The sequence below is a fragment of the Rufibacter glacialis genome, assembly GCF_008271745.1.
In the GTDB taxonomy this organism is placed as follows: domain Bacteria; phylum Bacteroidota; class Bacteroidia; order Cytophagales; family Hymenobacteraceae; genus Nibribacter; species Nibribacter glacialis.
Map to the genome: position 1 here is coordinate 115343 of NZ_VKKZ01000024.1, position 57671 is coordinate 173013.

Annotated in this window: 51 protein-coding genes (2 of these 51 running past the window's edge); 35 read left to right on the forward strand and 16 right to left on the reverse strand. The window is 51.9% G+C overall.

Annotation, left to right across the window (positions count from 1 at the left end; genetic code table 11):
- On the forward strand, window positions 1-119 hold the 3' end of the coding sequence (locus FOE74_RS18235; RefSeq protein ID WP_149100071.1) for a sensor histidine kinase. The gene continues 1213 nt to the left of window position 1, outside the view; the window shows 119 of its 1332 coding nt (coding positions 1214-1332); its start codon lies beyond the left edge, outside the window; the stop codon is at window positions 117-119.
- A 340-nt stretch (window positions 120-459) separates the two neighbouring features.
- Here FOE74_RS18235 and FOE74_RS18240 read toward each other — a convergent pair whose 3' ends face one another.
- A complete protein-coding gene (locus FOE74_RS18240) occupies window positions 460-1368 on the reverse strand; it encodes a DUF72 domain-containing protein (RefSeq protein WP_149100072.1) in 909 nt (302 codons plus the stop codon).
- A gap of 420 nt (window positions 1369-1788) precedes the next feature.
- On the opposite strand from FOE74_RS18240, the gene FOE74_RS21330 reads away from it, so the two are divergent.
- Together FOE74_RS21330 and FOE74_RS18250 are read left to right on the forward strand one after the other, a co-directional pair.
- The gene (locus tag FOE74_RS21330) at window positions 1789-2682 is read left to right on the forward strand and encodes a septal ring lytic transglycosylase RlpA family protein (protein ID WP_188686967.1); all 894 of its coding nucleotides are present in this window, start codon (window positions 1789-1791) and stop codon (window positions 2680-2682) included.
- A gap of 242 nt (window positions 2683-2924) precedes the next feature.
- Entirely contained in the window at window positions 2925-3824 is a 900-nt protein-coding gene (locus tag FOE74_RS18250) for a toxin-antitoxin system YwqK family antitoxin (protein WP_149100073.1), read from the forward strand.
- 252 nt (window positions 3825-4076) lie between these two features.
- On the opposite strand, the gene FOE74_RS18255 is transcribed toward FOE74_RS18250, so the two are convergent.
- Window positions 4077-4430 carry a YraN family protein gene (locus FOE74_RS18255; RefSeq protein WP_149100074.1) on the reverse strand — a complete coding sequence of 118 codons (354 nt, stop codon included), beginning with the start codon at window positions 4428-4430 and terminating at the stop codon, window positions 4077-4079.
- A gap of 153 nt (window positions 4431-4583) precedes the next feature.
- Here FOE74_RS18255 and lipB point away from each other — a divergent pair, with 153 nt between their 5' ends.
- From lipB to porN, 10 genes are all read left to right on the forward strand, one after another.
- Window positions 4584-5306, forward strand: coding sequence for a lipoyl(octanoyl) transferase LipB (gene lipB, locus FOE74_RS18260; protein ID WP_149100075.1), 723 nt, complete (start codon window positions 4584-4586; stop codon window positions 5304-5306).
- On the forward strand, window positions 5303-5707 hold the full coding sequence (locus FOE74_RS18265; RefSeq protein ID WP_149100076.1) for a hypothetical protein: 405 nt from the start codon (window positions 5303-5305) through the stop codon (window positions 5705-5707). The genes lipB and FOE74_RS18265 overlap by 4 nt, the downstream gene beginning before the upstream one ends.
- Before the next feature lie 66 nt (window positions 5708-5773).
- Window positions 5774-6808 carry an MraY family glycosyltransferase gene (locus FOE74_RS18270; RefSeq protein ID WP_149100077.1) on the forward strand — a complete coding sequence of 345 codons (1035 nt, stop codon included), beginning with the start codon at window positions 5774-5776 and terminating at the stop codon, window positions 6806-6808.
- A gap of 4 nt (window positions 6809-6812) precedes the next feature.
- Complete coding sequence (locus FOE74_RS18275; protein ID WP_149100078.1) at window positions 6813-7940, forward strand: DUF4271 domain-containing protein; 1128 nt, start codon at window positions 6813-6815, stop codon at window positions 7938-7940.
- Between the two features lie 63 nt (window positions 7941-8003).
- The gene (locus tag FOE74_RS18280) at window positions 8004-8795 is read left to right on the forward strand and encodes a uroporphyrinogen-III synthase (RefSeq protein WP_149100079.1); all 792 of its coding nucleotides are present in this window, start codon (window positions 8004-8006) and stop codon (window positions 8793-8795) included.
- Window positions 8796-8935: 140 nt separating this feature from the next.
- On the forward strand, window positions 8936-9904 hold the full coding sequence (locus tag FOE74_RS18285; RefSeq protein ID WP_225840880.1) for a PorP/SprF family type IX secretion system membrane protein: 969 nt from the start codon (window positions 8936-8938) through the stop codon (window positions 9902-9904).
- A gap of 197 nt (window positions 9905-10101) precedes the next feature.
- On the forward strand, window positions 10102-11124 hold the full coding sequence (porK, locus tag FOE74_RS18290) for a T9SS ring complex lipoprotein PorK/GldK (RefSeq protein WP_149100080.1): 1023 nt from the start codon (window positions 10102-10104) through the stop codon (window positions 11122-11124).
- Window positions 11125-11203: 79 nt separating this feature from the next.
- Window positions 11204-12001, forward strand: a complete 798-nt coding sequence (gene porL, locus FOE74_RS18295; protein WP_149100081.1) for a type IX secretion system motor protein PorL/GldL — start codon at window positions 11204-11206, stop codon at window positions 11999-12001.
- A 59-nt stretch (window positions 12002-12060) separates the two neighbouring features.
- The gene (gene porM / locus FOE74_RS18300; protein ID WP_149100082.1) at window positions 12061-13650 is read left to right on the forward strand and encodes a type IX secretion system motor protein PorM/GldM; all 1590 of its coding nucleotides are present in this window, start codon (window positions 12061-12063) and stop codon (window positions 13648-13650) included.
- 79 nt (window positions 13651-13729) lie between these two features.
- Window positions 13730-14710 (forward strand): type IX secretion system ring subunit PorN/GldN, encoded by a 981-nt coding sequence (gene porN / locus FOE74_RS18305; RefSeq protein ID WP_225840881.1) that lies wholly within the window; start codon window positions 13730-13732, stop codon window positions 14708-14710.
- A gap of 345 nt (window positions 14711-15055) precedes the next feature.
- Here porN and uvrC read toward each other — a convergent pair whose 3' ends face one another.
- From uvrC to porW, 3 genes are read right to left on the reverse strand one after another with little or no spacing between them, the layout of a single operon-like run.
- Window positions 15056-16861 (reverse strand): excinuclease ABC subunit UvrC, encoded by a 1806-nt coding sequence (gene uvrC / locus FOE74_RS18310; RefSeq protein WP_149100083.1) that lies wholly within the window; start codon window positions 16859-16861, stop codon window positions 15056-15058.
- A gap of 15 nt (window positions 16862-16876) precedes the next feature.
- On the reverse strand, window positions 16877-19165 hold the full coding sequence (locus tag FOE74_RS18315; RefSeq protein ID WP_225840882.1) for a penicillin-binding protein 1A: 2289 nt from the start codon (window positions 19163-19165) through the stop codon (window positions 16877-16879).
- 10 nt (window positions 19166-19175) lie between these two features.
- Window positions 19176-21755: a type IX secretion system periplasmic lipoprotein PorW/SprE gene (gene porW, locus FOE74_RS18320; RefSeq protein WP_149100084.1), complete on the reverse strand. Its 2580-nt coding sequence runs from the start codon at window positions 21753-21755 to the stop codon at window positions 19176-19178.
- A gap of 346 nt (window positions 21756-22101) precedes the next feature.
- Here porW and FOE74_RS18325 point away from each other — a divergent pair, with 346 nt between their 5' ends.
- The 11 genes from FOE74_RS18325 (at window position 22102) to FOE74_RS18375 (ending at window position 31448) form a co-directional block, all read left to right on the forward strand.
- Complete coding sequence (locus FOE74_RS18325) at window positions 22102-22338, forward strand: AtpZ/AtpI family protein (protein ID WP_149100085.1); 237 nt, start codon at window positions 22102-22104, stop codon at window positions 22336-22338.
- Between the two features lie 6 nt (window positions 22339-22344).
- Complete coding sequence (locus tag FOE74_RS18330) at window positions 22345-22728, forward strand: hypothetical protein (protein WP_149100086.1); 384 nt, start codon at window positions 22345-22347, stop codon at window positions 22726-22728.
- Between the two features lie 44 nt (window positions 22729-22772).
- Window positions 22773-23858 (forward strand): F0F1 ATP synthase subunit A, encoded by a 1086-nt coding sequence (gene atpB, locus FOE74_RS18335; protein WP_149100087.1) that lies wholly within the window; start codon window positions 22773-22775, stop codon window positions 23856-23858.
- 37 nt (window positions 23859-23895) lie between these two features.
- On the forward strand, window positions 23896-24150 hold the full coding sequence (gene atpE, locus FOE74_RS18340; RefSeq protein ID WP_149100088.1) for an ATP synthase F0 subunit C: 255 nt from the start codon (window positions 23896-23898) through the stop codon (window positions 24148-24150).
- Between the two features lie 113 nt (window positions 24151-24263).
- Entirely contained in the window at window positions 24264-24761 is a 498-nt protein-coding gene (locus FOE74_RS18345; protein ID WP_149100089.1) for a F0F1 ATP synthase subunit B, read from the forward strand.
- 69 nt (window positions 24762-24830) lie between these two features.
- Complete coding sequence (gene atpH, locus FOE74_RS18350; protein ID WP_149100090.1) at window positions 24831-25388, forward strand: ATP synthase F1 subunit delta; 558 nt, start codon at window positions 24831-24833, stop codon at window positions 25386-25388.
- A 2-nt stretch (window positions 25389-25390) separates the two neighbouring features.
- Window positions 25391-26971, forward strand: coding sequence for a F0F1 ATP synthase subunit alpha (atpA, locus tag FOE74_RS18355; RefSeq protein WP_149100091.1), 1581 nt, complete (start codon window positions 25391-25393; stop codon window positions 26969-26971).
- Window positions 26972-27045: 74 nt separating this feature from the next.
- Window positions 27046-27939: an ATP synthase F1 subunit gamma gene (gene atpG / locus FOE74_RS18360; protein ID WP_149100092.1), complete on the forward strand. Its 894-nt coding sequence runs from the start codon at window positions 27046-27048 to the stop codon at window positions 27937-27939.
- A gap of 200 nt (window positions 27940-28139) precedes the next feature.
- Window positions 28140-29807: an alkaline phosphatase PafA gene (pafA, locus tag FOE74_RS18365; RefSeq protein ID WP_225840883.1), complete on the forward strand. Its 1668-nt coding sequence runs from the start codon at window positions 28140-28142 to the stop codon at window positions 29805-29807.
- Between the two features lie 48 nt (window positions 29808-29855).
- The gene (locus FOE74_RS18370) at window positions 29856-30416 is read left to right on the forward strand and encodes an inorganic diphosphatase (protein ID WP_149100093.1); all 561 of its coding nucleotides are present in this window, start codon (window positions 29856-29858) and stop codon (window positions 30414-30416) included.
- A gap of 177 nt (window positions 30417-30593) precedes the next feature.
- Window positions 30594-31448 (forward strand): UbiA prenyltransferase family protein, encoded by an 855-nt coding sequence (locus FOE74_RS18375; protein ID WP_149100094.1) that lies wholly within the window; start codon window positions 30594-30596, stop codon window positions 31446-31448.
- 310 nt (window positions 31449-31758) lie between these two features.
- Here the strand turns inward: FOE74_RS18375 and FOE74_RS18380 are convergent, their stop codons facing one another.
- Both FOE74_RS18380 and FOE74_RS18385 read right to left on the reverse strand, forming a co-directional pair.
- A complete protein-coding gene (locus FOE74_RS18380; protein WP_149100095.1) occupies window positions 31759-33273 on the reverse strand; it encodes an NAD(P)H-hydrate dehydratase in 1515 nt (504 codons plus the stop codon).
- A 165-nt stretch (window positions 33274-33438) separates the two neighbouring features.
- Window positions 33439-34188, reverse strand: a complete 750-nt coding sequence (locus tag FOE74_RS18385; RefSeq protein WP_149100096.1) for a phosphatase PAP2 family protein — start codon at window positions 34186-34188, stop codon at window positions 33439-33441.
- A 368-nt stretch (window positions 34189-34556) separates the two neighbouring features.
- Between FOE74_RS18385 and FOE74_RS18390 the strand changes: the two genes are divergently transcribed.
- Together FOE74_RS18390 and sdaAA are read left to right on the forward strand one after the other, a co-directional pair.
- Window positions 34557-36005 (forward strand): thioredoxin-like domain-containing protein, encoded by a 1449-nt coding sequence (locus FOE74_RS18390; protein ID WP_149100097.1) that lies wholly within the window; start codon window positions 34557-34559, stop codon window positions 36003-36005.
- A gap of 358 nt (window positions 36006-36363) precedes the next feature.
- On the forward strand, window positions 36364-37269 hold the full coding sequence (gene sdaAA, locus FOE74_RS18395; protein WP_149100098.1) for an L-serine ammonia-lyase, iron-sulfur-dependent, subunit alpha: 906 nt from the start codon (window positions 36364-36366) through the stop codon (window positions 37267-37269).
- 153 nt (window positions 37270-37422) lie between these two features.
- Here sdaAA and FOE74_RS18400 read toward each other — a convergent pair whose 3' ends face one another.
- Together FOE74_RS18400 and FOE74_RS18405 are read right to left on the reverse strand one after the other, a co-directional pair.
- Window positions 37423-37968, reverse strand: a complete 546-nt coding sequence (locus FOE74_RS18400) for a hypothetical protein (protein WP_149100099.1) — start codon at window positions 37966-37968, stop codon at window positions 37423-37425.
- Window positions 37969-38070: 102 nt separating this feature from the next.
- The gene (locus tag FOE74_RS18405; protein ID WP_149100100.1) at window positions 38071-39267 is read right to left on the reverse strand and encodes a cation:proton antiporter domain-containing protein; all 1197 of its coding nucleotides are present in this window, start codon (window positions 39265-39267) and stop codon (window positions 38071-38073) included.
- Between the two features lie 363 nt (window positions 39268-39630).
- Here FOE74_RS18405 and FOE74_RS18410 point away from each other — a divergent pair, with 363 nt between their 5' ends.
- Window positions 39631-40365, forward strand: coding sequence for a hypothetical protein (locus tag FOE74_RS18410; RefSeq protein ID WP_149100101.1), 735 nt, complete (start codon window positions 39631-39633; stop codon window positions 40363-40365).
- A gap of 101 nt (window positions 40366-40466) precedes the next feature.
- On the opposite strand, the gene FOE74_RS18415 is transcribed toward FOE74_RS18410, so the two are convergent.
- Entirely contained in the window at window positions 40467-41348 is an 882-nt protein-coding gene (locus FOE74_RS18415; protein WP_149100102.1) for a glycerophosphodiester phosphodiesterase, read from the reverse strand.
- 91 nt (window positions 41349-41439) lie between these two features.
- On the reverse strand, window positions 41440-41904 hold the full coding sequence (locus FOE74_RS18420; RefSeq protein ID WP_149100103.1) for an Lrp/AsnC ligand binding domain-containing protein: 465 nt from the start codon (window positions 41902-41904) through the stop codon (window positions 41440-41442).
- Window positions 41905-42796: 892 nt separating this feature from the next.
- On the opposite strand from FOE74_RS18420, the gene serA reads away from it, so the two are divergent.
- From serA to FOE74_RS18435, 3 genes are all read left to right on the forward strand, one after another.
- Window positions 42797-44689, forward strand: coding sequence for a phosphoglycerate dehydrogenase (gene serA / locus FOE74_RS18425; protein WP_149100104.1), 1893 nt, complete (start codon window positions 42797-42799; stop codon window positions 44687-44689).
- A 129-nt stretch (window positions 44690-44818) separates the two neighbouring features.
- Window positions 44819-45895 (forward strand): aminotransferase class V-fold PLP-dependent enzyme, encoded by a 1077-nt coding sequence (locus FOE74_RS18430; RefSeq protein ID WP_149100105.1) that lies wholly within the window; start codon window positions 44819-44821, stop codon window positions 45893-45895.
- Between the two features lie 115 nt (window positions 45896-46010).
- Window positions 46011-46244 (forward strand): hypothetical protein, encoded by a 234-nt coding sequence (locus FOE74_RS18435; RefSeq protein WP_149100106.1) that lies wholly within the window; start codon window positions 46011-46013, stop codon window positions 46242-46244.
- 97 nt (window positions 46245-46341) lie between these two features.
- On the opposite strand, the gene FOE74_RS18440 is transcribed toward FOE74_RS18435, so the two are convergent.
- From FOE74_RS18440 to FOE74_RS18460, 5 genes are all read right to left on the reverse strand, one after another.
- Window positions 46342-47724, reverse strand: a complete 1383-nt coding sequence (locus FOE74_RS18440) for a LutB/LldF family L-lactate oxidation iron-sulfur protein (RefSeq protein ID WP_149100107.1) — start codon at window positions 47722-47724, stop codon at window positions 46342-46344.
- A 296-nt stretch (window positions 47725-48020) separates the two neighbouring features.
- Complete coding sequence (locus FOE74_RS18445) at window positions 48021-49238, reverse strand: thioredoxin family protein (RefSeq protein ID WP_188686970.1); 1218 nt, start codon at window positions 49236-49238, stop codon at window positions 48021-48023.
- 273 nt (window positions 49239-49511) lie between these two features.
- A complete protein-coding gene (locus FOE74_RS18450; protein ID WP_149100109.1) occupies window positions 49512-51140 on the reverse strand; it encodes a M28 family peptidase in 1629 nt (542 codons plus the stop codon).
- Window positions 51141-51259: 119 nt separating this feature from the next.
- Window positions 51260-51751 carry a 2-C-methyl-D-erythritol 2,4-cyclodiphosphate synthase gene (ispF, locus tag FOE74_RS18455; protein ID WP_149100110.1) on the reverse strand — a complete coding sequence of 164 codons (492 nt, stop codon included), beginning with the start codon at window positions 51749-51751 and terminating at the stop codon, window positions 51260-51262.
- Window positions 51752-52203: 452 nt separating this feature from the next.
- Entirely contained in the window at window positions 52204-53487 is a 1284-nt protein-coding gene (locus FOE74_RS18460) for a M16 family metallopeptidase (RefSeq protein WP_149100111.1), read from the reverse strand.
- Between the two features lie 212 nt (window positions 53488-53699).
- Between FOE74_RS18460 and FOE74_RS18465 the strand changes: the two genes are divergently transcribed.
- The 5 genes from FOE74_RS18465 to FOE74_RS18485 all read left to right on the forward strand — a co-directional run.
- Window positions 53700-55679 carry an alpha-ketoacid dehydrogenase subunit alpha/beta gene (locus tag FOE74_RS18465; protein ID WP_149100112.1) on the forward strand — a complete coding sequence of 660 codons (1980 nt, stop codon included), beginning with the start codon at window positions 53700-53702 and terminating at the stop codon, window positions 55677-55679.
- A 105-nt stretch (window positions 55680-55784) separates the two neighbouring features.
- Window positions 55785-56069 carry a hypothetical protein gene (locus tag FOE74_RS18470; RefSeq protein WP_149100113.1) on the forward strand — a complete coding sequence of 95 codons (285 nt, stop codon included), beginning with the start codon at window positions 55785-55787 and terminating at the stop codon, window positions 56067-56069.
- The gene (locus tag FOE74_RS18475; protein WP_149100114.1) at window positions 56066-56401 is read left to right on the forward strand and encodes a hypothetical protein; all 336 of its coding nucleotides are present in this window, start codon (window positions 56066-56068) and stop codon (window positions 56399-56401) included. The genes FOE74_RS18470 and FOE74_RS18475 overlap by 4 nt, the downstream gene beginning before the upstream one ends.
- Before the next feature lie 36 nt (window positions 56402-56437).
- Window positions 56438-56776: a bacillithiol system redox-active protein YtxJ gene (ytxJ, locus tag FOE74_RS18480; protein ID WP_149100115.1), complete on the forward strand. Its 339-nt coding sequence runs from the start codon at window positions 56438-56440 to the stop codon at window positions 56774-56776.
- Between the two features lie 399 nt (window positions 56777-57175).
- On the forward strand, window positions 57176-57671 hold the 5' portion of the coding sequence (locus tag FOE74_RS18485) for a hypothetical protein (protein ID WP_225840884.1). 260 nt of this gene lie beyond the right edge of the window; the window shows 496 of its 756 coding nt (coding positions 1-496); its start codon is at window positions 57176-57178; its stop codon lies beyond the right edge, outside the window.

Sequence of the window (57671 nt, forward strand, 5' to 3'; positions counted from 1 at the left end):
TGCGTGAGATCCTGCTGCACCACCATTTCCCGTTCTCCCTGGAAACTGGCCCGGATGGCCTTACCAGGTTCCATATCGCTTTTACCGAAGCCACTCCCCTGGCCTCTGCCCAGAGCTAAAGCTACTTGGCTGTTTTAAGCTGGTTTTGCAGAAAATAAGCCAAAAGCGCCGGCTCAAAAGACCTCGTAGCGTCTGAAAGTCCTGCGAGTGTCTGTGCCAATTACCGCTGCTCATGAGTCCTGTAAATCGGATTTATTCTGAACATCCTGCTTCTGGCAAAAGGGCCCCCTTAGACATAGCTTGCTTACCGCACAGTAAACAAAAAGACCTCACAGGTTTTCAAAACCTGTGAGGTCTCTCCGTACTTCTGTTTTTGCACTGTTTTTTAGAAAACAGGCGTAGAACCAGGCCGGTTCTGCTCTTAGGCTGATTAATCCAGAACAGAGGCACAAGGCTGGCCTAAAACAGACTACCCTGCACAAACTGCTGTACTTTCTGTGGCCGGGGCAGCTGGAACCCGGTTCGTTTTTCCAGTTCTTCCATGAGGTATACCAAGGCCGGAGGAGCATCCAGGATGTCTTTCTGGTGCATGAAGAAATAAACCGTTTGAAGCCCCTGGTCCAGCCATTGGTGCAGGCGGTCTGCCCAGGCCTGCAGGCGGGTGTAATCTGAGCGTACCAGGCCGTGGCCGTTGAACCGGATCATGGCCGTAGGGGTGGTGAGGCGCATGTGCAGCACATCTCTGCGGCCCGCCACGTCCGTGAGCACGGTGGTGATCTGCCTTTCTTCCAGGGTCTCAAAAGCCTTGCGGGTCTGGTCAGATTCCTTGAACCAGTTCTCATGCCTGAACTCTACCGCCAACGGCACCTCAGTGGGGAAGTGCCGCAGGAACTGCTCCAGCAAAGGCCACTCATCTGGCTCGAAGAACGGGGGCAGCTGTAGAAAGGCCATGCCCAGGCTAGGCCCTAAGCCCAGAATGGCCTCGCAGAAAAGCCTGGTGGGCTCGCCTACGTTCTGGAGCAACTGGTCATGGCTGATGATCTGCGGCAGCTTGGGGCAGAACATAAACCCGGGCGGCACCGCCTGGCGCCACCGGCTTATGGAGGTGGCGTCTGGAATGCGGTAATGGGTGGTGTTCATCTCCAGGGTGTTGAACTGGCGGGCGTACCAATAGAGCAGCTGCGCGTCCTGGGCCCCGGCAGGGTAGTAGGTGCCAATCCAGGGTTTGTTTGTCCAGGTGGGGCAGCCCAGGTAGAAAGACGGGCGGGTCGGCCGTTGGCTTCGGGCCAATACCTGCTGCGTGGCCGGGTGGTCTACGGGCAGGCTGAAGTCAACCTGGGAGATGTCTGGGAGGCGTCCGAAATCCATGGGTTTAATATATGTTTTTACCTATATAACTGCTAAAATCGGAAGCAATTGTCATGAAAATAGGGGGTTGCGCTAAGTTTTTAAGAAAAAAAACGTTTTTATTTTCGTCTTTCTATTTTTCTAAGGATTTCATGCTTTCGGGCTGATGTAATTTTAATCCTATTCTATGGTTGAAATCGCGGTGTAACGGCTGTATACGCAGAAAATAAGTTTTCAAAAGTAAGCAGCTTTGGCATACCATGATTTATGAAATTAGTGATACCAGGTAATTTTTAATTTGCATATTTCAATAAAAACGTATTACTTTAAGAAGTTGTTGAGGCTTGCGTAAAGCTGGCTCTACGGTGGGAGGCTTGTTGGGAAGAATATTGTTCCTAATTTTGTCCCCTTGAAATTGATGTTCCACAGAAGAAACCTAAAATGGGGATACAGAAAATTTACTATGCGCTTACCGTTCTTTTCATTTCTTTCCTTCCTTTTGCACCTTCTGCCTCTGGGCAGGACGTGGGTGATAAGCAAAAAGGCTTAGCATCTTGGTACGGCGCCAAATACCACGGCAGACCTACCACCAGCGGAGAGATCTATAACCGCCATAAACTCACGGCGGCCCACAATGAACTTCCTTTAGGCAGTAAAGTAAAAGTAACCAATAAGGCTACCGGCGAGAGCGTGGTAGTGAGAATAAACGACCGCGGCCCTTTCAGTGGTGCCCGCATTATTGACTTATCTGAGGCCGCGGCCAAGAAAATCCACTACCGCAAACAAGGCATCGCCAATGTGACGGTGGAGGTAGTGAGCCTGCCAGAATCTTTCCTGGCCAGCCGGGCCAAGGTGGAAGAGCTGAAACCGAAGGAAAAACCAGTGGTCACAGAGGCTTTGGCCCTCACTGTGCCCGCCAAGATACCTGAGACCAAAGCAGCAGCCACAGAAGCCCTTGCAATTACCTCTCCTGCCGTAGCACCTGTTGGTCCCGTTGTCTCCACTCCTGCCGCCGTACCTGCCACGCCCATCGTTGCGCCTTTGGTACCTGTCTTGGGCAACACGAAAGTGTTCGTGATCCAAGCCGGTGCTTACGGTAACCTGGAGAACGCAGAAGCCCAGGTAGAGAAACTCCGGAAGCTATACCAGAAAATGCCGATTGCCTTGGTGGAAGAAACCGTGAACGGGCAGAAAGTACACCGTATTCTGGCCGGGCGCTTCGTGACCAAGGCTACCGCTGATCAGGCGCGCCAGGATCTGAATAAGAAAGGGTTCCAGGGATTGGTCAAACAGGCCCCAGAGCCAGTTTCCTTTGCCAGCTCCAAGGCCCTCTAAGGTTCCATTGTTTCGCTTACGCTTATGCTTACCGCCAGGCCTGTGGTAACAGGCCTGGCTTTTGGGTTCCTGTCGCCTTTTCCATAAATCACGCCCAAAACAGGTAAATCTGAATTTTATTTGCGCTAATTTGTTCTTCTGTCATGCTGAGGCATCACCAAGGGGGTAAGTTCCGTAAAGGGCTGCTATATCAATTGGCGATTTAAGAACGTTATCACAGAAACCGGTAAGTTGATTCTGCTATGCGCAAGAGGAGCATTTGGGCAAAGGCCTTGTTATTAATGGGCGTCATCTGGGGGCTGCACCAGGAAACCCAGGCCCAGATCATAGGCAAGGAAAAGAAAAAGCTGTTCTTCTGGCAGAAGCCGAAAGACCTGCTGGTGGTAACTCCGGTAGATACCGCCCTCCTGAACGATTCCCTGGCCCGGCCTTCTCTGGCCACAGCCGCCGCTGACAGCGTGGTTGATAAGAAGAAGGAGAAGAAAGAATCCAAGAAGAAAAAGACCTACTTCGGTTACCGCGTCAAGAAAGGCTTCGCCCGGCAGGGCAAAGGCAAGAACGAGATCGTGGAGACCTTCTATTACCTGCGTGAGTACCAGGCACCCAACCCCTACGTACGCGACAAGCACTACTTTGACGTAAAGAAGCGGAAGATCTTCCGGTCGCCTACTTTAGATCCTTCCAAAACCCCCATGCTGATCCTGCACGGGCCCTATACCAAAATGCGGGGCGACGTGCTCATTGAGCAAGGCTATTTCTTTGTGGGGGCCAAGCACCTGCGCTGGGAAACCTTCCGGACGGACAGTACCCTTACCCAGCGGCAGCACTACGAGAAAGGTTTCCTGCGTGATGCCGTGATCTCTTACTATGACGCAGCCAAGACCAAGATCAAAGAGGTGATTCCCTACCAATATGGTCAGGTGCAGGGCGAATACTACAAGTTCTATGAGAATGGCCAGTTAGAGTGGCAAGGCACCTATGATAAAGGCCGCAAAGTGGGCACCTGGATCAATTTCTATGATTTCAGGGGCCGCCGCCAGTTTGAGTTCCAGTACGCCGAGTCAGCGTTTGACAAACCCATAGAACCCGTGCTGGTGAAACAGTATGACCGACATGGTACGCTGGTATTTGAGAAGAAATAAGAATATCATCTTGCTTTCCATCTCAGGAAGCTTCAAACAAAGAACCCGTTTAGTGCCCGTTTTTTCTGAAACAGGCTTTAAACGGGTTCTTTGTTTGAAGCTTCTTGGTCTGTGGCTAATTTTCAGCCGCAGTGCGTGACAAGGGCAGTAAGTTCTCTTAAGGTTCACTTAGGTTTACTAAGGCTTTTTATTAAAACTACCCCAAAACGGGGCATCCACCGGCAGAGGCAGTTCTGGGGTTCCAGGGCTGCGTTAGTGGAAAGCGTCTTCTATGTGCAGGATATCGGGTTTCCCTTGGGTCCAGAGCACAGAGACAATGTCAAAACGCACCTCGTGGGGCCATTGGTGCTGCTCTATATAATGTTCGGCCGCCAGCTGCAGCATCTCCTCTTTCTTGGCGGAGACCGCCTCTTCCGGAAACCCGTATTGGTGGGTGCTCCTGGTTTTGACCTCTACCAGCGCCAGCACCTTTCCTTTCACAGCAATCAGATCTACCTCAGCGCGTTTGTACCGGTAATTTTTTTCCAGCACCCTGTAGCCCAGCCCCGTTAAATAGGCCTCTGCCGCCTGTTCGCCCCGCTTGCCCAAAGTAGTATTATGCGCCATTTTTGGTAGGTGCTGGTTTAATGAGTAATTTGCACAGTTTTCTGTTTACAAAGCCTTCTATACGTGAAGAGTAGGTTTCTGTATAGGACAGTAGAAAGGCGATGCCACCTGGCGGAGTAATCATTATACATAGAGGAAGAAGGCCGCAGAACCATGACGCAGAACAAAGACATTTCTTTTGAGAAGTTGGGCTTGGTAGATTACCAACAGGCTTGGGAGTACCAGGAGCGGCTGCTGAAGGAGATTGTAGACCTGAAAACCCAGAACCGGGCTTTGCCTGAATCTGAAAAGCACCTAACCCCTAATTACCTGTTGCTTTGCCAGCATCCGCATGTGTACACGCTGGGCAAAAGCGGCCATGAGTCTAACCTGCTCTTAGATGAGCAGGGGCTGGCAGAAAAGGAGGCAACCTTTTATAAGATCAACCGTGGAGGAGATATCACGTACCATGGTCCGGGCCAACTAGTGGCCTACCCCATCCTGGACTTGGAGAATTTCTTTACCGATATCCATCAGTACCTTCGGCTTCTGGAAGAGGCTGTGATTCAGACCTTGGCTGCGTATGGCTTGCAGGCCGGTCGCATTGCCGGTTTGACCGGGGTGTGGCTTGACTTTGAGGAGCAACGCAATCCCAGAAAGATCTGTGCCCTGGGCGTGAAGTGCAGCCGCTGGGTGACCATGCATGGCCTGGCCCTCAATGTGAATACGGATTTGGCGTATTTCGGGAATATTGTGCCGTGCGGTATCACAGATAAAGCGGTGACCTCCCTGGAGAAGGAAATTGGAAGGGCCGTGCCTTTGGAAGAAGTAGAGGAAAAACTACTGCAGCAGCTGGAGCGGCTATTTGAAGCAAAGATGTTAGAACACCACGTATGAAGAAAGATATTGATTTCCATCAGGTAGAAGGCGTGTCCATTGCCATTGCGCGCGAGGTGAATGACCTGGGGCAGGAAGAGTGGAATGTCTACTTTATTAACAGCAATGAATTTTACCTGGAGAACGTGCTGATCTCCACCAAAGGGTATGGGCACCTGAACGGCGACGAGGTGAAGACCTCTGTGCTGCGGCACATGTTTGACCAGATGGCCCCTAAAAGCGCTTTGCAGGTAGAGCCCATTGACCCGGCCCTGTTCCAGATCACCAATGAGTTCTGGGTGAGCTACTACATAGGCAGCACCATCTATGACAAGCGGTTCGTGTTCGTGCCTGGCAGTGTCATAGAAGAGAACCTCAGCGCTATTTCCATTCTGGAAAAAGAGGGGGTACTGCATTCTTAGCTTTTTTGGGGCTTCCAGACACTGTGGTCGCTATCCCCTTGCTTTAAATTTAACATTAGACATGGCATGAAATTTCTTACCTACCTGCTTTCCTTTAGTTGGTCTTTCTTCATTGCTTTATTTGCTATCCCCTCCATTGTATATGTGGCGCATTTAAAGAACATTCTGGACCAGCCTAATAAGCGTACGGTGCACGTGTCGCTTACTCCGCGGTTAGGAGGTTTAGGGGTTTTTGCCGGTTTCATGTCAGCGTTGACCATTTTTGGCGACCTGTCAAATGGCGTGCAGCAAGTGTTGGCCGGGTGTATCATCCTTTTCTTTGGGGGGCTCAAAGACGACCTGGTGTCCATTTCGGCTTTCAAGAAGTTCCTGATGCAGGTGCTGGCCACCGGGGTGGTCATGTTCATCGCAGATATCCGAATCACCAGTTTCCAGGGGATCTTCAACATCCATGACCTGCCCGACGGATTAAGCTACGGCTTCACGTTCTTTACCATTGTAGGTATCACCAACGCCATTAACCTGATAGATGGCCTTGATGGCTTGGCAGGTAGTATTGTGACCATCATAGTGGCTACGTTCGGTTTCTTTTTCTGGTACGCCCACATAGATACCTACTCTAATTATGCAGGGGTGGCGGTTTGTTTGATGGGGGGCTTGTTGGGCTTTTTGCGCTATAACTTCTACAAAGCCCGCATCTTCATGGGAGACACCGGTTCTTTGCTCTGCGGGTTTGTAGTGTCTATCATGGCTATCCAGTTCATTGAGATGCGGGCCGTGCCGTCTTCGCCGGTAGTAGCACTAGGGGTGCTTTTTGTGCCGCTGTTTGATACCATCAGGGTTTCTTTGATCAGGGTGTTGAAAGGCGTTTCTCCTTTTGCCCCAGACAAAAACCATATCCATCACCGTATCCTGGCCATGGGGTTCAGTCAGGTGGCCACCGTGGTGATCCTGGTTTTGCTCAATGTGCTGGTGATCCTCTTTGTCTTCAATTTTTCCCATTGGGGAAATCTGAACCTGCTGCTCTGTCTCCTGGGCTTTTCCGTGGTGCTAAGCTTTGTATTAGGTTCGTATTCTGCTAAATCTACCACAAGTACCTAAGCGTATGCGGTTTTGGGGAGTGGTCTTGGGCCTGTGTCTTTGGGGCGGAGTTGCCTTGGGGCAGTCTATGCCCCTCAAGCCCTTGCTGTCTTCAGACTGGTTGATCTACCGGCCTGCCCAGGACAAACTGGTGCCGTACCTGCCCGAGTTCCATGATGAGCGGCAGGCCTTGTACCAGTGGGTGGTTCTGGATAAGTTCACCAACCCTAAGATAGAGTTTGCGGCCCGGCAGCAGCTGTGCCTTTTCCTAGATAACAGGCTGGTCTTTGTGGCTGATTCCACGGCCCGCTATACCCTGGATCTGACCCCCTACCTCACGCCGGGCAAAAAATACCTGCTCACGTTGTGGCATCCTGACCAGCAGCCCAATTATCCTTCTTTTAAAGTGCCTCAGGCGCCCATCACGGTGCTGAACACCAGGGCAGATGCCACCTATCGTCCGTTGGCCAAACAGCCAAATTCGCACCGCAGCGCCCTGGTTTTTTTTATGGTGGTGGTGGGGTTGATTTACGGCTCGCTCAGGATGACCTTCTATACAGACTTCGTGAGCATTTTCAGGTGGAGCAGCTTCACCAAACTGTCTACTCTGGAAGAGGGGTTGCTGGCTAAACCGGTGGGCAACTGGTCCAGCATCCTGTTCGTGTTAGCCTTCGCTCTTTCCTTTTCGCTGCTGATTGTAGCCGTGCATACTGATCTGGAAGACCTGACCCTTTTGAATCAATTATTCACGGCCACGCAGGCAGACCTCATTGCTAAGATCTTGCTGTACACATTAATAATATTCCTGTTTATCCTGTTCAAGTACCTTTTTCTCCAGTTAATGGGATTTATCTTTGGAGTAGGTGAGATGGTGCTGTCTCAATACCGTGAGTTTTTGCGGACATTGTTGGGGATGGGGCTGTTTTTGCCCTTTGTTCTGCTCCTGTACCTGGGCTTGTGGTCTTCTACCCCGCAAATAGTGTATTGGATTGCCAATGTGAGCATTACAGCCCTTTTAGTCTTTACTATGTTCAGGACTTTCTATACGGTTAGTAAAAAATATTCCCTTAAAAATCTACATTTATTTTCCTACCTTTGCGCCACAGAAGTGATTCCTCTGATGATTTTACTTAAGCTCATTGTTTTTGTATAGATTTCAGGAAAATAGGAATTATTGGGAATTTTAGATTAAAAGTTGTTAAACTACCTTCTAAAGATGGCTGACGGTAAAGAAGTGTTGGGTGCTGATAGACATTCAAAGAAAATTTCTAGTATTCTAGTCACGCAGCCAAAGCCGGCAAACGATAATTCTCCGTATCTGAGCATTGCTGAGAAATACGGGATCAAAGTAGATTTTAGAGCCTTCATTGAAATTGAGCCAGTTCCCTATAAGGAGTTCAGGAAAGACAAAGTCTCTATTCTAGACCACACTGCGGTCATCTTCACCAGCCGGAACGCCGTTGACCATTTCTTCAGGATCTGTTCTGAGGGGAAGATAGAAGTGCCCGCTGAGATGAAATACTTCTGTATCTCAGACCAGACCGCATACTATCTCCAGAAATACATCGTTCTGAGAAAACGGAAACTGTTCATTGGAGGCAAAACTGCTTCTGATCTCTTTGATGTGTTGAAGAAGCACAAGACGGAGAAGTTTCTGTACCCTTGCTCCAACATCAGAAAGGAAGATATTCCTGAGTTCATGCGGGCCAACGGCTTTGACTTCACAGAGGCAACCATGTACAAGACGGTGGCCTCTGATTTGTCAGACCTGGCCGAGGTGAAGTATGATTGTATTGCTTTCTTCAGCCCTTCAGGGGTGCATTCTCTGTTTGTGAACTTCCCAGACTTCAAACAGAACAGTACCCGGATCGCGGCTTTTGGTCCTACCACCGCCCAGGCTGTGCGTGATGCCGGGTTAGAGCTTGACATTGAAGCCCCTATGCCCAATGCTCCTTCTATGACCGGGGCCATTGAGGTTTATATCCAACAACATTCTAAGAAAAAGTAAACCTCAGCGTTACTTTTCCTTTATTTGTGCGTAGCAGGGCTAGGGTTGGTGAATTAACGTTAACTATTGGTAGTTAATAGATAATTTGTTAGCTTTTGCCAAAAGGCTCTTGAAGATCAAGGGACGGTTTAATGCTGTACATGATGCGCAAATTTGGTTTCCTGATATTCTTATTAGGGCTTTCTCTTCCCTTTGTGGGGCTGGCACAGCAGCTGCCGCAGTTTAGTCATTATGGTTTCAATGGGCAGTTCATAAGCCCGGCCTACGCAGGAATAAAGGGCCAGACCGAACTGAACGTGTTGTACAGGTACCAGTGGTTGGGCTATAACGCTACCTTTGATACCGGAGGCTCCCCTCGTACGGCATTGTTCACGGTTTCAGCGCCCGTGAGTTTCCTCAAAGGCGGGTTAGGGCTGGTGGTGATGAAAGATGAGATTGGGCCGGTAGATGTCTTCCATGCGCAATTAGCCTACTCCTATCACCTGGCTCTGGCGGGTGGTATCTTGGGTATCGGCCTGCAGGGAAATCTGACCAACATGAGCAAAGGAAGTTACCGGCCTAATGAGCCGGGTGACCCGAAGGTGCCCTTCAACAGCTCTGACCGTAAGTTTGACATGGGGGCAGGTTTGTGGTATCAGCATGAGAATTGGTACGCGGGTGCAGGTGTCACCAACCTGTTAGGGGCGGCTTACCAATTTGAGAGCGAAACCAAAGATCTTGGCTACGGCACCGTCACTGCCGAGAAGCACCTGATGGTGACGGGGGGGTACAACCTGGAACTTTCTGATGCCATAGACGTTACACCAACGGTATTACTAAAACAGGATTTAAATGCGGGGGTTACCTCTTTGGAAACAGGGGCACGGGCAACGTTCAATGATAAATTTTGGGGTGGGGCCGGCTATCGTTTCGGCGAGGCCGTTACCGGGCTGTTGGGCGTTTACCTGTTAAAAGACAATGCCTTGAGTTTTGGGTACGCCTTTGACTATACCGCCGTAGGCACGCAGGCTAAAAGTGCCACCTCCCATGAGGTTATGCTAGGATACAAGTTGCCAAAACCTAGAAATAATACAAAGCCACCTATCAGAACCCCCCGCTACTTTTTCTAAATCCCTACTTTTGAGTAATATGCATATGGCTAGCTTTGAGGGAATTGTTATCAAAATAAAATATTATTTTCTTTGGCTCGTTAGCTTATTGATCTTCAAGAAAAAACACTAGTTTTGTTTTTTGAATAAGGACTTAACGTTACTATCTTCAAAATTATACATGCTAAGCGGGAACGCTACTTTTTTCAATCAAGAATATGATTAAGTTTTTACAGTTTTCTGCCATTGCTCTAAGCGTAGTCTTGATGGCAGGTTGTGGTATGGGTAGAGATTCACAGGGTGATGTGATCGGGGCAGAAGACCGCCCAGAATTCAATCCTCAGGAAATTCCTTATGGAATGGTGGCCTGCCCAGGTGGTACTTTTCATATGGGGCAGACGGATCAAGATATCGCCGCCAGCATGTCTAACATGAACAAGCAGGTAACCATTGGTGGGTTCTACATGGATGAGACGGAGATCACCAACAATGAATACCGTCAGTTCGTGGATGCGATCCGTCAGGACTCACTGGATATTCTGGGCGAGGAGTTTGTCATGACCCAACTGTATCCAGATACCACCGTTTGGGTGAAGGACTTCACCTACCACATGGGTGATCCTCTGATGGAGTATTACTTCTCCCATCCGGCGTTTGATGACTTCCCCGTAGTAGGGGTTGACTGGTTTGCCGCCAAGTACTTCAACAACTGGAGAACCAAGCATAAGAATAACTACAATGTAGAAAGCGGCATGGCGCCAATGCCTAGCTTCCGGTTGCCTTCTGAGGCTGAGTGGGAGTATGCAGCCCGTGGCGGCCGTGACCTGGCAACCTATCCTTGGGGTGGCCCTTACCTGCGTAACGCCAAAGGTTGTATGCTGGCTAACTTCAAGCCAGGCCGTGGTGACTACTACAGCGACGGTTTCACATATACTGCCCCAGTAGGACAATATTATCCTAATGATTTTGGTTTATATGATATGGCCGGAAACGTGGCTGAGTGGTGTGAAGACGCTTATTCAGAGGCTACTGTGCCATTGGTGTGGGACTTGAACCCTACCTACTATAATGACAATGAGCCCCGCAAGATTGTTCGTGGTGGATCTTGGAAAGACATCGCCCACTTCCTGGAGACGGGGGTGCGTAACTTTGAATACCAAGATTCTGCCCGCTCCTTCATCGGTTTCCGTAGCGCCATGATTTACATTGGACGTTCTTCTGACTTTGACTTAGGAAGATAGTCTTTTGATAATATTTAATTAGTGCTATATTGAATTTATTTCTGAACCCAAATACTTACAAACTAAATCCTTCCAAAAAATGAGTAAATCTAGAGGCAACTTCTTCTACGATAAGGTGATGCCAAAAATCTATGGTATTGGTGCTGCAGTAGTGATTGTAGGAGCTTTGTTTAAAATACTCCACTTGAACGGTGCCAACGAGATGCTGATTGTGGGTCTCGGAACAGAAGCCATTATCTTTTTCCTGAGTGCGTTCCAGCCTAACCCTCCGCATGAGCCAGAGTGGGAGCGGGTATATCCTCAATTGCGTGATGACTACAACGGTCCGCTTCCTACCGTGCCTGCCGCTGCCGCTGGTCCTTCTATCACCGGTGACTTAGATAAAATGCTGCGTGACGCCAACGTGACGCCAGCCACTATCAGTTCTTTGGGCCAAGGCTTGAACAGATTGAGCGAGACCACTGCCCAGATCTCTGATTTGACAGACGCAACCGTTGCCACCAAAGAGTATGCAGCGCGTGTAAGAACCGCTACCGGTTCCCTTGACAAGATCAACGAAGCCTATGGAACTACCTTGCAGGTGGTGTCACAGATGGCAAACGCCACGGCAGATACCCAGGCCTACAATGCCCAGGTACAGCAGGTAACCAAGAACTTAGGCGCTTTGAACGCTGTCTATGAAATGGAGCTTCAGGATGCCAACAACCACCTGAAATCTATCAACAAGTTCTACGGCAGCATCACCAACGCTATGGAGAACCTGACCCAGGCCAGCCGTGAAACTGAACAATTCAAAGAAGAGGTAACCAACCTAACTAAGAATCTCCATTCATTAAACAACGTGTATGGCAACATGTTAAATGCCATGAGAGGATAATCTCTGCCAATCCTCTATTTAATTAAGGTTAACTAATAAAGTAAACACTATAGGATATTATGGCTGGAGGAAAAGAGACGCCACGGCAAAAGATGATCGGGATGATGTATCTCGTTCTGACGGCGCTGTTGGCATTGAACGTAAGCTCTGCAATACTTTTAAAATTTCAGTTTATTGACGCCAGCTTAATGGAGGTGAACAATAAAACTGTTTCAGATAACAAAGGAGCGGTAAAAGGTATTCAAGCAGCGGTAGCGGAAGGTGCCAGCACTGCCAAAGACAAGCAGGTAGTGGAGCAAGCACAGCAAGTAAGTGCTAAAACCGCTGAAATGGTCGCGTTCATCCGTGGATTGCGCACTGAATTGGAACAAGCTACTGGTGGAAAAGACGAAGAAGGAAACTATAAGAAACCAGAAGCCAACGAGATTGTAAACGAAGTAATGATTGGCGGCCTGAAAAAAGGCAAAGGGTATGAATTAGAAGCAAAACTGAACCAGTACGCTGAATTTTTACGCCCGTTCAACCCTAAAATGCCTCAGAAGCTGGCCATGAGCGGCTCTGAAGACCCACGAGTAGCCAACAACAAAGACCAACGCAGAAAGAACTTCGCGCAGTTGAACTTTGAAGAAACCCCTATGGTAGCCGCTTTGGCTACCTTGGCTCAGAAAGAGTCTGAAGTGCTGAAGTATGAAGCAGAGACCTTATCATTACTGGCTCAGAAAGTAGGGGCAGATATCATCAAGTTTGAGAACATCTTCGCTATGGCCAGTGCTGAGTCTAAGACGGTAGCGGCTGGTACTAAATACAGAGCAGAAATGTTCCTGGCTGCCTCTTCAGATGCGGTGACTCCTACTATGTCTGTTGACGGAAGATCTATTCCGGTAAAAGGCGGAAAAGGTACCATTGAGTTCACGGCTACTGCTGGTAACTATGACTCTGAAGGAAACGCGAAGAAGACTTGGAGAGGCCAGGTGCGTTTCCGTCAGGCAAGCGGCCGTGATACCACCTTTACCGTGACCCAAGATTACGTAGTGGCAAAGCCGGTAATGCAGATCCAGTCTGCCTCTATCAACTCTTTGTACTTCAACTGCGGAAACGAACTGAGTGTTCAGGTGCCGGCCTTAGGTGCGGTGTATGATCCTTCTTTCTCTGCCTCAGGGGCAACCGTGGTAAAAGGAGCTAAGAAAGGATTCTTAACCCTTATTCCTACGTCAAGACAAGTAAGACTGAACGTAAGCAGCGGTGGAAACGCCATTGGTTCACAGGAGTTCACCGTGAAACTGGTCCCAAGACCAAGGGTGGTTGCCTATGCCAATGGCCGTCCGGTTGATGTGGTGAAAGGAATGGCAGCACCAGGACCACGTGTGTTGGAAGTGAGAGCCGTTGCAGACGAAAGTTTTAAAAACCAATTGCCTAAGGATGCCCGTTACAGAGTAACCCAATATACGGTTTACCTGGTGCGTGGTAGCCGCCCCGTAGGCTCAGTAGCAGGCAACGGCCCAACTGTAAGCTTGGGTAACCTAGCTGCTCAGGCCCGTCCGGGAGACCGGATTGCCGTAGACGTTAAAGAAATACGTAGAATGAACTATCGTGATCAGCAGGAAGTTGTACCTTCTGATAACTCTAGTATCAACATTCAGCTTAACTAGTAAGAATATTTTTCTTAGTATCATGAAGAAATTAATTGTGTTGGGTTTAGCGGGTTTGCTTAGCATGCCGGTTGTTAGTATGGCGCAAAAGCGTACTACTAAGAAGTCAACTACTTCTGCGCAGAAAGCACAGCAAAGTGCGGCCGCTCAGGCTGCGGCTGAGAAAAAACGCCAGGAAGAGTTAGCTATGCAACAAGAAATGCAGAAGCAAGCTGAGATGGTACAGGCAAGAATGGACAGCTCTCTGGCTGCCCCTGCGTCGGCTAGACCTATCCCGGCCTCTGATGTGATGTTCAAGAAAACGGTTTGGAGAGCGGTGGATTTGCGCGAGAAGCAAAACCGCCCTATGTTCTCTAACGGGAAACAAATCACTAAACTGATCACAGAAGCGGTAAAAAGAGGTGAGTTACAAGCCTACCGGTCAGACACCCTGAACACGCCAATTCCTGCCCAGGAGTTCTTTGCGAACATGACCCCCGCTGAAACCAGCGGCGGGTTAACGGAGGCAGAGAAAGCAGCCGGTTTTGATACCCCTGCGGCAGTAGAGGATGATGGTTGGGGAACACCTGCTCCGGCAAAGAAACCCGCCGCTACTACCAAGAAAACAGGTACTGCTGCTCCAGCTGTAGCCGTGACTTCTGGTAATGAGCTTCTTCCTAATGAGCTTTATAAATTAGAGATCAAAGAAGACGTGATATTTGATAAGAAACGTTCAAGACTTTATCATGATATCCAGGCTATTACCTTGGTGATGCCAGCAAAATACAACAGCCTTGGGTTTGAGAAACCAATTGCTTCTTTCAAATACAGCGATTTAGCCAGGGTTTTCAGAGCCCATCCAGAGGAGGCAATTTGGTTCAACGCGCAGAATGATGCGCAGCACAAGAACCTGGCAGACGCCTTTGACCTGTGGTTGTTCAGCTCTTACATCACCAAAGTATCTAATGTCAATGATGCTCGTTTAGAGGAGCAATATGGTGCTGGCAAAAAAGGCTTATTAGCTGCCCAGCAAGCCATGGAAGAACTCATTGAGTTTGAGTACAGCTTGTGGAGCTACTAGTAGTTTTAAGCATACAATAAAAAAAGGAGGTCCTAAACGGCCTCCTTTTTTTGTGCCCCTTGGTTTGGTGAAAGGCGATTATTGAAATTCAGGCAGAACAGATTCTTATAGGGGTAATCCCTTGTGGTTGCCCCTTCTGCGCACCATCAAGAGCAATCAGAAGGGATTGCCCCCACACCTGAAAAACCTCTAGAAAAGTCAAAAGGAATTCCCCATTTAAAGCCTGTTTTTGGAAAAGCAACCTTTAAATAGAAGGTAATGCTCGTGAGTAGAAGCAGAAAAGTGAAGGGACGATTTATTGTTTAGGGGGCGTTTTCAGAAAAACAGAACCAAATTAGCTGGTTTCTATTTAGCGGTCTGGCCGAAGTACTCCATCAACAGGCGGGTCTTGCTTTTGCCTATCTCCTGTTCCAGTTCCTGCTGCGAAAGCTCCGCGATCTTTTTGACTGATTTGAACTTGCTAAGCAGTTTCTCTGCGGTGGCTGGTCCTAAGCCTTTGACTTTGGTGAGCTCGGTCTGCAGGGTGCCCGCGTCCCGCAGGGAACGGTGGAACGTAATCCCGAACCGGTGGGCCTCGTTGCGGAGGCGCTGGATGAGCTTGAGGGTCTCAGACTTTTTATCAATGTAGAGCGGAAGCGTATCACCAGGGTAGAAGATCTCCTCCAGGCGTTTGGCAATACTGACAATGGCTACCTGACCGTAGATGCCCAGGTCTTTCAGGGCTTTCACGGCCATGCCTAGCTGCCCCTTGCCCCCGTCAATGATAATGAGTTGGGGCAGTGAGGCCCCTTCTTCTATAAGCCGACGGTACCGGCGGGTCACTACCTCATACATAGAGGCAAAATCATCTGGGCCCACTACCGTCTTGATATGGAAGTGGCGGTAATCTTTCTTAGAAGGCTTGGCGTTGCGGAAACATACCATAGAGGCCACCGGGTTGTCTCCCTGAAAGTTGGAGTTGTCAAAGCACTCAATGTGTTTGGGTAGCTCCGTGAGGCGCAGATCGCGTTTCATGGTTTCCATGATCCTGACCTCATTGCTGTCTTTGGATTTGTCCTGCATGCTTTCTTTCTCTTTCCGCAGGTAGAGGGCGTTCTTGAGGGAAAGGTTCAGCAGTTTCCGTTTGTCGCCAATCTGGGGCACGGCAATGGTGATGTTTTCCAGGGGAAGGGTGAGGCCTTCAATGTTCACCAAAATCTCCTTGGAGTTGCTTTCAAAATCCTGGCGCAGTTGCATGATCATAGACGCCAGAATCTCCTGGTCCGTCTCTTCCAGTTTCTTCTGCAGTTCCAGCGACTGGGTGCCAATCACTGAGCCGTTCATCACCTTCAGGTAATTGATAAAGGCGCACTTCTCATTGGAGGTGATGGTGAACACATCAATGTTGGTCAAGGTGTGGCTCACCACCGTAGACTTGGCCTGGAAGTCATCCAGCAGGTCCAGCTTCTGTTTGAACTGGTGGGCTAACTCATACTGGTAATCAGCGGCGGCGGCAGACATGGCCTCCTTGAAGTAGTTCTTAGCTACCGCCAGGTTTCCTGAAAGGATGTTCCTTATCTGCTGAATGTGTTCATTGTATTGGCTCTCGTCATACAAGCCTTCACAAGGGCCTTTGCAGTTGCCAATGTGGTACTCCAGGCACACCTTGAATTTACCGGCCTCTATATTCGTTTGGCTCAGGTTATAGCTGCAGGTACGCAGAGGGTATAAAGTCCTGATCAGCTCCAGTACCACGTACATGCTGGTGCCACTGGGGTAAGGTCCAAAGTAGCGGGAACCATCATTAAGCTTATTGCGGGTACTGAGCACCCTAGGGAACCGCTCATTGGTGATGCACAGGTACGGGTACGTTTTACCATCCTTTAAAAGGATGTTGTATTTAGGCTGATGCTGCTTGATGAGGTTGTTCTCCAGCAAGAAAGCATCAGCCTCACTGTCTACAATGGTAAACTCAATGCGCTTGATCTGCGAGATGAGCTTAAGCGTCTTCTTGTTGTGCTGCTTAGAGGAATTGAAATAAGAGCTTACCCGTTTCCGGATGTCAATGGCCTTGCCCACATAGATGATGCCCTTGTCATCATAGTACTTATAGATGCCCGGGCGATGGGGCAAGTGCTTTAGTTGCTCTCTGATTGTTTCCTCCACAGCCATAACAATTCTTCTTCCTTAGAACGTCTCTTCCTCTACGGTTTGGGGTAGGGTTAGTGTTTGCTCTTGTTTTACGGAATCAGACACGGTAGGTACGGGAGCGGAATACCCACAATTGATGGAAGTAGATAGCGGTTCTGCCGGTTTAGGGAAAGGCGCCTTTGATACGTTCAACGATTTATCGGCGTACACCTTCTTCATGAACAAGGCGTAGATCGGCATGGCCAGTTTATTCCCTTGTCCGTAGGCAGCGCTCCGGAAGTGGATGCTTCGGTCTTCGCCCCCAACCCAAACACCTGCCGCCAGATCTGGGGTAATCCCCATAAACCAGGCATCAGAATAGTTAGAGGTAGTTCCGGTTTTGGCCCCTATCTCGTTCTTGAGTCCGTAGCGGTGGCGTAAGCCATAGTAGGCGGTACCACCGCGTACATCCGCGGAGCCTTGCAGCATGTGCACCATCAGGTAGGCTACTTCCTCACTAAGGGCTTCAATGGTCTTGGGCACGAACTCATGTAACACCGTCCCGTTCTTGTCTTCAATGCGCAGCAGGTACTGCGGCTGGTTCCAGACTCCCTTGTTCACGAACGTGCCATAGGCGCCTACCATGTCATACAGGGTCACGTCACTGGAACCAAGGCCCAACGCCGGAACAGGATCCAGAGGCGTAGTGATGCCTAACCGTTTAGCGGTAGAAACCACCACTTCCGGACCAAGCTTCTTCATGAGGTACGTGGTAATGGTGTTCACCGAGAAAGCCAGGGCCTCCCGTAGGGTGTACCTCCGTCCAGAGTACTTGCCGTCGCTGTTTTTAGGGGTATAGGGTTTGCCGTCGCCGGTGATGATGGTGACAGGGGCATCTACTACCTCATAGCAGGGAGAATAGCCTTGCTCAATCGCCGCGGCGTACACAAAGGGTTTGAAGACCGAACCCGGCTGGCGAGCCCCTTGTTTCACGTGGTCATACTTGAAGTACTTGTAGTTGGTACCGCCCACCCAAGCCTTCACCCTGCCGGTAAGCGGGTCCATGGCCATAAAGCCAGCTTGCAGGTAATGCTTGTAATAGCGCAGAGAATCCATAGGGCTCATGATGGTGTCTCTTTCCCCTTTCCAGGAGAAGATGCGCATAGGAATCTTATGGTTGAGGTGGTATTTGATGGAGTCTTCGTTGCTGCCATACTGCTCCACCAGGCTTCTGTAGCGGGCAGTGGTCTTCATCCTTTCCATCAGGAAGCCTTTGATTTCTTTCCCGTTGTCATTAACCCAGGGGTTACGGCCTTTCCATTGCTGGAAGAACTCTTTCTGCATCACCTTCATGTGTTGCTCCAGAGCCGCCTCCGCGTGTTGCTGCATGCGGGAGTCAATGGTGGTGTAGATTTTGAGGCCGTCTGAATACAGGTCATAGCCATTGTCGCGGCACCACTGGGCCAGCGACTTGCCAATCTCCGTCCGGAAATAAGGGGCCAGGCCTTTGTTCTGGTTCTCCACGTTAAAATCCAGCTTGATGGGCTTCACGCTGGCCGTCTGGAAGGTAGGCTCATCAATGAAGTCATACTTGAGCATCTGGCCCAGCACCGTGTTGCGCCGGTCTTTAGACCGCTCTGCGCGGGTGACCGGGCTGTAGAAAGAAGGCCCTTTCAAGACACCTACCAGGGTAGCGCCTTCTTCCAGGGTCAATTGCTCAGGGGCTTTGTTGAAGAAGGTTTTGGCGGCTACCTTAATCCCGTAGGCATTGCTCCCGAAGTCAACGGTGTTCAGGTACATGAGCAGGATCTCCTTCTTGGTGTAAGACCGCTCCAGTTTCACAGACATGATCCACTCCTTTGTCTTGATGATGAGCATGCGCAGGCCAGGCACATCACTGAGCAGGCCGTTGTTCAAATCATCACGGGTGCGAAACAGGTTACGGGCCAGCTGTTGGGTCAGCGTACTGGAGCCCCGGTCTTGTTTACCGGTAAGCTTATAGTAAGGAACGGCCAGGGTGCCCTTGAAGTCAATGCCAGAGTGCTCCTCAAACCGGATGTCTTCTGTGGCGATGAGTGCGTCTACCAGAGATTTAGGCAGTTGCTCATACGTAACGGGGCTGCGGTTCTCACGGAAGTACTTTCCTAAGAGCTGGCCATCTTCTGAATACACCTCAGAGGCAAGTTCGCTTTTGGGGTTCTCCAGGGTTTTGAGGTCTGGTAAGTCTCCGAAAAGGTTAAGGAAGTTGATGCTGACGGCAAAGACGTACAGCAGGAAGAACACAAACCCTCCGGCAAAGAGCAGCCAGAGTGCCGAAATGATTTTCCGGAACCTGGTATCAGGCATAGACGACATGCTATTGGTAATTTTTTTCAAAGAAATCTACGTACTGCGCGATATCTCCTAACTTTCTAAGTAAAGTCAAGTTAGCTTCAGTTATCACAAAGGTAGCAAATTTCGGGCCTTTTAAATTGGCTAAAGGAGAAGTGCGGGAAGCTTGTAGTTTGGCGTACTGTTGGGCAGACTGGAAATCGGGCAGCGCCCGCACCAGCAGCAGACTGGTACTGTCTTTAAAGGCCACCCGGTCCAGGGTAAGGTTCTTTTTAGGGTGGAAACGTTGGTTATACGTACCGTAAGCGGTCATGAGCTGGCGCAGAGGCAGGCTGTCACCAGTATGTACCACCACAAACAGGTGGGGTTTGTTGCGTTCAGTCTTGTAAGTGGGGGCTTCTTCGGGGCGCACCACGGGGGCAGCCGGTGCAGGCGCTTTGGCCAGTTCCCCGGATTCATAGCGCAGGTACAGGTTCATGAACTCACGAGCCTGGGGTTGCAAGGGGCTCTCTGGGTACTGGATCAGGAATTTCTCCATAGCCGCCCTAAACACCGCCGGCGACTGGGTGCGCCCGGTCACCAAAGCCCTAAGGAAAGCGCTTTGGTCCTGGATGTCGTTTTGGGGGTATTTTTGGGAAAGGGAGGCCAAAACGGCTAGCGTCTCTGGGTACTTCTCTTTTTCATACAGGGCATACGCAGAATCATACAGCGCATGGGCCGCCTTGTTTTCTACCGAGTAGGTCCGCAGAAAATCAGGCTGGTCAATAAGGCGGCTGTATTTAGAAGTAGGGAACCGCTGTTTCAGCGTCTGGGCATAAGTGCCCGCCTTGTCTGATTGCTGTTGGGCCTGGGCCATCACGTACAGGCTGTAGTACACTTCGGAGGCATGGGCAGAGGCAGGGAACCGCTCCAGGAGCTGTTGGAATGTTTCAGCGGCTTTCTGCGGCTCCCGCAGCCGCTGCTGGTAAATGTTGCCTAAGGTGAACAGCGCTTCCTCAATGCGTTTGTCTGAGGCCTGCTTTTGGGCCGGGGTCACCGGAATAGCGGCTAAATATTCTGCCTGCTTTTGGGCGGTGGCCGCGGCCTGGGCGCTGCTGTCTACGGTAGTGCCGGTTACCAAACCAGCCGTAAGCGGGGTAGCGCCAGAAGTGGTGGTGATTCGGCGCCAGTTGTCTTGCAGGGGACGTTCGCCCCAGGTGCGCAAGAAGTCATTGCGGGCGGTGGAGAGGGCGGCCGGGTTGTCAAAGTACCAGGTACTGCCTTGGGTGGCGCTGCCCCCTATGGGAAGCGTGGCGGTCTGGGTGCGGGGGCCAGCGGTAGCGTTGGCGGCAGCCAGCACAGCGGCGGCGGCTTGTTCCTTCTCCCGGTTAATCTGCTCGGCTACCCGTTGGGCACGCTCGGCAGCCCCTAATTTGGCGAGGGCCTGTAAACTGTCTTCAGACCGGATGATCTCTATTTGTTGGGTGAAGGCGGTCAGTACGGTGCGCCGGTCTGCCAGTTCTTCATACCCCAGGGTAGTAGGCGGCAGGAATTGGAGGGTGCTGTCATAATAGGCCTGGGCCAGTTTGTACTGCTGCAGGTTCTCATAATAGATCTGACCGGCCAACAGATAAGAATAGGCTTTCTGGGCCCGGTTAGTGCTGGAAGCCGCCGCAGATTTCTGAAGTAGGGCCAGCGCCTCTGGGTACTCCTTCTGCCGAAGCTCCAGTTTAGCCAGGTCATAGTAGATCTTGTCCAGGTACTCCCGGTTTTTATCGTCGCGGGTGAGTTTGAGCAGGAACTCCTCTACCTTCTGCTGATCCTCTACGTCTTTCAGTTCAGTGACCTGGGCCTGGTTCAGGTGGGCGTAGAAGCCCAATTCATAGGGAGGGCGCTTCTTGAGCACTTTGGCAAACTGGGTATAAGCCTTGGCGTCTTGGTTCGTGGCCTGGTACAATTGCCCCAGGATGAACCGCAACCTGGCTTCCCGGTCTCTTTCATCTGTGAAGGGAATGGCCTTTTCCAGGTTCTCTATCACCAGGGGCAGGTTGTTCTGGATTTGGGCCAGTTGGGCGCGGGTCAGCAGCAGTTCACGGCCATTGGTCTCGTTCATGCGCTCCTTCCGGAACTGTTCTGAGATGGAGAAGGCCTGGTCATAGTCTTTCTGCCGCATGGCCAGGCGCATCATCCAGATCATGGCCTCATGGCGGGCGTGGCGGTCTGGGCTGGTGGACTGCACAAACCGGAAGGTCTTGGCGGCCTCGGCGTCTTCTCCCTGGTAGTAACGGGCCTTGCCGATGAGTACGTAACAATCATCTATCCACCGTGATTTTGGGTGGCGCGCGATAGGGAAAGAGGCCCGCTTGATCACTTCATCCAGATCAGGCGCCAGGCTTCTCAACAGCGTGGTGTCCAGCGGCGGCAGAATGTCCAGAATGCGGTTGTAGTCATACACGTGGGCGGCTTCCAGGCGGGCCTCTACGGCCTCCATTTTCGCACGCGCCAGAAAATACCCGTTGAAGCGGGCGTTTACGTTGCGGTACGCCCGGCCCAAAGGCTTGTCAGGAGCGCAACCGGCTATGGTGCCCAGAAAGAGGAGGAACAGAAGAAATCGTGTCAGCTTCAACGTTGAGTCAGAAAGTTGGAATATGAGTAGAACTGCGCGCCGCCCATTTTATTTCATGCCGCTTTTTCTTAAAACGAACCATAAACGGGAAAGCGCGTACCAAGTGCTTTGGCCTTTGGCTGGGTAAAAACAAATTTACACCATTTTACGGTTTGTTACGCAGTACGCAAGGGCCAGGCTTATGGTAGTCACCAGCGCCTCGTTTTTTTGGTGACTACTTTGCGATTTGGACCCGTTTTGGTGAAAATACGCGAAAAACGGCGGAAACTATTCTATATAAAGCAAATCTTTCTGCCCAAGGTGCGCTGCCGTTTAGTACCTTTGCAGAAACAGGGGATAAACGCGCATGGAACCAACCCAACCGCCAACCGGGCCAAAGAAGAATTCCCAGGTGAAGCCGTACCTGAAGTACTCAGGGCTGGCCTTTCAGATGATTGCCGTTATTACCTTGGCGGCCGTTGGCGGACGCAAGTTAGATGCCCATTTTCAGAATGAGACGCCTTGGTGGACACTTGGGTTGCTTATAGTGGCGGTGTTTGCCTCTGTGTATTCAGTCATAGTGTCCCTTACCCGAAAGAATTAAAAGCTGGTGAAGTTTTTCAGAGGCATGCTGTTGCTCACTGGGTTGCTGGTGCTGCTAGTGACGGTACTGGTGGCCACTACCGGAGAGCAATTGGTTCATTCCTATGTCTGGTACATGCTGGGCTTCTTTGTGTTTGTGACCAGTTTCACGCATTATATTGGCCATCTGGGCCTAAAACATGATGCCGGGAACCTGCACGCCTACTTCTATGCCTCCATGGGGGTGCGCATGGTGTTCGCTATAATAGTAATTTTTGTATATAGATATTTTCATGACGAAAAGATAGTCCAATTCGTGATCAACTTTTTCGCCCTGTATTTTATTTATGCCGGATTTGAAATCTACGCATTGTTGAGTAACTTGCGCCAAAATTCAAAAAAGCATGCCTAGGGCAATGGGGTTGCATAAAAATCATTGCTTTTAATTAGCTCTTAATGAAGAAGATACTCGTTTACCTGCTTACTGTACTTACTTTTTCAGCCCAAGCGGCAGAATCACCCGAGGGAGGTAAATTCAGTCCCGGAGACATGATCATGCACCACATTGGTGATGATTACACCTGGCACTTCGCTGACGGGTTGGTCTTGCCATTGCCGGTTATATTATACGGGGAAAAGGGCTTAGATGTATTTTCTGCCTCTAACTTCTACAATGCCCAGCATGAAGTGCAGCCGTACAACGGGTATGTGATGGACCACGGGCATATCTATTATGCCAACCAAGATGGTACTCCCCGCACCCAGGTGAACGCGGAAGGCGTGGAAGAGCCCGTAGGGCCTTTGGATTTCTCCATCACCAAGAACGTGGCTTCCATGTTTGTGAGTGTGCTTCTGCTGTTCCTGGTGTTTATGACCATTGCCGGGGCGTACAAGAAGAACCGCGGCCGGGCGCCAAGAGGCATCCAGTCTTTCTTTGAGCCCATTATCCTCTTTGTCAGAGACGATATTGCCAAGACCAACATTGGCCCTAAGTACCAGCGCTTCATGCCGTACCTGCTCACGGTATTCTTCTTTATCTGGTTCAACAACCTGTTAGGCCTAGTGCCCGGCGGGGCCAACCTGACCGGAAACATTGCGGTAACCCTGGTGCTGGCGCTGATGACCTTGTTGATCACCGTGTTCAGCGGAAACAAATCGTACTGGGGGCACATCTTCAATACCCCGGGCGTTCCGTGGTGGTTGAAGTGGGGTATTCCTATCATGCCTTTGGTAGAGGTGATCGGGATTTTCACCAAGCCTTTCTCTTTGATGGTCCGGTTGTTTGCCAACATCACGGCAGGCCACATCATCATCCTGAGTTTGTTCAGCTTGATCTTCATCTTTGAAAGCATTGCCATTGGTCCGTTGAGTGTTGCCTTTGCGGTCTTCATGAACTTCCTGGAGTTGTTTGTGGCCCTGCTGCAGGCGTACATTTTCACCTTGCTTTCTGCCATGTATTTTGGCGGTGCGGTGGAAGAACATGACCACCACCCTGACTTAGGGCACGGTGATGCGCCCCACGCTGTGGCAGCAGCCCATTAATCTGAATTCTTTTTTTTTTAACTATATATATACTACTATGTTAGGATTATTGCTTGCATTGTCTCTTGGCTCAGGCTACGCGATCATGGGTGCCGGTATCGGTGCTGGTTTAGTGGCGCTTGGTGCCGGTTTGGGTATCGGTAGAATTGGTGGCTCTGCCATGGAATCTATCGCCAGACAACCAGAGGCTGGTGGACAGATCCAGACTGCGATGATTATCGCATCTGCCCTTATTGAAGGTGTTGCCCTCTTCGGGGTGGTAGTTTGCCTTCTGATCTCGTTCATCGACTAGATGAAATTATCGCCTCGCCCGTCCTGACGATTGGTCTGGACGGGCCGGGGGGATAAAGAGCCGGTAGTATATACGTTGAGAAAAAAAGTACTTTCGTTAAATAATCATACAAGATGAATCCATTAGTAACCCCAAGTTTCGGATTACTTTTCTGGCAGGTGGTCACCTTTTTGGTGGTTCTTTTGCTGTTGTCTAAGTTTGCCTGGAAGCCGATCATGGCGGCCCTGCGTGAGCGGGAAGAAAACATTGACGCAGCATTAAGCATGGCCGAGAAAGCCAAGCTGGAAATGCAGGCCTTGAAAGCCGACAACGAGCGCTTGCTGAATGAGGCGCGCGCTGAGCGGGAGCGTATCTTGAAAGAAGCCACTGAAGCAGCGAACCACTTAGTGGAAAGTGCCCGTGCCAAAGCCACCGAGGAAGGCCAGCGCATGATTGAGCAAGCCCGCGTTTCTATCGTGAATGAGAAAAAGGCAGCTTTAACCGAGGTGAAGAACCTGGCGGCTACCTTGTCTATTGATATTGCCGAGAAGCTGATCAGACGGGAGTTGCAAGATGAGCAGGCGCAACGCGCCCTGGTACAAAGCTATCTGCAGGAAACCCACCTGAGCTAAGAACGCACGGCGAGCTGCTTCCCGCCCCGGAAAAGGAAGCGAATCGTTTTAAACACGCAAGAGAAAAAAATGTCAGACGAAAGAGTTGCCTCCCGGTACGCCAAGTCTCTGCTGGAGTTGTCTCAAGAGCAAGGTTCACTGGAGAAAGTATACGCCGATATGCTTTCCTTCACCAAGGTCTTGAGCGAGAGCCGTGACCTAAGCCTAGCACTGCGCAACCCGATTATAAAGCATGATAAAAAGCTGGCCATCCTTACCGCCATTTTTGGAGGTAACATGACCGAGCTGACCATGGCTTTTTTCCGGATTATCACCCAGAAGAACCGTGAGGCTGTTCTGGAGTCTGTGGCACGCGAGTTTGTGACGCAGTACAACCTGCTTACCGGAATCCAGAAAGCCACGGTAACCACGGCCGTGCCTCTTACCCCGGAATTACGGGCTACTTTCCAGCAAATGGTGGTAGAACGCACCGGCATGAAGGTAGAGCTCAAAGAAGTGGTAGACCCCGCCGTAGTAGGCGGGTATGTATTGCGCATTGGTGATCAGCAAATAGATAACACCTTGAGAACCAGCGTGCAGAAACTGAAAAATAAGTTTAAAGAAAATCCATACATTACTAAACTATAATCATGGCAGAAGTTAGACCTGATGAAGTATCAGCGATTTTAAGAGAACAGCTGTCAAACTTCAGAACAGAAGCTGAACTAGAAGAAGTTGGTACGGTTCTGCAAGTGGGTGACGGTGTTGCTCGTATCTACGGCTTATCCAAGGCACAGTCTGGTGAGTTGTTAGAGTTCGAAAATGGTCTGCAAGCCCTTGTTCTTAACCTAGAGGAAGACAATGTGGGTGCGGTATTGTTGGGTGACTGGAGCGACATCAAAGAAGGCGACACAGTTAAGAAAACAAATAAAATTGCCTCCGTTCGCGTAGGTGATGGTATGGTAGGCCGTGTGGTGAACACCCTTGGTCAGCCAATTGACGGCAAAGGCCCGTTAGTGGGTGAGCTGTACGAAATGCCAATTGAAAGAAAAGCACCAGGCGTTATCTACCGTCAGCCGGTAAATGAGCCTATGCAAACCGGTATCAAAGCCATTGACTCCATGATTCCGATTGGCCGTGGCCAGCGGGAATTGATCATTGGTGACCGCCAGACAGGTAAAACTGCCGTGGCCATTGACACCATCATCAACCAGGGGGAGTTCTTTGACCGTGGTGAGCCAGTTTTCTGTATCTACGTAGCCATTGGCCAGAAAGCCTCTACCGTAGCGCAGATCGTGAATGCTCTGGAAGCGGGTGGCGCCATGCGTTACACCGTGGTAGTAGCCGCTCCGGCTGCTGACCCTGCTCCTATGCAGTTCTACGCGCCCTTCACCGGGGCCGCTATCGGGGAGTTCTTCCGTGACACCGGCCGCCCTGCGCTGGTAGTGTATGATGACTTGTCTAAGCAAGCGGTAGCCTACCGTGAAGTGTCTCTGTTGCTTCGTCGTCCTCCAGGACGTGAGGCCTACCCAGGTGACGTATTCTATCTGCACTCCCGTTTATTGGAGCGTGCGGCTAAGATCAACGCTTCTGACTCTATTGCGCAAGACATGAACGACTTGCCTGAGTCTATCAAGCACCTGGTGAAAGGTGGTGGTTCTTTGACCGCTCTTCCTATCATTGAGACGCAGGCTGGTGACGTTTCTGCCTATATCCCAACCAACGTGATCTCCATCACAGACGGTCAGATCTTTTTGGAAACCAACTTGTTCAACTCTGGTATCCGTCCGGCCATTAACGTAGGTATCTCGGTATCGCGTGTGGGTGGTAACGCGCAGATCAAGTCAATGAAGAAAGTGGCTGGTACCTTGAAACTGGATCAGGCGCAGTTCCGTGAACTGGAAGCCTTCGCTAAATTCGGGTCTGACCTGGATGCCTCTACCAAACTGACCATTGAGCGGGGCCGTAGAAACCTGGAAGTATTGAAGCAACCACAGTTCTCTCCGGTAGCGGTAGAAGACCAGGTAGCCATGATTTACTGCTGTACCAACGGTCTTATTGATGATGTGCCGGTAAACGAGGTGCGTGCATTTGAGAAAGACTTTACCATGACCTTGAACGCGCAGCACCGTCCGGTTCTGGATGCGTTGAGAGCCGGTAAAATTGATGATAATGTGACTAACACGCTCAAGCAAGTAGCGCGTGACCTCACCGCCAGATATCGTAATTAATTAAACCAACAGGAGAAGAGCATGCCGGTAAACCGCGTGCTCTTCTTTCTCTGTTCATATTTGACTAACTATTAATGGCTAGTTTAAAAGAAGTACGTAACCGCATTGTCTCTGTAGGTTCTACGCAGCAAATCACCAAAGCCATGAAAATGGTGGCGGCGGCCAAACTGCGCCGGGCCCAAGACAATATCCTGCGCATGCGTCCGTACGCGCAGCGCCTGAACAGCATTCTGTCTAATTTGTCCAATGTAAGAGACGAAGACGGCGGCAATGTGTATGCTCAGAAGCGCGAGGTGCAGCGGGTGCTCATCATTGCCGTTACCTCAGACAGAGGGTTGTGCGGCGCTTTCAACAGTAACGTGATGAAGGCGGTGAACAACCTGATCAATGAGCGGTATTCTGCCCAGGCAGCAGCCGGTAACATTGAGGTCATGGCTATCGGAAAGAAAGGCCATGAGTACTTCCACAAGCGCAACATGCCCTTGGCCGGAGACTATACTGCCGTTTTTGGTAAATTGTCTTTTGAAACCGTTCGGGTAGCTGCTGAAGAAGCCATGGAAGGGTTCAGAACCGGTTTGTATGACCAAGTGGACTTGGTGTACAACGAGTTCAAAAACGTAGCCACTCAGATTGTGCGCACAGAGCAGTTCCTGCCCATTCAGGAAAGCGAAGGCACTCAGGCGGCCGCTACTCCGGTAGAGTCTGACTACATCTTTGAACCTTCCAAAGAGGAGATCCTGGAGCAGTTGATTCCAAAGTCTCTGAAGATCCAGGTGTACAAAGCCGTATTGGAATCCAATGCCTCTGAGCACGGTGCCCGTATGACCGCCATGGACAAAGCCACTGAGAACGCCGGTGAGTTGTTGAAACAACTGAAACTTACCTATAACCGGACCAGACAGGCCGCCATTACCACTGAGATCCTTGAGATTGTGGGTGGTGCCGAGGCGCTGGCAGCCAGTAGATAAGGTTAGGCTACCACATACAAAAACAAAGCGCCCATTCTTCAATGGGCGCTTTGTTTTTGTATGGCTACATTACCGGTAGATTATATTTGGGGTGGTCTTTGAAGAAACGGAAATAGCAAAGTATCTTGTCCTGAAAATTTTACGTTTTGCCGCCCTTTTTAATAAAAGGGTGGCAAAACAAATGAAGTAAACATAAAGGAATGACAAAAAGCGTACGTGAGGTTTGCCTAACCCTATTGATGTTGCTGATGGTGTTTTCCCCCGCCATGGCCCAAAAGAAAAAATCAAAGAACAAAACCCCAGATAAGCCCAAACTAGTCATTGGCATAGTGGTAGACCAGATGCGCTATGACTACCTCTACCGGTATTGGGACAAGTATTCTGCCAACGGGTTCAAGCGCCTTCTAGCAGAGGGCTTCAACTTCCGGAACAACCACTACAACTACGTGCCTACTTATACCGGCCCCGGGCACGCCTCCATCTATACCGGCACCACTCCTTCCATGCACGGCATTGTGGGCAATGACTGGTACAACCGCACCACGGGCCGGAACATCTACTGCGCCGAGGATAAATCAGTGGCTACCGTAGGGAGTTCTTCCAAAGCGGGTGAAATGTCGCCGGTGAACATGATCGCCTCTACCATCACCGATGAACTGAAACTGGCCACGAACCAGAAAAGCAAGGTCATCGGCTTGAGCCTGAAAGACCGGGGGGCTATTTTACCGGCCGGCCACGCCGCCAATGCCGCCTATTGGTTTGATGGTAGTAACGGCAACATGATCACCAGCACCTACTACATGAAAGAATTACCGGCGTGGGTGCAGGCCTTCAACAACCAGAAATTACCAGACCAGTACCTGAGCCAGCCCTGGAACACGCTGCTGCCCATTGACCAATACACAGAAAGCGCCGCTGATGACCAAACGTACGAAGGTACGTTTGCGGGCGAAGCCAAACCGGTGTTCCCGCACAACATCCCCGCCTACCGGGGGAAGACCTTTGACCTGTTGCGCTCTATCCCGGCGGGTAACACCTATACCAAGGATTTTGCGAAAGAGGCGATCAAAGGAGAAAACCTGGGCAAGAACAACGTCACCGATTTTCTGGCCGTCAGCTTCTCTACCCCAGATTACATAGGTCACCAGTTTGGCCCAAATTCCATAGAAGTACAGGATAATTACCTGCGCCTGGACCTTGATTTGGCAGACCTGCTGAAGTTCATTGATGAGCAGTTAGGGAAAGAAAACGTGCTCGTTTTTCTTACCGCCGACCACGGTGCCGCCCATAACCCAACTTATCTGCAGCAACTGCGTATTCCGGCAGGTACCACCAACAACAGCATCATGGTGGACTCCCTTAAAAAGCACCTTAATCAGAAATTCGGGAAGGCAGACTGGGTCATCAAATTCATGAACCAGCAAATTTACTTGGACCACGCGCTAATTGAGAAAAAACAAGTTAATCTGGTAGATTTGCAGGAGGAATGTGCCCGCTTTGTGCAGCGTTTCCCCGGAGTGCTGCGCTCGATGACCGCCGATGCCCTCATGCGCTCCAACTGGCAGAGAGGAGTGGGCATGTTGATGGAGAACGGGTACATGGCCCATCGGTCCGGAGACGTGCTGGTGGCACTGCAACCGGGTTGGTATGAGAACTACGGGCGGGCTCAGGTGAAAGGAACCTCCCATGGCAGTTCCTGGACCTATGATACCCACATCCCGTTGCTGTGGTACGGCTGGCAGATTCCGGCCGGAGAATCATCAGTGAAGACTGAAATCATTGACATTGCCCCCAGCCTGGCCGCGTGGTTACGCATACAGGAACCCAATGGAAACATGGGGCGGGCTTTGTTAGAATACGTGCGGTAGCCACTCCGCCAATACGTGAATAGATAGAGATAGAAAGCGAAAAGAAAGATGTTAGAAACAACCAAAAACGCCAGCAACCCTTGGCATGATGTAAGCTACGGCGAAGAAGCCCCCCAGATTGTGACCGGGATCATTGAGATTCCCAAGGGCTCAAAAGCCAAATATGAGTTAGACAAGGACAGCGGATTGCTGAAACTGGACCGCGTTTTGTTTTCGGCGGTGCATTACCCAGCTAATTACGGCTTCATTCCACAGACCTACTGTGACGACAAAGATCCTCTGGATATTCTGGTGCTTTGCTCTATTGATGTGGCCCCTATGTGCCTGATTGATGCCAAAGTGATTGGGGTGATGCAGATGATTGACAACAACGAGGAAGATGACAAGATCATCGCCGTGGCTGCCAATGACATGTCTGTGAAGCACATCAATGACATCTCTGAATTGCCGCCGCACACCCTGCTGGAGATCCAACGTTTCTTTGAAGACTATAAGAAACTGGAGAACAAAGAGGTGATCGTGGAGAATTTCCTGGGCCGTGAAGACGCGCACCGTATCATTGAGCAGAGCATTGAATTGTATAACACCACGTTCCGGGGCGAAAACTAGAAAACACCCCAGAAACAGGTCTACAAGCGCCGCTCCCCTTCAAAGGGGGCGGCGCTTTTTCTTTTTATGCTTAATGCGCAAAACGCCGCAGAAACAGAAGAATAGTGTTGCACCTATGTTGTTAGGGAACGTACTTTGTCAGGGAAACGGTGACGAAGCCGTAGACCCTGACAACGCATGAGGACTCCCCTGGCCATCTTGAATTTTATTCTGTACAGCAACGTGTTTATCTCACTCTGTGCCATGGCTTTGGTGTGGGAAACCTATCTGCTCACCGGAATCCCTATCTCTTTGCGCCTGGGCGGGATCGTATTCTTCGCTACCCTTTTCGTGTACAACGCAGACAGCCTGCTGCCCTACAAATTCAACCAGGAACTTGCCCCTTCGCCCCGCACCAAATGGATTCAGGAAAACAGGCTGGAATTGACCTTTATGGCGGTGGGCAGCGCCATGTGCGCCATCTTTCTCTACTGGACGGCCATCTTTGACCTTAGCTTCTGGTTTTTGCTGCACCTGTTTGTGGTGGCGGGCCTGTACTCCGTACCGATAGTGCCAGAAGGCGAGCGCTACATTCCGCTGCGCGATATCCCTTTCCTGAAGGTATTTCTCATTGCTTACGTGTGGTCTGCCATCACCGTGCAGCTGCCCCTCATGGAGGTGGACCGGGACCTGTTTTCGTCTGACAACCTGATCCTTTTCCTGCGGCGTTTCCTGTTCCTGTTCTCCCTTACCCTGGTGTTTGACATACGCGACATCTACAAAGACAAGCTGACCAACACCGTGACCTTTCCAACCCACTGGGGAGTACAGAATACCAAAAAGCTAGCGCTGGTAGCCCTGTTTATTTACGCCCTGCTGCTACCGGCCGGTACAGAGCCGTTTATGCGGGTGGCTTTAGCCTTGGCGGGACTTGGAGCTGCCGCGGTGGTCTGGAAAGCGCATGAATACCGCTCCCAATACTACTTCCTGATGCTGGCAGATGGCATGATGCTGGTTCAGTTTCTCCTGGTCTGGCTCCTGACGGAAATCTGATTTTTCAGGGCAGCACCTGTTCCGCTATAGCACAGAGAGGTAAAGTAAGTAGTAGCGGAGAATGCGGTTAGGGCTTGTTCTTGCCTAAAGAATGAATCGTTTTTGAGTTCGCTTGCTGTTGCGGCGGCGAAAGCAGGGTTGCGGTGTCCGGGTCAGGAAGCTTCCAACTTATGGATACTATAGGTCTGCGTTGAAAACTTGGATCAACTTTTAATAAGCGCACTATTCTGTCCAGCCTTTCCCTAAGAGGCTTTTTAGCCTCAATTTTACAAATCAACCCGGAAATAGTTTATTGGAGGGAGTGGCCAAGTTAGGGGTTTTGGCTTAATTTCTTGAGAGCGGCTCCTAAATACCGGTACACATCTGAAGCTACTAAAGAGGCTTCCCCTAGGGCCTCTGCTGCCAGGTCGCCGGCTAGGCCATGCAGATACACACCCAGTTGGCATGCTTCCAAAGCAGAATAGCCTTGCGCCCGTAAACCCGTCAAAATACCCGTGAGCACATCGCCGGTGCCGCCGGTGGCCATGCCGGGGTTGCCGGTGGTGTTAAAGTAGAAGTCGCCGGTGGGGGTTCCAATGCAGGTGTGGGCGCCTTTCAACACCACGTAGCAGTCATGTTCAGCACAGAAGCTTTGCAACAGCTGTAAACGGTGGTCATCTGAGGTGGCTGGTCCGGTGAGCCGTTCAAATTCTTTGGGATGGGGGGTGAGAATACTGCCGGGGGGAAGGTGCTGGCGCAGCTGGCGGTTAGAGGCCACCAGATTCAGCGCGTCGGCGTCTAAGACCAGGGGCGGTAGCTTCTGCCGGAATAGGTTCTCCAGGGCCAAGCCAGAAGCTTCGGCCTGTCCCAGGCCAGGGCCTATGCCTATACATTGGTAGCGGCTGAGATCTTCCGGGAACTGGGTAAGGTAGTCTGCCTGCTCATCGGTGAGCACCATGGCCTCGGGCACGGCCGTCTGGAGAATGTTGTAGCCTACCTGCGGTACCTGCACCGTCAAAAGTCCTACCCCGGCCCGTAAGGCGGCCTGGGAACTCATGGTAATGGCGCCCATCTTTCCGTAGCTCCCGCCTGCCAGTAAGGCATGGCCAAACGTGCCTTTGTGCGAGAACTTGGCGCGCGGCCGCAGCAGCTTTTTTACATTTTCCGGCACCAGCAACTGGTACGGTGAAGTCACTTGCGCCAGAAAATCCGGGTGCAGCCCAATGGGGAGTACGTGCCATTCGCCCACATTAGGGCCAGAGGAAGGCAGCACAAAGGCCAGTTTAGGCTGTTCAAAGGTGAGGGTGATGTCGGCCTGTACCACGGTGGACCCGGCGGGGGTGGCGGCATCCGTGAACAAGCCCGAGGGCACATCTACCGAAACCAGGGGAACGGGTTGCTGATTCAGGTAGTCTACCACCTGCGCGAACGGCCCTTCCAGCGCCCGTGTGAGCCCCGTACCCAACAGCGCATCCAAGGCTACTGCCTGCTGAGGCAAGGCCGTGGGCAGCTCTGAGGCGCTGGTGACTGGGGTGACCGGAATCTCCTGGGGCAGGCGGTTCAGGTTCTGCGTGAAATCTGAAGACTGTTTCGGTCCTGCTCCTACTAAAAACACGTGCAAGTCATAGCCACGTTGGTGCAGGAGGCGGGCCACCGCCAGACCATCGCCACCGTTGTTGCCGGGGCCGCAGAAAACGAAGAACGGGGTTTCTGAGCCGTGCCGTTGGGTAAGCCAGGCCACCACCGCGTTGGCCGCCCGTTCCATCAGATCCAAAGAAGAAATAGGTTCCTGGGCAATGGTGAAGGCATCGGCGGCACGAATCTGGGCGGCGGTCAGGATCTTCATTTTCTTTATATGCTTGATTGCTGGTTGTTGATTGTTCCCGAATAGAGGTTATGTATAAAGATATAACTATCCTATAAAGCGAGTTTCCTTTTTATACGCTGTTTTCAGGCCACTTTCCCAAAAACAACTAACAATCAACAACCAACTATCAACAACCAACCAGCCTTAGAACTGCAAACCGAAGCCCATGCCCAATTGCCCGTTAGGGAGCACGGTGGGCGACAAGCTGGCGTTCAGGCCTTTGTTGCGCAGGAGGCGGTCATGCAGGAAATAGACGGAATTCACCGAGAGAATCCCAATCCCGGCACCGGCCAGAACATCGGCCATCCAGTGCTCGTTGTTCAGGACCCGCATCACGCCCGTGGCCGAGGCTACGGTATAACTGCCAATGCTGATCCACTTGCTTTTGCCTCTGAACTCTTTGTCTACCAGGGTGGCAATGGTGAAAGCGTAGGCCGTATGGCCCGAGGGAAACGCCCGGGGCAAGCCATTGGGCCGCTCCTGTCCTGTCAAGATCTTGGTTGGGTAGACCACCAAGGTAGTCAACACCCCAGAGGCCAGCAGAAGGCCCGTCTGCCGCCTGATGTCATGCTTGTTCTGCGAGGAGAAAAGGTTGAAGCCGTATAGCCCCACAATGGGCACAAAGAAGAGATAGTCATCTATCTTGGTGCTGAAGTTAGGAAACGTACCACGGGCATCATTGCGGGCATCATAGCTGCTGTAGAGGCCGTTGTCTTTGATGGTAGAGAGGCCGGCCGCAAGTAAGACCGCAGACGGAAGCACCGCGCGCTTCAGGAAATGGCTTGTTTTCGGTTTTTCATCCGCCTGCAAAGCAGGTGCAAGTGGGGCGGTAACCGAACGGGTAAGGCTGGTGTCTGAGGCAACCGGAGATTGGGCAACAACTCCCGTAGCCATAGAAAGCCAAAGGAGGGAGGTTGTCAGATAAAGTTTGAAAGTCAAGTGGCGTAAAGTTTATGTGATAGAAAACGGATTACAAGTGATACCAATAGCAAAAAGTCCCTACAAAAATGAATCGTAGCCCACCTTTGGGCCACGCCGAATCGCCAAAAATAAACTATAAAACGAAAGCAACGGCCAGAAGTTTTCTGAGCGGTGGTGCCTCTTCCTGAAGCGGCTGGGGTGCCTGTAGAATGAAAATTGGTGCTGTTGCCAGAAAAACACCGCTTTTGCGCCGCCTTGCCCGTATACCCGCGGGGAATAACCCCGGGCAGGAGCCTGAAAAGTTTCTTTATTGTTTTACTTACCCCTACTCACCTACCCTTATGCTTACCGGACGTGTCAACGCCCCAGAGATAAATACCCGCCACGGCTGGCTCAATACAGACCGGTCCTATTGCCTCAAAGACTTCCGGGGGAAGATCGTGTTGCTGGATTTCTGGACCTTCGGCTGCATCAATTGCCAGCACCTGCTGCCCGACCTGAAGCGCTTGGAAGAAGAGTTTCCCCAGGAACTGGTGGTCATTGGGGTGCACTCGGCCAAGTTTGAGGCGGAAAAGCAGACCAACGCCATCCGGCAGGCCATTCTCAAGTTCGGGATCACGCACCCGGTGGTGAACGACGCTGATTTCCAGGTTTGGAAGCAGTACGCCGTAAATGCCTGGCCCACGGTGGCGCTCATTGACCCAGAGGGCAAGGTGGTAGGGCAGCGGTCCGGCGAAGGGATCTATGACATCATCAAACCGCACATAGAAGACCTCATCCAAACCTTCGGGGACCGAATTGAGCGGAAGCGTTTTCCGTTCAAGTCCGAGTTCGGCGAAGCCGGAGTGCTGAGGTTCCCTTCCAAGCTGATCGCTGATGACCAGGGCCACCTCTTCCTCTCTGACAGCGGGAACAACCGGATTCTGCAGCTCAATTCCCAGGGCCAGGTGCTGGAGGTGTTTGGGAGCGGGCAGGAAGGCTTCACCGATGGGCCTGCGGCCGAGGCCACTTTCCAGGCGCCCCACGGCCTGGCCCTCCACAACGGGTGCCTGTACGTGGCAGATGCCGGAAACAACGCCCTGCGCAAAGTGCATCTGAGTACCAAAGACGTTACCACCGTGGCCGGTACCGGAGAGTTAAGCTATTACTTCTTTGACGAGGCCGTAGGCGTGCCCGTGCTGCCCAACAGTCCCTGGGACCTGGCTATCGCTGAAAACCAACTCTACCTTGCCAGTGCCGGCAACCACCAGATCCTGCGCATGGATCTGCAATCTGAAAAGGTATACCGCTTTGCGGGCACCGGGCGCGAGGCGCTGGCAGATGGCAAATTGCCGGAGGCAGCCTTCAACCAACCCAGCGGACTGGCCCTGCTGGGGCGCACGCTCTACGTGGCAGACCCGGAAGCCAGCGCCATCAGGGCGGTGGAATTAGACAAAGGAACCGTCACCACGCTGGTGGGCTGGGGGCTCTTTGAGTTCGGGGACGAAGACGGGGACTTTGACCAGGCCTACTTGCAGCATTGTGCGGGGCTTACGGCACATGACGGCAAGCTCTACGTGGCAGATACCTACAACGGAAAGATAAAAGTCATGGACCTGGCCCAGGAACGCATCAAGACGGTGGTGGCCGGGCTAAACGAGCCCAATGACGTGCTCTTCCACCAAGGGTTCCTCTGGATCACGAACACCAACGCCCACCAACTCTGGAAAGTGAACCTGGAGACCGGTGAGCAGGAGGTGGTTCTCATCCAAGAAAGCAGAGGGAGCCAAGGAACGGATTCTGCCGAGTAATCCCAAAGCAGCCAAACAAGGATTCCGTGTTTCCCCGGAGGCAGAGGAGAAAGGAAATCTGCCTCCGGCGAGACTTGCCCTCCTTTACCTGTTGCCTGTCGTTTCCTGCCTGTTTTCAGGAAAAGGAAGCGTTTACTCAGGTCATCCTGCTTTAGGGCTGGTTTTCTGGAAATTGGCTTAAAACGCGCCTTCGCCAGTGGCTAGCCTTTTTGTCTTCCCAGGGAAGGGGATAGCTGGATTGTCTTTTCTTTCCCGTAATTTTAAAGGCTGAACCCTTCACAAATCTCCTTTTTACGTAGATAGGAAGGTGTTCTGTCAAAAGAAAACCACGTTGCTGCACTAGAAGAAGAAAACTGATATGTCGTTACTGTTTAATGATTTTGCGAGTTGGGAAAAGCATTGCCAGGCTACCGGTGAACCCCTGTACCAGGCGGTGTTGGCGTATGAGGTAGAACAGAAAGGCCGTTCTGAAGAAGATATCTGGGCGGGTTTGCAGCGGGCGTATGAAGTCATGTGTGACGCCGTGAAAACCGGCCTTACCCAAGACATGACGTCCCGCTCCGGCATGGTGAACAATGGCGCTAAGAAAGTGGCCGGGGCACCAGTAACGGTCCTTTCTCCAGAGTTTCAGCAACTCATTAGCCGGGCCCTGGGCGCCAAGGAAGTGAATTCCTGCATGGGGCGCGTGGTGGCGGCCCCTACCGCGGGGGCCTCTGGTATCTTGCCCGGAATTCTCACCACCATCCAGGAACTACACGGCCTGGATGACCGCAAAATCCATGAAGGATTATTGGTGGCGGCCGGTATTGCCCTCATCATTGAAACCAACGCCTCATTGGCTGGGGCCGTGGGCGGTTGTCAGGCAGAGACCGGAAGCGCCGCCGCCATGGGTGCCGGCGCCATTGTGTATTGCCTGGGCGGAACGGTAGAGCAGACGTTCGCGGCGGTGGCCATCACCATCCAGTGCATGCTGGGCCTCATCTGTGACCCGGTGGCCGGGCTGGTGGAAGTTCCCTGTATTGTGCGCAATGCTAGTGCGGCCGCCATTGCTTTCTCCAGTGCGCAGATTGCCATTGCCGGCGTTAACCCGGTGATACCGGTAGACCAATGCGTGATGGCGCTGGGCGAAGTGGGCCAGAGCATGGAAACCCGCTACAAAGAAACCGCCCTGGGTGGCCTGGCCAATACCCCCAGAGGACGGGAAATAGAAAAACTGGTCTTGGTGCAGGACGTGGAAATCCTACCCGACGAAGACAGTGAGTAGACCATAGGCTTCTATTTCAGGCCTGTTTTAAAGGAAAACGCCTTAAACAGACCTTTACAACCAGAAGCTTTCAGGCAGGCACGCCACTACAATAATCTATTGCGGTGGCGGGTCTGCCTTTCCTTTTAAAAAGTTTTCATCTCTACCAAACCTTCAATGCCCTTGCCGCCCTTTTGCGTGGGTGACAATGTTGAGGAACTGTTCATTTTCATCCCAACTGAGCCTTGAGGGAACAGTTTTGTCTTGGGTAATGACTTCTATCTTCATAATCCATTGAAGGTCGGCTAGAAAACGGTCTGCGTTGACGAGCTGTTTGTTCACCAGCACCCGTAACTGCCGTTGGTCCGCCGGAACTTCAAAATGGTCCAGCACATCTGCCAGTTTCAGGAGCGTTTTCTTGTTTTTGAGCTCAATCGCGATGACTCCGTTTTTTGCTTTAGGGCCTAATGGCGCCAGAATAGCCGAGTCTCGGTAAATCTGGGTGGGAATGATTTCCTTTGGGTCTACCAGCAGAGAAGAGTAATCAGTCTCAAAGGAGCCTAAGAGCAGCAAAGGGGCTGAAGATGCAATTTTCACGACTCCCAACTGCTTGGGAGGCCGCATTTCAGAAGGAAACGCGGATAGGCCCGGAGCAGATTGGCTCCAGGCAGAACCTCCCCAACCCAAGGCAAAAATGAAAACGGTGGCTAGTTTCTTCATAAGCACAAGGTACTGATTCTTATCAAGGAACCGCCTGGAAACGACAAGGTCTTCCCGGGGCTCCTTCCCCAGACGGCTAAAGGAGAAAGATGCCTTTTTCGATCAATAATCTGGTATATCTTTCACGCTGTTGCGGGTAAGCAGCAAGCCCACCATCATGAGCAGGCTAGAGAGCAGCACCACAAAGAAAAGCACGCTCTCGTTCATGCCCTCAATGCTGTATTGCGCCGGAATACTGTAGAAAAGCAGGATGGTGATAAGGCCGCGCGGAGCGATGAAAAGTTCTGGGATGAGCGGCACCCGGGCCACATACTGCAGGTAGGCAAACCGTACCAACAGAATGATGCTGAAAATAGTAAAGCCCATGACCCATACATTCAATTGGTACAGCTCCTCCAGGTTGATGGAGAACCCGAAGAGCAAGAAAAAGAAGGTCCTGATCACGAAGGCACTTTCCCCGTTGATCTGTTTCAACTGCACAATCTCAGACTGCAGCGTTTGCACGTTGATGTATTTGCCCAGCCGGTCCTTGATGAAGAGCGCCGCGTTGTTCAGCATGAGCCCAAAGCACAGCACCATGAGCAGCGACGACAAGTGCAGCTTCTTGCCAATAGAGTAAAGCAATATCAAGATGGCAATGATCAGGAAGAACTTGATGTGGGTCTTGATCTTGTCTACAAAGAACAGCAGCACCAGGCAGCAGACAATAGAAATCAGGAAGATGCTGACCAGGTCCACGGCCAGGGTCACAAAGGAGCCCACGCCCACCTGCTCGTTCTGCACCGCGAAGTTGAAGGCCACAATTCCGATGATGTCTGAGAAAGTAGCCTCATAGACAATGAATTCGCGTTTTTCTGGCGTCAGGTTGGTTACGCTGGGGATGGCAATGGCACTGCTGATCACCGCCAGCGGAATGGCGTTGACAATGGCGATCTGGTACGGGACCTGCAGCCAGAAATTCACAAACCAGGCAATAAGCGCGGCCGTGATCAGCAGGGTAGCCGTAGCGGTGAGCAAGGTTTTCCTGATAAGCGGCAATTTCTCCCGGCTCAGTTCCAGGTCCAGCGCCCCTTCCAGTACAATCAAGATCAGGCCAATGATGCCGAACAGTTCCAAGATGTTGCGCAGGCCGGGTAGCGTGACGTTGAAATACGTGGCGGCCAGCTGCAGAAGAATACCTGTGCCCAGCAAAAGAATCACCGATGGGATCTTAGAGCGTTTGGCGGCTATGTCAAATACATAAGACAGAACAATCAGACTGCTGAGGATTATCAGGAAGGTATAGGCATCTAAGATCATGCTTCAGGGGTTGGTGAACATTCATTCCACGACCAAGCGCTGCACACGGAAAAGAAGGGCCTGGGCGCGGTTTCCGCAGAAATCAGAAGCACCTTATAGGGGTAAATGTTTTCCGGCTGGTCTTTTCTTCATGACTAAGATAGGTAAGTTTTTTTAGCCGGATCGTGTTTTCTACCAGTGCAGACTGGTTTTGCCCTCCCTGGAATCAGGTAAAGCTGGATTTCCAAGGCTTTTGAAGCCGCGGATAAACGTCCTGGTGGTAAGGGTCTTGCGGTAAGATGGACTCTCCGGGCCTCGGCTGTAAAGAGTAGCAAGGTCAGTCTTTCAAAAAAACTGGTTTAGCGTTTTTTTTCCATGAATCGTATGAAAACCTTTCTCCTTCCCATAGTAGCCTCTGTTCTGTTAGGCGCGGCTGCCTGCTCTGTTCCAGACCTGAACGTGAGCGAAGGCCTACAACAGGATGCCACCGTCATGCCGGTGGTGGGCCGCTCGGCCTTCAGGCTCTCTGTAGGCAAAGAAAAAGGCTTCGGGTTTGGGCCCTTCCAGTTGCAAGACATACAAAGAGGCTGGACCCGCCGCACCGGCACCGGCGAAAGGAGCCCCCTGCAGGTGGCAGAAGCGTATCAGAAATACAGTTTCAGCCTAGTAGACACCGTGCAACACCAGAAGGTGCCGGTTCAGGCAGCGGCCCTGCTTAACGCTACCTCTTTGCAGGCCGGTGGCGTATCTGTGGCCCTTGACAAGCAGCGGGAGTTTTTGCACGTGGCGTTCCCTTCCCCGGAGGGCGGTGAGTGGCGGCTATCGCTGGCAGACCCGGGCAACTTCATGGAGCGCAAGAATTTCCTGGGTAAACTCAGCAACGGTACCTTAGAGATAGAAGTGTACCCGCTGTACCGGTGGCAGGGCAAGACGATTCCGTCTGGTACGGCGCTGGGGTATGAGTTCTCCCGGGAAGGGCACGTGCTGGCCACTGTGCAAACCATGAACAATGGGAAAGTGTGGCTGAAAAATTCGTTGAGCCCAGACCTGCGCCTGGCTTTGGCGGGAGCCTGCGGCGCCTTGCTGTTGTACAACCAACTGGACCAGGACAACCCATAGCTCTCTGGAAGCCTCACCTTGCAGGAGTAGCGGTTTTGTCAAGACCTCCTTATAAGGTGGGCGTTCACCGGGTGTTTTCTGGAAAAGGCGCTTGAAACAGGCTAAGGGCGTTTAATTAACTCTGGGTAGTCTGTCATGACGCCGTCAGCACCCAGCTCAAACAGCCGGACAATGTTCTGGGGTTTGTTCTCGGTGTAGATAAAGGTTTTGAAGCCCTGGTTGTGCAGCGAGCTGATGAAGGCCTTGGAGGCGAAGTACCGGTGGATGTTGATGGCGGTGGCTTCTGAATAGCGGTCAAAGCCGCCGAATTTCAGCTCATGGTCAATGTAGATGGGCAGGAATGGGATTTTCCCCAGCATGAGCTTGTGCGTGGGAATCACGAAATCGGTTTTCCAGATACGCTCCAGAATAGGGTCATGGAAAGACTGGAGCACGCACCACTCCTCGGCCCGGTTCTCCCGTATGGTTTTGAGGGTGTTTTCTTCTAAACCCTGGTAATACTCCTCCTGGCCCTTCTTAAGTTCTATGAGCAGTTTCTTCTTGCCTTTCACGGTGCGGAGTACCTGGGCCAGGGTGGGAATGCGTTCGCCGGCAAAGGCAGAGTCATGTTTGATGCCCGCATCAAGGGCTTGCAGCTGGGCCAGGGTAAGGTCTGCCACGCGGCCGGTACCGGTGGTGGTGCGGTCAACGGTGGGGTCATGGATCACCACCACCTGGCCGTCTTTGCTCTGGTGAACGTCTATCTCTATGTAGTCGCAGGAAGTGTCAAGGGCTTTCTTTACGGCGGCCAGCGTGTTTTCAGGGGCTTGGCCAGAAGCGCCGCGGTGCGCGATCAGGCTGACTTTTCTGGCCTGTTTTTTCAGAACCACCCCTTTTTCAGGGGCGCCGGAACTGCCACAGGCATATAATGACAACAGCAGGACCGGCAGCGTGACCCACCTCCACCACCTTTGATGCGTACTTGTGCCCGTTCTTTCGTTCATACACGCGCTGGCCTATCCAGAGACTTCAGCGGGGAAAGTTACTACAGATTTTGATGACGCCCAACGGTCTTCGCCAGGCAATGCCCAGACGTTAGAGGATGTCTACCTGGCGGGTAATGCTTTCTTCCAGAGAGATGAATGTCTCGGTGCGTTCAACCCCTTCAATGGCCTGTATTTTCTCGTTCAGAACCTCGCGCAGGTGCAGGGTGTCCCGGCAGATGATCTTGGCAAACATGCTCCATTGCCCCGTGGTATAGTGCATTTCCACAATCTCAGGCACTTGCCGCATGGAGGTAACGGCGCTTTGGTACGCTGAGCCTTTCTCCAGGTAAATACCAATGAAGGCGCAGATGTCATACCCAACGGCATTGGGGTTGATGAAGAGGTGCGATCCTTTGATCACCCCTAAATCCTCCAATTTCTTCATGCGCACGTGTACAGTACCCCCAGAAACTTGTAATTCTTTGGCGATGTCTGTGTAGGCTCTGGTAGCATCTAACATCAGCATGGAAAGAATTCTTCTGTCAAGATTATCAATTTCTGAAACTTGGGCCATTTTATAGTTCAATTGTTAGCAATTCTACAACGAATATTATCTCTTTTTAAAGATGTGCTAAGATACAAAAAATATATTTACTAATTTCTTAATTTATTTGCTTGGTTATTGTATTGTTAGCATATTTGAAATTGTTATTTTATCAAATTCGTAAAAATTTATTTACGGGGGTAGATACTTAGAGGGGAAGGGCAAAGATAGTGCATATGTCATACCAATGCTACTGCCCCGGTGGTACTCTTTTGACATAGCGGGCATTTGGTAGTAGTCAGAGGCTCCTACATCCTGATCGTGAGGTGGCTGAAGCAGGAGTAAGTGCAAGTTTTGTCGTTTTTGCCTGCAGTGCATACGTTCTTTGGACAATTACTGGTAAAACCTTCTCAAAGGCAGCGTGAGCGCCTTAAGAGTTGGCTGAATCCTTGTTAGTGGGTGTTTCTCCCTTGCCTTACTCTTAGTGGGTAACTACCGCCTATTCCCTTCCAGCCTTGACTAAGCAGAATAAACTGCCAGAGTGTACGGCTCAGAAGTATATTGAGTTCATACCAGCAGGAAAGTTGCCAGGGTAATAACGGCGTTTGGGCACGCTTCTTCTGAAAGAAGCCAAAAATATTCTCATGGGCCTTAGGCTGCCCTGGCTGGTGTCTTGGCCCCAGGTGATTGGCAGAGAATAATCTGTGGCTAAAAGGCTTTTACAGGTTTTACTTTGCTAAAAAATAGATACGATCATTACTAGATAAGAAGGTTTTACACCGGTTTTGTTAAAACGCTGATAAAACGCTTTTCATTTAACCATACCTCCCCGATATTGGGACGCCGTTCCTAAGTGGGGCGGCCCTACAGTAACAGAGGCTATGGCGGCCCTTGCTTGCCTGGCTTCGCAACCCTATTCTTCATGAGTACGCACAAGCACTTCATCATTGACTTTGACAGTACCTTCACCAAGGTGGAAGCCCTGGACGAACTTTGTGCCATCTGTTACCCAGACCCGGCCCGCCGGCAGAAGGTGCTTTCTGAGATCCAGCGCATCACCGACCTGGGCATGGAGGGCGAGATTCCGCTGGTAGATTCGTTGGACCAGCGGCTGGCCTTGTTGCAGGCCAACCGCGAGCATCTGGGCACCCTTATTGAGCACCTGCGAGGCCAGATCTCAGAGTCCTTCAAGCATAACAAAGCTTTTTTTGAGGCCTTCAAAGATGACATCTACATCATCTCCAACGGGTTCAAAGAGTTCATTGTGCCTATTGTGCAGGAACTGGGCGTGAAGCCCGAGAATGTGTTCGCCAACAGCTTCACCTATGATGCAGCGGGCAACATCACCGGTTTTGACCGCGACAACGTGCTTACCCAGAACCAAGGCAAGGCCAAGCAGATAAAATCCTTGGATTTGCCCGGCGAGGTCTACGTCATAGGCGACGGCTACACCGACTGGGAGATAAAGGAAGCCGGCATAGCCGATAAATTCTACGCCTTCACTGAGAACGTGAGCCGTGACAGCGTGGTAGACAAGGCAGACCATGTAACGCCCAGCTTAGATGAGTTCCTGTACGTGAACAAACTTCCCAGCGCCCTGTCTTACCCCAAGAACCGCATCAAGGTGCTGGTGCTGGAAGGAATCCATGAGCGGGCCATCAACATGTTCCGGCAGGAAGGCTACCAAGTAGAGGTGATCGCCGGAGCCCTGGAAGAAGAAGAGCTGTGTGCCCAACTGCATGATGTGGCCATCCTCTGCATCAGGTCTAAAACCCAGGTGACTGCCAAGGCCCTGGAGCACGCCCCGCGCCTCATGGCTATTGGAGCCTTCTGCATTGGTACGAACCAGATTGATCTGCAAACCTGCACGGAACGGGGCGTGGTGGTGTTCAATGCGCCCTACAGCAACACGCGCAGTGTGGTGGAGATGGCCATTGGCGAAATCATCATGCTCTCAAGAGGCATTGTGGAGAAAAGCAACCGCATGCACGTAGGCGAGTGGGATAAATCTGCTAAAGGCTCCAATGAGATACGCGGCAAGAAGCTGGGTATCATTGGGTACGGCAACATCGGCTCGCAGCTTTCTGTGCTAGCCGAAGGCCTGGGCATGGAGGTCTATTTCTATGATGTGGTAGACAAGCTGGCCCTGGGCAACGCCAAAGTATGCCATTCCCTGGCGGAACTGCTGGCCCTGGCTGATATTGTGACCCTGCACGTAGACGGCCGCGCCAGCAATGAGAACCTCATCGGGGAGAAAGAGTTCGCCATGATGAAACCTGGCGTGCTGTTCCTGAACCTGGCCCGTGGACACGTGGTGGAGATTGAGGCCTTGGCGCAGAACATCAAAAGCGGCAAGATCAGAGGCTGCGCGGTTGACGTGTTCCCGTATGAGCCCAAGAACAACCAGGAGCAGTTTGAATCGGCGCTCCGCGGATTGCCCAACACGTTGCTTTCCCCGCACATTGGCGGCAGCACCGAGGAGGCCCAGGAGAATATTGCACAGTACGTGCCGTCTAAAATGATCGACTACATCAACACGGGCGGCTCTTACAACAGCGTGAATTTCCCTAACCTGCAGTTACCGGCCTTGCGCAACGCGCACCGGCTTATCCATATTCACCGCAACGTGCCGGGTATCCTGGCCAAGATCAATAACGTGTTGGCCGAGCACCAGATCAACATTCTGGGCCAGTACCTCAAAACGAATGAGACCATTGGCTACGTGATCACCGACGTGGACACCAAATATGACCGTTCGGTGATCAAGCAGCTGAAGCAGATCCAGGATACTATCAAATCCCGCACGCTGTATTAGGATCATGTAGCAAGTATCATGTAGTAAGTACTTTTAAGAGCTGTTTTTGGCCTGTTTCTTCCGGAATGGGTTAAAAACAGCTTCTTTTATTCACTCAATCATTCCACCACTCCTTTATTCCATCAAAAAATGGCTCCTGTTTACTTCACTCCCGGCCCGGCGCAACTGTACCCCACGGTGGCTGGGCACCTGCAGACGGCATTAGACAAACAAGTATTTTCCCAGTCGCACCGGAGCCAGGCGTTCAAAGACCTGTACCAGCGGGCAGACGAGGGGCTTCGGGCGCTTTTTCAACTGCCCCAGGACTATGCCATCTATTTTACCGGTTCGGCCACGGAGATCTGGGAGCGCAGCCTGCAAAGCCTCACGGCACAGCACACGTTCCACCTGGTCAACGGGTCTTTCTCCAAGAAATACCTGGACCATGCCAAATGGCTGGGCCGCCAGGCGCAGGTGCTGCAAAAGCCGTTCGGGCAGGGTTTTTCGCTGGCAGAGATTCAGGTGCCGACCGGTACAGAACTGCTGACCATCACCCAGAATGAAACCAGTTCCGGCGTGTGCATGCCCGTAGGGGATATCCATGCGCTGCGGAGTCTGTTTCCTGAGCCCTTGGTGTCGGTGGACATGGTGTCTGGGGCACCTTATGCGGCCCTTGATTTCTCACAGGTAGACATGGCCTTTTTCTCTGTGCAGAAGGGCTTCGGCTTGCCGGCGGGGCTGGGGGTGTGGTTGGTGAATGAACGCTGCCGCGAAGTGGCCGCTACGTTAGAAGGGCAGCAGTACACCGGCGGGCATTACAGCATTGCCTCCCTCCACGACCAATACCAGCAGTTTCAGACGCCTTGCACCCCTAACGTATTGGATATTTACCTGCTCACCCACGTGGTGGAAGACATGCTGGCCAAAGGCATAGACACCATCCGGCAGGAAACCGAGGCGAAGGCCCAGCAGGTGTATGCGTTTCTGGAGGAAAGCGCGCTTTTTGCCCCCTTTGTGCAGGAGAAGGCGCACAGGTCGCCAACAGTACTGGTGGCCGAGGTAATGGAGAAACCCGCGGCCGAGGTAATCTCGCATTTAAAGGCGCAGGGCCTGGTGGTGGGCAGCGGCTACGGGGCCTTCAAAGAAAAACAAATCCGGATCGCTAATTTTCCGGCGGTCACAGAGCAGGAAATAGACCGTCTGGTGCAGGCAATGCGTCCTATTTAAAGAGCCATAATCCTAAAAATTCTGGGTAGTGCAAAAAATAGTTTGATATATTAAACCTAAATACCTACTTTTGGGTATATATAGTAATTAATATAACAAAACTCATACTACCCAAATGAAAAAACATCTACTTACTGTGCTACTTTGCGCTTATGCTATCTCTTTTGCTCCTTTCGCAGCAGCTGCCTCTGAAACAGTTTCTGTGGAAACCGTGAAAGAAGAACTGCCCTTCTTCAAAAAGAAAAAAGGCTCTAAGGCGAGGTATATTCAGTTGAAGAGAAACAACGGGACTTACGTGAAGAAACGCACCAGCAATAAAAAGAAGTCTTTTTTAGGATCAAGCCGTTAATTTCAAGCTTGTATTCTGCAGGTAGTCAGAAAACCTGTTTTCATTCTTCCTGTTAGAGCACAAAAAAGCCTTCTGTATAAGAAGGCTTTTTTGTGCTCTACCGTTTTTTGCGCTGTTTTCGCCACATCTCATTGAAAGAAAGTGGGGCGGCCACCAACGGCTCACGACGTTTGTTCCAGGCTTCTTTTTGCACGTGCCCCAGCACGAAGTTCTTGACAGCGGCCGGCGCCAGGTTCAGCAACCGGCGGTTCTGCATGCCCTTGGCCCAGAATTTGAAGGCCAGCTTCTCGTTTTTGTCTACCAAACCTTCTTCCACACTCTGTCGCCGGTTCACCAGAAGCAGGTTGTGCAGGTTGATCTTGACCGGACACACGCTGGTACAGGCGCCGCACAGAGAACTAGCGTAGCTCAGGTGTTTGTGTTCTTCCATGCCCGCCAGGTGCGGCGTGATCACCGATCCTATAGGGCCGCTGTAGGTGGTCTCATAGGTGTGCCCCCCAATGTTCTTGTACACCGGGCACACGTTCAGGCAGGCCCCGCACCGGATGCAGTTCAACGCCTCGCGCTGCTCTGGCTGGGCCAGAAGGTTGGTGCGACCGTTGTCCAGCAGTACCACGTACATCTCCTCAGGGCCGTCTTTCTCGGTGGGCTGCCGCGGACCGGTTAAAATGGTGTTGTAGATGGTCATGTTCTGGCCGGTTCCGCTGGTGCTCAGCAAAGGCCAGAACAGGTCCAGGTCCAGCATGGAAGGGATCAGTTTCTCAATGCCCACTACCGCAATGTGCGTTTTAGGGAAAGTGGTGGATAAACGGGCATTGCCTTCGTTCTCAGTGATGGCCACGCCGCCAATATCTGCTACCAGGAAATTGCCGCCGCTCACGCCTACCTCGGCACTGGTGTATTTCTCCCGCAGCAGGTTGCGGGCCGTCAATACCAGTTGCTGCGCGTCATCTGTGAGGGGAATGCCCAGTTTCTGGTGGAACAGCTCGGCAATGTCTTTCTTGGACATGTGCATGGCTGGGGTCACAATATGGTAGGGGCGCTGGTCGGCGAGCTGCACAATGTACTCGCCCAAATCCGTTTCTACCGTCTCAATGCCATTCTTCTCCAAATAATCGTTCAGGTGGATCTCCTCGGTGCTCATGGACTTGGATTTCACCACCGACTTGGCGCGCTTGCGTTTCATGATGGCGCCAATCTCCCGCAGGGCTTCCTCAGCGTTCTGCGCCCAGATCACCTTGCCGCCCCGTTTGGTGAAGTTGTTCTCAAACTCCACCAGGTATTTGTCCAGGTTGTTGATGACCTGGGTCTTGAGGAAAGAGGCGCGTTCGCGGGCCAGCTCATGGTGCTCATAGGCCGCCATGCCGTTCTGGACCGCCGCGTTGTATTTGCCAATGTTGAAGCGGATTTTCCTGCGGTGCTCCAGGTCAAAGGCTTTATTCTCTGCGTCTAGCAGAAACTGTTTCAGTTTAGTGCTCAAGTTTTTCTCCTGCTATAAAATGAGAAACGATCTCTCCAATCTATGGATAAATAAGAACTGTGCAAAAGTAAAGAACCTTTGGCGCAATTAGGCAAACGTACGTAAAATGTCAGGCTTTGTCTTGGGGCTTGGTTCTGGCTATCTCTGGTAAAACGGAGTGGTGGCCGGTACAGTACTTTTGGGTTTAAACGCCTTTTCCTGAAAAATAGCCCTTAAACACCAATGGAGGCCTTGTGAATTGAAAACCGAAGCGGGGGAGGTGATGAAAGAGAGGATTCCTGCCGAGGGTTGGCGGGCTATTTCTTAAGGGTCTGTTTCAGTTCAGTTAGCAACGCCTGCGCCTGACGGGCGTCTTCCCCAGTGGCGTTGGCCGCTTCTACTGCTGCTTTGGCTGCTTTATAAGCTGACTGATTTTTTCCGGTTGCGTGCAGGAGCTGAGCATACAGGGAGAGGTTTTCGGGGTCCCGGTGCAGCTTAAGGACTTTTTTCATGATCTGTACGCCCATTTTCAGGGTTTCTTTCTCTTTGGCAAAAGCGTTAAGGTACATGCCTGTCTCGTAGAGCGTTCGCCAATCGTTTACGGCTTTGGATTTGCTGTACGCGAGCGTCTCTTTGGCGTACCTGTGCCAATCCTGCTGCCCGGCGTAGAAGTAGATCATGGTCAAGGCGGCCAGCCGTTCAGCCTCTTTGAAGTTGGCGGCAGCGGCTTGCTGCACGTCTTTAAGCAAGACCAGGTTATTTTCTGACCCCGCTGCCTGGGCGGTTCTGGTGATGATTCTTTCTGCTCTTCTTTTTACCTCCTCTTCCTTAAACAAAGGCGAAAACTTCTGCTGGTTCTGGAGCAGATACTGGGTGGCAGGCGAGTGGAAGGCTAAATACCTGGAGAAGATGAAATTCAGGTTTTCCTCAGATTCCAGTTGCGGTGGCGTTTGAGTGGCCAAATACTCTTCCACTACTTTCTCCTCCGGACTGTCGGCTTGCCGGTAGAAACCCAGGGCTTGGCTGTATTGCAAAAGAAAAGAAGGAGACCGTTCCCCGGTGTCATACCTTTTCTTCAGCGTAAACAAGGCTTTTTCTGGGTTCAGCGCATTTTTGCCGTCTTCTATGAATTCTTCGGCAGACTTGCCGGCACCGCTCTGGTGCAGGAGTTCCGCCTCTTGGTCAAAGTACAGATAAGAAGGAAAGCTGGTGATGCCGTATTTTTTGGCAAGCGCCTCGCCCTCTCCCTTGTCTTCCATGTTAATTTGAAAGCTCACAAAGCGGGTGTTGTAGAAATCACTGACGGCTGCCATGGGGAACACTTCTTTCTCCATCTGCCGGCAGTAGCGGCAGCCGGGGGTGGAAGCGTACAAGAAGATGGCTTTCCCTTCTCGCTTTGCGGTGTGGAGTACCTGTTCCCAGGACGAAGCGGCAAAGTTGATGCCTGTTTTCTCCTGCGCCCTTGCCGGCCTGAAGGCGATGAACAGAAGAAGCGCGGTAAGGAGGTTGAAGGAGATTTTTGAGGGTACAGGCATATCTGTTCTAATGCTGCCGTCCAACCAACCAGTGTGGCTCAGAGGCGTTCTTTTATTGTAAGAAGCTAAGGAATTCCACTGCAGCTTCATATTGGTAGGTAAATTCTGTTTAGCAGGTGTATTTGGGAAAACGCCCACGAAACCAATGCTGTACGGAAGATAAAGAATCCCGCCGCCAGTAACAAAAAAAGGAGAGGCCTGGCCTCTCCTTTTTTCTGAGGTTATGAGAAATAGACTCAAGACTCAGAACTCAGAACTAGAAATAAGCTCCGCTTATTTCTTATTGCTGTCTACTTTGATGCGCTCCGTGCGGTTGGCCAGGTCCCAGGCAGTGTAGAAGACCAGACGAGATACCTTCTCGGCGCTCGGGAAGTTGATCTTGTCTACATCATCAGTGGGCTGGTGGTAGTCTTCGTGCACCCCGTTGAAGTAAAAGGCAATGGGAATGTTGTTCTTGGCGAAGTTATAGTGGTCTGAACGGTAATAGAACCGGTTCGGGTCGTTCGGATCATCATAGGTGTAGTCCAGGTTCAGGTTCGTGTACGTTTTGTTCGCGTTTTCTGAAATGGCGTGCAATTCTGAGGAAAGTTTATCAGAGCCGATCACGTAGATGTAATCTGGTTTGCCTTCGTGCTCTTTGTCGTGGCGGCCAATCATGTCAATGTTCAGGTTAGCTACAGTGTTCTCCAGCGGGAAGATCGGGTTCTCAGTGTAGTACTCAGAGCCCAACAGGCCTTTCTCCTCGGCGGTTACGGCCAGAAACAGGATGCTGCGGCGCGGGCCGTGTCCGTTTTTCTTGGCCTGGGCAAACGCCTGGGCTAATTCCATCACAGCCACGGTGCCGGAACCATCATCATTGGCGCCGTTGTACACCACGCCGTTCTTGATGCCTTCGTGGTCATAGTGCGCGCTGATCACAATGAGTTGGTCTTTCAGGTCTGATCCTTCCAGGTAACCCAACACGTTCTCGGTGGGCAGCGGCTGCCGGTTACGGGCTGTTTTGATTTTCACGTTGGTCGCCACCTTGTAGGGAGAAGCCACCGCTTTGCCGGCTTTGGACACCGATGCGCCGTAGGTAGCCAACTGCTCTGGCTTGGTGTTCAACAGGGCGGCTGCCATGGAAGGGGAAACATAGATGTTAGCGGCCCGGGGCTGCGCGGTAGTGGTGCCAAACCCAATAGAGGGGCGGGTAAGCATGTTGACGTAACGGGCAGTGAGTTGCTGAAACTCCGCGTCAGAAGTGCCCATGACCACCAGTACGCTTTTGGCGCCTTTCTTAGTGGCGGCGGCGGCTTTGGTGCGGACGTCCTGTGACCAGGTGCTCATTTTGTCTGAACCGCTGATGAGGTATTTGCCATCGGCTTTCTTAGGCTCGCCGGCTAACACTACCACGGCTTTGCCGTTCACGTCCAGGTTGGTGTAGTCTGAGTAGGCTGGATCTTCAATGCCGTAACCGGCAAACACCACTTGGGCGGTCTCCTCGTTCTGGTACGGGGAGGCACCCAGCACAAAAAAGTCTTTGCCCATGGTGAACTTCTTGGTTCCTACGGTCACGTAGCCTTCGCCCCAGCTGCTTTTCTCCAGGTCAAAGGCCTGATAGTAGGGATTGGAACCGGTTTTCACCGGACCTGCTAAGCCATTGGCTTTGAAATGGTTGGCGATATACTCCGCCGCCATCTTCTGCCCGCGCTCACCGGTTTCACGGCCTTCCAGGGAATCAGAGGCTAAAACGCGCAGGTATTTCTCCAGATCCGCGGCGGTGATGGTGTTGGCGTATTGGGTGGGGGTGGCCGCCGTGCTGGTAGCCGTTCCCGCTGCGGTAGAGGCCGAAGGGGTCTGGGACGAAGAGCACGCCGACAGGAATGCGGCCGCCATGCCCAGCGTGTACAAATGCTTTTTCATGTATGTTAGGTGTGGTGCTGATTTCAGACCTTAATGCTACTGATTTTTGGGGGAATGAACAAACGATCGTTGTTTTTCGCCTGTTTTTGCCAAAAGTCAGGCAAAACGGCCTGCCTTGGTTAGCCGTTGGTCTTGTAGATCAGCACGGTGGCATAGGCCGCCACGCCTTCCTTTTTCCCCACAAAGCCCAACTGCTCAGTAGTGGTGGCCTTGATAGAAAGGTCGTCTTCTGAAATCCCCATCACCTGGGTCAGGCACGTTTTCATGGCCGGAATGTGCGGGTTCACCTTAGGTTCCTGCAAGCAGACTGTTGAATCAATGTTGCCTACCTCAAAGCCTTTTTCCCTGATCAATTTCATGACCTCGCGCAGCAGGATCTTGCTGTCAATGCCTTTGTACTGCGGGTCTTTGTCAGAGAAATGAAACCCGATGTCGCGGAGGTTGGCCGCGCCCAGCAAGGCGTCACAGATCACGTGGACCAAGACATCTGCGTCTGAGTGGCCCAGGGCGCCGTGGGTATGGGGTACTTTGATGCCGCCCAGCCAAAAATCAAGTCCCTCTTGCAGTTGGTGCACGTCATAGCCGAAGCCGGTTCTAATGTTAAAGCTCATAATTCTAATATGGATGCCGGCATCTGGAGGGTAGATGCCGGGCTTATTCAGGTTGCGTTATTTCAGTGAAAGGTGGTCATGCCTTTTATTTCCACTCCTCTTAATGACCTCTCTTGTTACCATTCCTCTTGTCGTAACTCCTCTTGTTGCCATTTCTTCTGTTCCACTTCTTCCTCTGTCATCCTGAAAGGATCTTGTGGGCCAGCTAGATGGACAGTTGTGTTAGCAAAGTTACCGTTCGCCAACAAGATCCTTTCAGGATGACAAAAGAGAGAGAAACGGTAAGAAAAAGCGTTGTAGGTAGAGGGCCAAGTGTTAAGGACACTGCCTTTCTTATGGACGTTGCCCCATATTTAAGCACCTACCTTTTAGAGCACCTACCTTCCCGTCAGTCAGTTTGCCAAGGCAATCCTATTTAGGGCCTGTTTTTCAGGAAGCAGGCCCTAAATAGATTATTCCTCTTCCAGGGCCTCTACCAGTTCCTCCTGTGTCTCATTGCCAGGGGCGGCTTTGTAGAACAGGGTGGAGCAGTTCTCGGGGCGAAGGATGTTCTGGGCCTGCCGGTGGATGTCCTCGGAGGTGACCGCCTGGATCATAGCGCCTTCTTCGTTGACCAGGTTGGGGTTGTCCATGAGCTTGCCCACGGCCAGGTTCAGGGCCCGGTTCAGCAGTTCTATCTCAGAGAAGACAATAGAGGTTTCGGCCTGGTTTTTTACCTTCTGCAGTTCTTCCTCGCTGATGTGCTCGGCCTTGATCTGCTCTACAATGGCTTCTACGGCGGCATTGGCCACGTGGGGGTCTACGCCCAGGTTCAGCTTGCCCTGGATCACCAGCAGGCCGGGTTCCATAGAGCCGGTAGGGAACGCCGAGATGGAGTTGAACAGCTTCTGCTCTTTCACCAGCTCATTGTACAGCCGTGAAGAATCGCCGCGGCCCAGCACGTCGCCCAGCAGATCGGCGGCGTAATAGTCGGGGCTGGTGCGGGCGGGCATGTGGTAGGCTTTGTAGATCGCCGTCAAGGGGACTTCGGCCTCCACTTCCAGGAAACGAGCCTGGGTCTGCGGGGGCTCCACGGGCAGGTTGCGCTCGTATTTCACCCCGCCGGGTATAGGCCCGAACCATTTCTGGGTCAGTTCCTGGGCGCGCTCAAAGGTGATGTTGCCGGCCACTACCAGAATGGCGTTGGCCGGGGAATAATGCTTCTTGAAGAAAGCCCGCACGTCATCCATCACGGCATTCTCAATGTGGCTTACCTCTTTGCCAATGGTAGCCCACTGGTAAGGGTGCTTCTGGTAGGCCAGGGGTCTCAACTTGAGCCAGATATCGCCGTAGGGTTGGTTAAGGTAATTCTGCTTGAATTCCTCTACCACCACCTTGCGCTGCACCTCCAGGCCGTTCTCGCTGAAGGCCAGGTCCAGCATGCGGTCAGATTCCAGCCAGAAGCCGGTTTCAATGTTCTGGGCCGGTACGGTCAGGTAGTAATTGGTGATATCAGGCGAGGTGAAAGCGTTGTTCTCGCCGCCGGCCTGTTGCAGGGGCTCGTCATAGTTGGGAACGTTGGCCGAGCCGCTGAACATGAGGTGCTCAAACAGGTGGGCAAAACCGGTGTGCTGTTCGTCCTCGTCGCGGGAGCCTACGTTGTAGAGCACGTTCAGCAACGCCAGGGGCGTGGTGGTGTCTTCATGCACAAGGCAGCGCAGGCCGTTATCTAAGGTGAATTCTTTGAATTGAATCATAAGGCTACTTTCTGGTAAAGATGCTCCTCCTAAAAGGTACCTTACTAACGCCAACAGGAGGGCGGTGTTGCAGGTGCCTTTCCAGGGGCTTGGGTTTAGGGCCTGATTTCTGGAAATCTGACGCTAAACAACAAAAGTAAAAATAACTAGGCTACTATTTCGCCCCTTCATTGATTGCTGTAAATTTACGCGTTGCAGAAACTGCGAAAACCATGAAATTCAACAGAAAAGACTATACAGACGACGATCTGCTGCACTTGTACCGGGGCATTCTCAAACCGCGCATGATTGAGGAGAAAATGCTCATTCTGCTGCGCCAGGGCAAGGTGAGCAAGTGGTTCTCAGGCATTGGGCAGGAAGCCATCTCGGTGGGTTCTACCTTGGCCCTGGACCCAGACGAGTATATTTTACCCCTGCACCGCAACCTGGGCGTCTTCACCTGCCGTGACATTCCATTGGACCGGCTGTTTGCGCAGTTCCAGGGCAAGAGAACCGGCTTTACCAAGGGCAGAGACCGTTCTTTCCACTTCGGCACCAACGAGCACCACATTGTGGGCATGATCTCGCACCTGGGCCCGCAGTTGGCCGTGGCCGACGGCATTGCGCTGGCCGATATGCTGGAAAAACGCGAGAAAGTGACCCTGGTGTACAGCGGTGACGGCGGCGCCAGCGAAGGAGACTTCCATGAGGCGCTCAACGTGGCGGCCGTCTGGAGCCTGCCTGTGATCTTCATCATTGAGAACAACGGCTACGGCCTCTCCACGCCCAGCAACGAGCAGTTCAAGTGCCAGTACTTCATTGACAAAGGCCCCGCCTACGGCATAGACGCGCTGCAGATTGACGGCAACAACGTGCTGGAAGTCTATGACACCGTGCGCCAGGCCGCCTACAGTATCCGGAAGAACCCCCGCCCCATGTTGATTGAGGCCATGACCTTCCGGATGCGCGGGCACGAGGAGGCCTCGGGCACCAAGTACGTGCCGCAGGAACTCTTTGAGCGCTGGAGCAAGAAAGACCCGGTGGAGAACTTCGAGAAATACCTGCTGGACGAGAAAGTGCTCACCCCCAAATTATTGGCCGCCATCAGAGAAGAGTTCCGGGAGGAAATTGAGCGCGGGCTGGAAGTGGCACACAACACGCCCATGCCCACCGCGGATGTGAAGGAAGAGATCGCGGATATGTACCACCCGTTCATCCAGAACGTGATCACGCCCCGCGACAGCGCTCGTTCTGAGCGTCGTTTCGTGGATGCCATCTCAGATTCCCTGCGCCAGAGCCTGGAACGTTACCCAGAACTGGTGATCATGGGCCAGGACATTGCCGAGTACGGCGGCGTCTTCAAAGTGACCGAGGGCTTTGTGGAGAAGTTCGGGAAAGAGCGTATCCGCAACACGCCTTTGTGCGAGAGCGCCATCCTGGGCATTGGTTTGGGGATGTCCATCCGGAAGAAAAAGTCAGTGGTGGAGATGCAGTTCGCTGATTTCGTGAGTGCCGGGTTTAGCCAGATTGTGAATAACCTGGCCAAAAGCCATTACCGCTGGGGCCAGAACGCCGATGTGGTGGTGCGCATGCCTACGGGTGCGGGGGCGGCCGCCGGTCCGTTCCACTCACAGAGCAACGAGGCCTGGTTTTTCCACACGCCCGGCCTCAAGATCGTGTACCCATCCACACCCTATGACGCCAAAGGCCTGCTGAATGCCGCCATTGAAGACCCTAACCCTGTTATGTTCTTTGAGCACAAACTGCTGTACCGCGCCCTCTCAGAAGCCATTCCAGACGATTATTACACCGTGGAAATCGGGCGCGCCCGTTTGGCCCAGGAAGGCACTGACTTCTCCATCATCACCTACGGCATGGGCGTGCACTGGGCCAAGCAGCTCCTGAACACCATGCCAGAAGTGTCCGCGGATATCCTGGACCTGCGTTCCCTGCTGCCTTGGGACAAGGAAGCCGTACGGCAAACCGTGACCAAAACCGGCCGCGTGATTGTCTTGCATGAAGATACCTTGACCGGTGGTATTGGCGCCGAGATTGCCGCCTGGATTTCAGAAAACTGCTTCACGCACTTAGACGGGCCGGTGGGGCGCGTGGGTAGCCTGGATACCGCCGTTCCGTTTGCCCCGCCGCTGGAGCAGGAGTTCCTGCCGGTGAAGCGGCTGCGCGAAAAGGTAGAGGCCCTGTTGAGCTTCTAAAACGGCAGGTTTGCGCTTTGGGGCTATTTTAGGTAAAACAGCCCCAAAGCGCAAACCCAGCCAAGGTGCCCTGCGGCACGTATAACGTAACGTTTGATCAGAAACATGAAAAAGGCACGCGTAGTAGCAGGATTGGTTCTTTTGTGCATGGGGCTGGCATTGGGAGGCTGTAATTCCAACCGGATCGCTTGCCCTGATGTCTCTGGCAAGAAGAAATTCTCCTTCTTCAAGAAGAAAGAGATCACCCAGGAAGACCAGGCCAACGAAGGCCGTGATTACGGCGGCCGCGATATGGAGTATGACAAACAAGGATTGCTCAAAAAGAAGAAGACCCGTATTCCTACCCCTAAACGGAAGAAAAGCGTCTTGGAAAAAGTTGGATTAGGATGAAACACCCGCTACACACTGTCTTTTTATGCGCCTGTCTGGGCCTTGTCCTGGGCGTTTTTCAGCCAGCCTCGGCCCAAACGGCCCATACTACGCCCGGGCAGCAGAAGCGGGAGCTCCGCCACAGCCTGAAGGAGGCAAAAAAGCTGGAGACTGATTTCAATGAATCACATCTGAACGTAGACGCGTACAACCACCGGAAGGGCGAAACTGGCCGGAAACTGAAAAAGCGGAAGAAAAAAGACCTGCTGCCCATCAGGGAAGACGGGACCGCAGATGTGAAGGCCAGAATATTGCCTAAAAAGACCGCCTCTGGCAAGTCCAGAAAAAGCTGAGGCGGTTATCGTATTACCACCTATCGTTTTAAAATTATGCAGTGGCATCCTATCACCAGTACAGAGCAAATTGAGCAGATCAGGGAAGAATCAAAAGGACAACCGGTGGTTATCTTCAAGCACAGCACCTCGTGCTCCATCAGTGCCACGGCCAAAAGCCGGTTAGAGCGCCAATGGGACACCGCCGGGCTTGACCAGGTGAAGTCGTACTACCTTGACCTTTTGAGCTACCGGCCTGTCTCCAACCAGATAGCCCAATCGTTTGAGGTAAAGCATGAGTCGCCGCAGTTGCTGTTCATCAAAGACGGGCAGTGTCAATACCATGGTTCGCATTTGGGCATCAGCTTACAGGAAGTAAAGAAGCTGGTTTCCTAAAAATAGCCCGGAAATCCCGCAGAAGGTGAAGCAAGAATCCTTTTGCGGGATTTTTTATATCTATTTGTAGGCGTGTTTCGTTTTATATTATTGAAAAACAGGCCATAAACCGGCTGCGGGAGGGGTGCTGGGTACAAGGCCTTTCAGGTTGAAACCTTAGGCAAGATGCCTTGTTATCCCCTTATGCATCAGGCACGGAAGGGCTGGTTAGTGGAAAGGCAAGCCTTGACAACCTGAAGTGGTACCACCCGCCTGGGCAGGTGGCTTTCCGGTGGGATGGGTCAGGATAAACCAGCTTTTTTGCGGGCAGGACAAATCTAGGATTGACTTGCAGGTGCCTGTAAAGTTCGTTACATTTAAACAAACTTAGTCTTTTACTCTGTGCGCAGATTTCTACTCGTGCTTGTAATCATCTCCCTTTTTCCGGTTGGTTTGGCTTGGGCCCAATCAGGGGAAGAAGAGGAAAACTATACCCGTGAATTCACCTACGGGATCAACTTCAACTCCAACGGCGGCCTTCTGGGCGGCGCCATGATCAAGCAGGTCTACCACCTGAATGATAAATGGTACCATTTCTGGGCCTTGGAAGGGGTAGAGGTAAAGCACCCCAAAGAAACCCGCCTGCAGAACCTGCAGAACGGGGCTTCTTTTGTGCGGGGCAAAAGCAATTACCTGTTTGTGTTAAGGCCTCAGTATGGGCGGGAATACACCTTCTTCAAGAAAGCGGCCGAGTCTGGCGTGCAGGTGAATGGCATTTTGGCCGCTGGGCCCTCTATTGGCATTCTGGCCCCGTACTTTATTGAGTATGACCGCAGCAATTACGTGCTAGATCCCAGAACGCAGATTTACAACAGAGTGGGCCCCGTGCTTATCTCTACAGAGCAGTATGACCCCA

What these genes read in the sequence shown, in the direction of transcription:
- FOE74_RS18265 (WP_149100076.1), top strand. Translation starts at nt 5,303, where the DNA reads ATGAAGAAAGATATTGATTTCCATCAGGTAGAAGGCGTGTCCATTGCC.
- atpH (WP_149100090.1), top strand. Translation starts at nt 24,831, where the DNA reads ATGTCAGACGAAAGAGTTGCCTCCCGGTACGCCAAGTCTCTGCTGGAG.
- atpE (WP_149100088.1), top strand. Translation starts at nt 23,896, where the DNA reads ATGTTAGGATTATTGCTTGCATTGTCTCTTGGCTCAGGCTACGCGATC.
- FOE74_RS18405 (WP_149100100.1), bottom strand. Translation starts at nt 39,267, where the DNA reads ATGATCTTAGATGCCTATACCTTCCTGATAATCCTCAGCAGTCTGATT.
- FOE74_RS18240 (WP_149100072.1), bottom strand. Translation starts at nt 1,368, where the DNA reads ATGGATTTCGGACGCCTCCCAGACATCTCCCAGGTTGACTTCAGCCTG.
- FOE74_RS18345 (WP_149100089.1), top strand. Translation starts at nt 24,264, where the DNA reads ATGAATCCATTAGTAACCCCAAGTTTCGGATTACTTTTCTGGCAGGTG.
- serA (WP_149100104.1), top strand. Translation starts at nt 42,797, where the DNA reads ATGAGTACGCACAAGCACTTCATCATTGACTTTGACAGTACCTTCACC.
- sdaAA (WP_149100098.1), top strand. Translation starts at nt 36,364, where the DNA reads ATGTCGTTACTGTTTAATGATTTTGCGAGTTGGGAAAAGCATTGCCAG.
- FOE74_RS18465 (WP_149100112.1), top strand. Translation starts at nt 53,700, where the DNA reads ATGAAATTCAACAGAAAAGACTATACAGACGACGATCTGCTGCACTTG.
- FOE74_RS18375 (WP_149100094.1), top strand. Translation starts at nt 30,594, where the DNA reads ATGAGGACTCCCCTGGCCATCTTGAATTTTATTCTGTACAGCAACGTG.
- FOE74_RS18470 (WP_149100113.1), top strand. Translation starts at nt 55,785, where the DNA reads ATGAAAAAGGCACGCGTAGTAGCAGGATTGGTTCTTTTGTGCATGGGG.
- uvrC (WP_149100083.1), bottom strand. Translation starts at nt 16,861, where the DNA reads ATGGCTGTGGAGGAAACAATCAGAGAGCAACTAAAGCACTTGCCCCAT.
- FOE74_RS18315 (WP_225840882.1), bottom strand. Translation starts at nt 19,165, where the DNA reads ATGCCTGATACCAGGTTCCGGAAAATCATTTCGGCACTCTGGCTGCTC.
- FOE74_RS18285 (WP_225840880.1), top strand. Translation starts at nt 8,936, where the DNA reads ATGATGCGCAAATTTGGTTTCCTGATATTCTTATTAGGGCTTTCTCTT.
- FOE74_RS18370 (WP_149100093.1), top strand. Translation starts at nt 29,856, where the DNA reads ATGTTAGAAACAACCAAAAACGCCAGCAACCCTTGGCATGATGTAAGC.
- FOE74_RS18450 (WP_149100109.1), bottom strand. Translation starts at nt 51,140, where the DNA reads ATGAAAAAGCATTTGTACACGCTGGGCATGGCGGCCGCATTCCTGTCG.
- FOE74_RS18475 (WP_149100114.1), top strand. Translation starts at nt 56,066, where the DNA reads ATGAAACACCCGCTACACACTGTCTTTTTATGCGCCTGTCTGGGCCTT.
- porL (WP_149100081.1), top strand. Translation starts at nt 11,204, where the DNA reads ATGAGTAAATCTAGAGGCAACTTCTTCTACGATAAGGTGATGCCAAAA.
- FOE74_RS18270 (WP_149100077.1), top strand. Translation starts at nt 5,774, where the DNA reads ATGAAATTTCTTACCTACCTGCTTTCCTTTAGTTGGTCTTTCTTCATT.
- ytxJ (WP_149100115.1), top strand. Translation starts at nt 56,438, where the DNA reads ATGCAGTGGCATCCTATCACCAGTACAGAGCAAATTGAGCAGATCAGG.
- FOE74_RS18280 (WP_149100079.1), top strand. Translation starts at nt 8,004, where the DNA reads ATGGCTGACGGTAAAGAAGTGTTGGGTGCTGATAGACATTCAAAGAAA.
- atpB (WP_149100087.1), top strand. Translation starts at nt 22,773, where the DNA reads ATGAAGAAGATACTCGTTTACCTGCTTACTGTACTTACTTTTTCAGCC.
- FOE74_RS18390 (WP_149100097.1), top strand. Translation starts at nt 34,557, where the DNA reads ATGCTTACCGGACGTGTCAACGCCCCAGAGATAAATACCCGCCACGGC.
- ispF (WP_149100110.1), bottom strand. Translation starts at nt 51,751, where the DNA reads ATGAGCTTTAACATTAGAACCGGCTTCGGCTATGACGTGCACCAACTG.
- porK (WP_149100080.1), top strand. Translation starts at nt 10,102, where the DNA reads ATGATTAAGTTTTTACAGTTTTCTGCCATTGCTCTAAGCGTAGTCTTG.
- FOE74_RS18380 (WP_149100095.1), bottom strand. Translation starts at nt 33,273, where the DNA reads ATGAAGATCCTGACCGCCGCCCAGATTCGTGCCGCCGATGCCTTCACC.
- FOE74_RS18410 (WP_149100101.1), top strand. Translation starts at nt 39,631, where the DNA reads ATGAAAACCTTTCTCCTTCCCATAGTAGCCTCTGTTCTGTTAGGCGCG.
- FOE74_RS18400 (WP_149100099.1), bottom strand. Translation starts at nt 37,968, where the DNA reads ATGAAGAAACTAGCCACCGTTTTCATTTTTGCCTTGGGTTGGGGAGGT.
- FOE74_RS18460 (WP_149100111.1), bottom strand. Translation starts at nt 53,487, where the DNA reads ATGATTCAATTCAAAGAATTCACCTTAGATAACGGCCTGCGCTGCCTT.
- FOE74_RS18250 (WP_149100073.1), top strand. Translation starts at nt 2,925, where the DNA reads ATGCGCAAGAGGAGCATTTGGGCAAAGGCCTTGTTATTAATGGGCGTC.
- lipB (WP_149100075.1), top strand. Translation starts at nt 4,584, where the DNA reads ATGACGCAGAACAAAGACATTTCTTTTGAGAAGTTGGGCTTGGTAGAT.
- porN (WP_225840881.1), top strand. Translation starts at nt 13,730, where the DNA reads ATGGCGCAAAAGCGTACTACTAAGAAGTCAACTACTTCTGCGCAGAAA.
- FOE74_RS18420 (WP_149100103.1), bottom strand. Translation starts at nt 41,904, where the DNA reads ATGGCCCAAGTTTCAGAAATTGATAATCTTGACAGAAGAATTCTTTCC.
- FOE74_RS18430 (WP_149100105.1), top strand. Translation starts at nt 44,819, where the DNA reads ATGGCTCCTGTTTACTTCACTCCCGGCCCGGCGCAACTGTACCCCACG.
- pafA (WP_225840883.1), top strand. Translation starts at nt 28,140, where the DNA reads ATGACAAAAAGCGTACGTGAGGTTTGCCTAACCCTATTGATGTTGCTG.
- FOE74_RS18415 (WP_149100102.1), bottom strand. Translation starts at nt 41,348, where the DNA reads ATGAACGAAAGAACGGGCACAAGTACGCATCAAAGGTGGTGGAGGTGG.
- FOE74_RS18435 (WP_149100106.1), top strand. Translation starts at nt 46,011, where the DNA reads ATGAAAAAACATCTACTTACTGTGCTACTTTGCGCTTATGCTATCTCT.
- atpG (WP_149100092.1), top strand. Translation starts at nt 27,046, where the DNA reads ATGGCTAGTTTAAAAGAAGTACGTAACCGCATTGTCTCTGTAGGTTCT.
- FOE74_RS18275 (WP_149100078.1), top strand. Translation starts at nt 6,813, where the DNA reads ATGCGGTTTTGGGGAGTGGTCTTGGGCCTGTGTCTTTGGGGCGGAGTT.
- FOE74_RS21330 (WP_188686967.1), top strand. Translation starts at nt 1,789, where the DNA reads ATGGGGATACAGAAAATTTACTATGCGCTTACCGTTCTTTTCATTTCT.
- FOE74_RS18385 (WP_149100096.1), bottom strand. Translation starts at nt 34,188, where the DNA reads ATGGCTACGGGAGTTGTTGCCCAATCTCCGGTTGCCTCAGACACCAGC.
- FOE74_RS18325 (WP_149100085.1), top strand. Translation starts at nt 22,102, where the DNA reads ATGGAACCAACCCAACCGCCAACCGGGCCAAAGAAGAATTCCCAGGTG.
- FOE74_RS18445 (WP_188686970.1), bottom strand. Translation starts at nt 49,238, where the DNA reads ATGCCTGTACCCTCAAAAATCTCCTTCAACCTCCTTACCGCGCTTCTT.
- porM (WP_149100082.1), top strand. Translation starts at nt 12,061, where the DNA reads ATGGCTGGAGGAAAAGAGACGCCACGGCAAAAGATGATCGGGATGATG.
- FOE74_RS18255 (WP_149100074.1), bottom strand. Translation starts at nt 4,430, where the DNA reads ATGGCGCATAATACTACTTTGGGCAAGCGGGGCGAACAGGCGGCAGAG.
- atpA (WP_149100091.1), top strand. Translation starts at nt 25,391, where the DNA reads ATGGCAGAAGTTAGACCTGATGAAGTATCAGCGATTTTAAGAGAACAG.